Consider the following 56372-nt stretch of genomic DNA (forward strand, 5'->3'; position numbering starts at 1 on the left):
CCTCCTAAAAAGAAAACTCGCAGCCCGCAAACAGGCTCTAAAGTCTCATGTTAGGACACACGGGAAGTGATTTTAGGTGAATGGAGAAAACAAAAAAGAAAGGCGACCTTCCTCAGATCGCCTTTCAAAATAAAGACTCTCTCCCCCGAGAGAATATCTTTAAGCCGTTATTTCAAACAAGAAGCTACACGCGCCAGAAGATCCCCGGTCGCGGCGTTCAACTTAACAGCCATTTTTTTACCCTGTACTCCGCGAGTGCGGAAGGCCTGAGCGGACTCATCCATTTGTGCAGTAACGGCATTCACTGAGGACCCCTTTGCCGATGCAACAACGGAAGAATACTCTTCCATGGATGATGCGAATGTTTCGTGATTGTTAACCAGACTGAGCATGATCTGCTGTTGCGCCGTCTGAAGGGCTTTAAGTTCTTCCTTAAGCTGCGCACAGTTCGAAGCGGCAAATGAACCAGAAGTGAAAAGAATCACAGTGAAGAATGTAGCGATGGTTTTCATGTCGTTGCCTTTCGGTCAGTTGTGATCTGCAACTAAAGCAACGAGTCTGCCACCTAAAAAGCCGTTTAATTCGCTCTCAGGTGACATTTTTGGCTAGGACTTGAGAAATTTTTCAAACTCGTCCTTTGTTTCGCCAGAAGTGTAAGGCAAAAGAAGGCGAGCCACGTGACGGCGACCGCGATCGATACTGCGTTTTCCCGGCTGCTTTTCCGCAGATTCGAAGAACTGCAAGAATGTCGTCGCCATGGCTAATAAGGATTCCGCAATATACTGCATTTCAGACAATTGCTCGATCTTCGCCATTTTGCCATCCTTCACCCATTGGCGGTAAAGGATCACCATCAGCTTCATCATTTTTTGGATATGGTTTCTCCACATTTTTGCCAACTGCTGGTCTTTGCGACGAAGGGCATACATCTCGCGGTGGAAGAAGCGATAGCGCCAGTAAAGCTCGAAATTTTCATTGATGAATTCCAAAGGACTTACTTTTTTCGTGCGACGAGGACGCCAAACATCATAGGTTTCCTTCGCCATGCGCTTAAAAAGTTCAACGAGAATTTCCTCTTTATTGTCATAGTGGAAATACAGATTTCCGGGACTGATTTCCATCGCTTTTGCGATGTGATTTGTCGTGATCGCCACGACGCCGCTGCGGTTGAAGAGTTCGATGGAAGTAAGGAGGATGCGTTCTTTGGTCTTCATGTCTCTAAGTCTTTAGTCCAAGTCTGCTTGAGAGTCACGTAAGAACAGCCTTGAAATAGGCTCCGGATGAGGCTTTCCCGTGTCTTCTTCTGAGATTGGCCTTGTAACCAATTAAAAGTTGATGCTACGATTAAATAATGCGCGCAAAAAACAAATATAAGTTGTTAAAACTATTCGCCTTTTCTGGAGCAAGCCTCTTCGCTTTGTATTCTCTTATGGGCTTCACGTCTTCAGAAAGCCAAGAAGCCCCCGCTCTTAAAAAGATTCAAACTCAACTGGAACAACGAACTCACATCGCCAAAGTGGTGGGAGAAAAAATTCGCTCCAATCAATTCCCTGAAAAGTTAGATATCAACTGGGATGGCGAAGGCCAATCAGTAAAACTGGCTTACACGATTGATGAGGGTTTGCAGAAAGAGGCGGATCGTCTTTTGAAGTCTTACAAACCAGACTACGGCGCGATCTTTATGATCGACGCTATGACAGGCGAAGTTCTAGCAATGTCGAGCTTTCAGCGCGACAACCCTTCGGCTCCCAACCTTAATTTGCAAGCGACATTTCCTGCAGCCTCTGTTTTCAAAGTCGTAACGGCGACGGCCGCCGTTGATAAAGCAGGCGTAAATCCTGAACATAAAATCCGTTACAATGGCGGAGCTTACACGCTTTATAAAAAGAATGTTCTTTCTGACAAAGTGACTCGTTGGACGAATGTAATTTCGTTGAAGGATGCCTTCGCGCGCTCTATCAACACAGCCTTCGGCCGCTTGAGTATCGAAAATCTTCACCCTGAAGATTTGAACGAATACGCCAACCGCTATATGTTCAATCAAGAAATTCCTGCCGACTTCCCCGTCGATATGGGTGTGGCTTATGTTCCACCAGGCAAAGGCTTTGAGCTTGCGGAAGTGGCTTCAGGTTACAATAAAACAAACCGCATGAGCCCTGTTCAAGGCGCCATGATCGCAGCCGCAGTGGCTAATGGCGGTCAAGTTGTTGTTCCTTATCTTTTTAATTCTATCGAAGATGAAAAAGGCAGTGCCCTTTACCAAGGTTCGACTTTGACTAACGGAACCATCATGACGAAAGAGTCTGCTGCGAAAGTACGTCAGTTGATGGAACAAACAGTTGTTGCAGGGACGTCTCGCCGTTCATTCCGTCCCATTGTTAGAGACCGCAAATTCCGTGAAATTGAGATGGGCGGTAAAACAGGTCACTTAACTGGCGACAATCCTCGTGGCCGCGTGGATTGGTTCGTGGGTTACGCTCTGGATGACGAAAGAAAAATCGCCGTAGCGGCAATTACTGTGAACAAAAAATTCTGGACAGTGAAATCGGCGCATTTGGGACAAAGCATGTTCCGCAAATACTTCGGCCCGATCGTGTCGAATCAAAAAGGCCGTGTGATCTCTTCCGCAAAATAAGGTACCAGGTTCTTTTAAAGAAAAAATAAAAAGGCACCCTCGAGGTGCCTTTTTTTATTCTTCTTTCTTCTTTTCTTCGTGAGTGATTTTAATCGGAGTGACATCAAGTACATTCGCTTCATTCACCTCGCGCTCGTTTTGAGGAGCTGAGCCGTCGGTTCTGCGAAAACCCTGACCATCGTTTCTGAATTCATAATAACGAAAATCCATTCCTGCGTTTCCGAAACCAAAAGGCCCTTTCGAAAACCCTCCAGCAAAGCCACTCATGCCTTTAGCGACTTGTTTTGCCATGTAGAGTTTAAATCTCCACACAGCTAAGTGGCGAAGCCCGGGCAAGAACAAAATCAAACCAAGAACGCGAGTGAAAAAAGAGGGCACTAGGAATAACAATCCGGAAAGAAAGATCGCACCCGAATGCAGAATCTTAGAAGCCGGCAGCTGTCCGCGCATCACCGTTGTCTGCAAAGTCATCAAGGCCATGCGACCGACTGTTGAAACAATGAAAAGCCCCAGCAAACATGGAAGAAGATAAAGGCCCAAAGTATTTAAGAAGCCCCAGTGACGAACTCCAACAAAGAAGATCACGATTTCTGCAATCACTAAGGGAAAAGGAATAAAGAACATCATGACTCCTTAGAAAAAGACACCTGGTACCTTTTCCACACAAAGGGAAGCAGGTACCTAAAGGTCCAAAGTGGCTACGACCGGACAGTGGTCAGAGCCTTGAACTTGGTCGAGAATATCTGCTGAAGCCAGATATTTCTCAAGGCCTTTTGAGATGCAGATATAGTCAATCCGCCAGCCTTTGTTAGAAACGCGGCCAAAAGTGCGCATATCCCACCATGAGTAACGCTTTGCTTCGCTTGGTTTGAAATAACGGAAAGTGTCGATGAAGCCCAACTCTAAGAATGAGTCAAACCACGCTCTTTCTTCAGGCAAAAATCCACTGACTTTCGAAAGGCGAACCGGATCGTGCACGTCGATATTGTCATGAGCGACGTTGTAATCACCAACGACAACGACTTGTCGTCCCGTTTTCATTTTCTCTTTCAGATGGATATTGAGATCCTTCAAGAATTTTTGTTTAAAACCGTGGCGTTCTTCACCAGAACCACCATTTGGAAAATAAATATTGTAAAGATCAAACGCTCCATGATCCGACATGACGATGCGACCTTCCGCTTCGTACTCGGGAATACTGTCGAAATGAAACTGCACCGCTTGCGGATCTTGGTGCACAAAGGTTGCCACGCCGGAATACCCTTTTTTCGTCGCTGAAGACCAAAAAGAATATTCCCATCCTAATTTTCTTGTTTCGATTTCCACCTGATCAATGTGAGCTTTCGTTTCTTGCACGCAAAAAATATCCGGCTTTTCTGCATTCACAAAATCCATCAGGCCTTTCTTATAGCAGGCTCTAATTCCATTCACATTCCAAGAGACGATTTTCACAGTTTCTCCTTGAGTTTCCGCCCTAGAGGGAGCAACTATAAATAGCAGATGCAAGGAGACAGTGTCTATGCCAATGATTAACCAACCCGCACCCCACTTCACCGCGCAAGCCGTATTTGATTCTGGCGAAGTGAAAGATATTTCTTTGAACGATTACAAGGGAAAATGGGTCATTCTTTTCTTCTATCCTTTGGACTTCACATTTGTTTGTCCAACGGAATTAACTCAATTCCGTGAGCATCTTCGCGAGTTTGACGCTGCGGGCGCCGTTGTTATGGGTTGCAGCGTGGACTCTGTTCACTCTCATAAGCGTTGGTTGCGCGATGACTTAGGAAATTTGGGTTATCCTCTTCTTGCGGACCTAACTAAACGCATTGCACGTGATTATGGTGTGCTATTTGAAGATCGCGGTATTGCCACACGCGGAACTTTCATCATCGATCCAGACCAAAAGATTCAATACATGAGCATTCACAATACTTCTGTCGGTCGTGACGCTAAAGAAATCCTGCGCGTCCTACAAGGTTGCCAATCCGGTGAGCTTTGCCAAGCTGGTTGGAAAAAAGGTGACATGCACATTTCCCCATTGAAGTAATATGAGCTTGAAATCAGATTTTATTCAGCAGTTAAAAGCATCTTATCCGGCGCTTCAACAGAAGCAGCTGGAGGATATTGTGTCTGAGAATCTGATTTCCCCTTTTGCTGTCGAGTTGCCACCTTCGGTATTGAAGCAGGCCCAAGATATTGTCGCCGCTCTTTTTTCTTTGCGTGAAAGCAAATCCTACCTTGGTCACTATAAAAAGCTGATCGAAGAAAAAGGTCTGAAAGACCCTGGAAATAAATCCATCATGATGAGCTATGATTTTCACTTAGATGAAAATCAGAACTTAAAATTGATTGAAGTGAATACCAATGCGGCCTTTCAGATTTTGGGATACGAGATGTATCGTATGAAAGGGCATCCTCTTCCGGTCGCTGATTTTTCTCCGCTGGAGATGGGCGCCAACATTCGTGAAGAGCTTGCGTTACAAGGAAAATCGCCTTCGCAAAATCTTAAGATCGCGATCATTGATGAAGCGCCTTCCGAACAGCGCTTGTATGTTGAGTTCTTGGTTTACAATGAACTTTATAAATCTCTTGGTTGGGATTCGCGCATCATGGATTACCGTGAGCTCTTCCAAGACTTTCATCCCGAATTTATTTACAATCGATACACAGACTTCTTTTTAACGGCACCAACCAGCCAAGCATTGCGCGAAAAATTTCTGAATCGTGAGGTCTGCCTTTCTCCAAATCCTTATGAGTATCTGCTTTTGGCAGATAAGCAGCGCATGATTGATTGGATGCAGCCGAACTTTCTTGAGAATCTGGGCGTGGATTCGGAACAGGCCGCTTTGATCCGTCAGACCGTGCCGTTTTCTTATGATTTAAAACCGGAATTGTCTGAACAGATTTGGGCGGAAAGAAAGAAATTATTCTTTAAACCAAAGAACGCCTTTGGCTCAAAGCTCTCTTACAAGGGTTCATCGATCAGCAACAAGGCCTTTCAAGATATTCTTGACCAAGACATGATCGCACAAGAGTTTGTGCCGGCTCCGGAAATGACTTTTGAAACTCCTGATGGTCCTCAGAAGTTTAAATTTGATTTACGCTGTTATGCTTATCAAGGCCGCTTGCAACTTGTGCTTGCCCGCATCTATCAGGGACAAGTCACGAACTTGCGCACACCTTATGGTGGCTTTGCGACAGTGTTATTTAAGTGATTTCACTGCATCATAGCGGATCGAAAGATACTGAGTTGTCTCTCCATCTTTTTTAACTAACAACAATTCGTACTCATTATGGGCACGTTGATAGATTTTGTACTGCGCTCCTGCACTTTGAATCCAGGCCTCAAGCTGTTCTTTCTGCGGAAACGACGGGCTTTTTAAATTCCAAAAAGAAAACTTGGACCCATCGGTCATCATCTGAAACTGCCACAGACTTTGGCCTACTTTCGGTTTCTTGTAGGTATCAATAAGTGTCGGAGCAAATAAAGCAAAGCGACGACGCTCCTCTGCTTTTGAATTCCCGCAAAGAACAGAGGGCTCTGACGATTGCCCCTTTAAGAAAGACTGATAGCCATAAAGCTTGGTTTCTTGTCCTTGGCCTTCTACATAAAACTCGGCGTCTCGTGCGACCAACAAGGTTTCTGGAAGACGCGCAAGAGTTCCCACAAAGTCAGCGCGCATTTCATTTAAGAACTCAGGACGCTCTTCGCAGGCCGGTGCTGCGAAGAATTGCGGTTGCAGCAAGCGACCCACATCTGCGTTTTTCACCGCGAAGGAGCTTGTCGAAAGAAGCACTAGTAGCAGAAAGCCAGATGTTTTCAAGAGGTCCCCTTTTTATGTCTAGTCCAGTATTCGGCAGAAAGTTTTTAAGGCTTAATATTAAAGTGCAGTCGTGTTCTGCCGATATAAAGAGTGTCTCATTTTTCTACAAGGAGTGTGGAAGTAACATGACGATGAAATTAAGCGGCGCTCGAAAACAGAAGGAATCGACAAACTTTTATTCATCTTTCGACCAACTCAATGGCGTGCATCCTTGGATGGAGTCCGTTGAAGATGGTTACGTTGCTTACCGCGTTCGCGAACTTCGCACCGGCAAAGTTGCTTACTTCAACTTTATATTAGCAAAAGAAATGGGCCTGATTTCTCCAGATCATCCTCTGCAGATGACAGAAGATTTGGAAAATAAACTGATCGAAACTTTCTCGATTCAAATCATCAACGAATACGACGAACTCACCCAGCGCCGCATTGATCCTGAAACCGTTCGCCCTCATCGCCACATGGCCACTCGCTACCTTCAACTTCAGCACGCTAACAAACAAGGTAAAACTTCTGGTGACGGTCGCGGCATCTGGAACGGCACGGTTTATCATCGTGGGACAACGTGGGATGTCTCTAGCCGTGGCACCGGCGTTACTTGCCTAGCTCCTGGAGCTGTCGAAGCAGCGAAGCCCTTAAAAACAGGTGGCACAGAGTTCGGCTATGGCTGCGGTTTAGCGGAAATCGATGAGCTTCTTGGAGCTTCGATCCTTGCCGAAGTTATGCATCTTCAAGGTCTTCGCACCGAACGCGTTCTTTGCGTGATTGATCTTGGAAAAGGCTATGGCATCGGTGTCAGAGCCGCGCAAAATCTGATTCGCCCTGCGCATCTGTTCCTTTATTTGAAGCAAGAGAAATACGAAACACTGAAATCCGCCACTGACTATTTAATTGAACGCCAAGTTTCTAACAAAGCCTGGAATATTCCTACAAAAGGTCCCAATAAATACGACGCTCTTTTAAGCTGCGTATCTAAAGCCTTCGGAGAGTTCACCGCGCAAATGGATATCGACTATGTCTTTGCCTGGTTAGATTGGGACGGAGACAATGTTCTTGCCGACGCTGGAATCATCGACTACGGAAGCGTTCGTCAGTTTGGCATTCGTCACGACAAATATCGCTATGATGACGTCGAAAGATTTTCAACAAATCTGAATGAACAAAAACAAAAAGCCCGCCTGATTGTGCAAGTGTTTGCCCAGATGGTGGACTATTTGAAGACGAAAAAGAAAAGACCTTTGCGTGACTTCGCTCGTCACCCTGAAGTTTTAAAATTTAATAAAACTTTCGATCAAAAGCGTGCAGAGCGTATTTTGTACCGCATGGGCTTTAACGAAACACAAAGAAACAATATATTTGCGCAGAAAAATCTTTTCGAAAAATTCGATAAAGAATTCACGTTCTTTGAGCGCGCTAAGATCAGTGGCTCGACCGAAAAGGTCGCTGACGGAGTCAACCATCCAGCTCTGTTCAACATGCGTGCGATTTTAAAAGAGTATCCAAAATTCCTTCAAGAAAGCCCTGTGCCGTTTGAGAAACGTTGGATGACGGACGGAAACTTCTTTAAGATTATTCTTTCTAGTTTTGCTAAAGCTCGCGATGCGCGCATGGGTGAAAAACAACAGCGCCACATTGAAAAATTCCAGATGGCTTACCGCGCTTTAGTTGTCGCCGCCGCTGGAAAACAAAAGCCCGAAACAATTATCAAAGGCATCAGTGAACGCGCAGAGAAACTAAACTCTGACAAACGCATCACTGGAAACGCCTTGATTGAAATGGTGGAAGAGATCATCACGGAAAAGAAAAAAGGTCTGCCGATGGATCAAATCCAAAAGATCGTCGATCGTCTGGTTTTTGAAAACAACGGTTTGCCAGAAGTGAACACCAGCCGTTTCTATAAAGATCTACAAAGCACACCAGCCGTGAAAATGGATCTTTACGCAAAACTCTTAAGCCTCGTCGAAGAAAACGCCGAGTCTATCTAGAATTCTTTTTTAAAGACACGCCCTCAACGACAAGTTCATCGGTGAGGGCTTCAATCAAAGTCCCCGCCCGAGGCAAAGGCAATAACTCCCCTTCGCCAATGATATAGTCTTCGATAGATCCTTCCATAGTCACCCAAGCCTTCCCCGCTAGGACCTTGTACGCATCTGGTACAAAAGCCTTCGCTGGATTCCATAGCTCGCCTTTTTGAATCTTAATCTGATAAACCATATAAGCCATTATACTGAATATCATTAGATAAAGATCGCAAATAGGTGCTATCCTTAAACAAACGAATGGCATTCAGCCAGACCCCAGGGGGACCCATGACTCTAGATGATGTCGACAGAAAAATATTAAGTTTATTGAAAGAGGACGCCCGACTTCAGTACGCCGAAATAGGCAAAAAAGTAAACCTCTCCGCCCCCGCCGTCCACGCCCGAGTCAAGAAAATGGAAACCAACGGCATCATTAAAAGATACACCATCGACATGGAGCCAGAACCCTTAGGAGCCAGCCTCTGCGCCTTCGTAAGAATCGCAAAAAGCAAAGGCACGTCTGCCTCCATCGCCCACCACTTCAAAAAAATAAAACAAATAGAAGAATGCCACGGCGTCGCCGGCGAAGATTGCATCTACATAAAACTAAGAACCCAATCCACCAACGAACTCTCAAAACTCATAGACGAAATCAGAAGCATAGAAGGCGTAGACCGAACGATCACAGTAGTAGTCCTAGAAACCCACTTCGAAAGAGGCCTCCAAGCCTAGCCTTTAGCAATCTCAAGAAAACGCCGAACACGTAAATAAGTGTGTTTACGCATCGGACACCTCCTGTTGTTAAACGGACAGGAGATCCACCAAAAGCGAATCTGGCGAAAGCAAAGATTCGCTTTTGCATTTCTAACTCCAAAAAAAATCTCCCCCCAAAAAAGCCCACGGCAACAAAAACAAAACTTCCGCAGTTCTCCCCTCAGAAGTTAACGAAGATTTGCTTTTCGAAGAAGTCTTAGAGTGCTTACCCGAAGAAGGGCCTTAGCCGGCGCCACGATGGCGCGAACCGAGGCAAAGCCTCGGCGGCGACCGAGCCTGGAAGGCGTGCCCGCCGAAGCGGTAAACACTCTAAGACTTCTTCGAAAAGCAAATCCCCCGTCTGAAACGACGAGGGAAGAAAAAGGAAACCCACACGCGGGGATTTCCAGAAGGACACGTGTGGGTTTTGAGGGGCTTTGATATCGAAACAATTAGTTCGCGTAAGCGTAGATCAAAGTACCATTTTTCAACATATTAATAACTTTAGTTTTCAGTGAGCTCGCAACCGCAGGGCAACCCCAGCTACGACCTTGAATCACTGATTTTTCTTTCACATAGCTTGCACCATGGATAACAACTGCACGACCGCGCGCATTCGAGTTTGTCGAAGAAAGACCATCAAGTCTTAAAGACAAACCGTTGCTTCCGTTGTAAGTGCTGCCTGTAAGGTAGTAACCCAAAGAGCTCGCTTTAGAACCCGACTTGTTACTGAACTTCTCTGCATAACCGTCGTGGTTAGAATCAGAACCTTTACCGTGAGCTACGTGGATGCTCCATACTTTACCCGTTTTCATATCAATAATATGGAAGCGAGCTTTTGTGGATTTTGCACCGAAGTCGATCACAGTTACATAGTTCTTGTTTTTGATTTTTGATTTATTCGAATCGAAATAAATCAAAGCTTTTGCTAGAGCATCCGTATTGATAGCTCTATTTGGATCCACGTAATCGTACTCTTTTAAGATCGCAGATTTAGTACTTGTTGCTACCGCATTCTCTTCAACCATATTGGCTGCTTCTGGGTTTTCTGTCTGAGCCGTAGAGTCAAATACTTGCTCTTGGGTCGCGTCGTCTTGCAACGTCTCCGTGGAACTTAAGTCTTCACTGTTTCCTGCACAAGCAGCTAGTCCTAGGTAAGCAGTCAACACAAGTGAGCTTAGTAATGTTTTTTTCGTCATTCTTCCTCCGTGAAAAATTGGCGTTGTGTGTTTTGTGAGATCCTACATAAACGACCTTACAAAACGGCAATTATCGTTACGGAAAAAAGAAATTTAAGACGTTCATCCCAAAGAAATTTGAGAATGCATTTGATATAGCAAGTCCTAAGTTCGTGAACAAACTCAGGTTCGGGGTAAGCATTTAAAGGATATTCAGATTCGACAAAGAAAACGGCGAGGATTCTCGCCGTTTTAAAATTACTTTTTTAGTTCAGAAAGCTGTTCTCGCACCCATTTGCGAATAATGGGGTATTCTTCATCTTGAAGGGAATGATCTTTGTCCATTTCGACCCAATCGACTTTCAGTCCAGCGTCTTTTAATTTTTCAACGCCATACTTTGTTTCTTCTAAAGGAAGAATGTCGTCTTGATGGCCGTGAGTAAATAGCCAAGGCGTGTGTCGCGCTTCCATAGATAAATTCGAACGCCAGCGAGGATAGAAGTTGAAGTAACCACTGATGCCCACAACGCCGGCAAGCTTCTTAGGATAATTCAAACCCACGTCAGCACTGATCAAACAGCCTTGTGAAAATCCAAACAGGAAAATCTTTTTTGGATCCCAGCCTTGGTTTTCTAAATCGTTCAGAAGATCAAAAAGCTTCTCACGGATTTTTAAGACACCGTTGCTTTGAAAAGGAGGTTCTCCGTACCAGGTGTAACCATCCATAAAGCGACGGGGAGCATTTAGCAGAAGATAATTCATCTCGGGTATATTCAGCTCGTCATTAAAAGAATAAAAAGGACGAATGCTGTCCCCACGACCGTGTAAGACGATCATCAAAAATTCCGACTTCTTTTTCGCGGGGATAAACTTGTGCTTAAATAAATTCGTAGAAATCATAAACCTGCTCTAGCCACGGAACGAGAACAAAATAAAACTTGGCGCGCTTTCGTCAATTGAACATCATCACCAGAACCCAACTCTTCCATTTCCAAACAGTCTCCGGAAGAATACGCGATTGAAGAACGCACTTGTTTTTCAGGTGCAAACAATGGATTCATGAACTGGTCCGACTCTCTGGAAACAGAGATCTTTTCGAAGTCCACCGCAACGTCAGGCTCTAAACCCTTCATTTGCGGAGAACGTCCTGACGGAAGGTAGTAAAATCCTTTTGTCTCGAACAAAGCGATTTTCTTGTTCTGCGACCAGTACTCGCCCTCTTGGAATGAGCCTTTACCGAAAGTTTTTTCGCCGACAAGCACGGCGCGGTTTAAGTCACGCAAAGCACCAGCCACGATTTCGGCGGCGCTGGCAGATGAACCGTTGATAAGAATGGCCATCGGCAACGAGAACATTTTCTCTTCACCACCATAGTATTCTTCAGGCTTTTTAGTCGGATCTAAGTAACGAACTTCAAAAATCTTCTTTTCGCCACCGACGAAAAGGCTCGCAATACAGGCCGCTTCTTCCATTTGGCCGCCTGGATTATCACGGAGATCCAAAAGCATTCCACGAACATGGGACTTTTTAACGATTTCCAAAGACTCTTTCACTTTATCACAAGCGCCTTTTGCAAACTTGTTGATGCCCACAACGGCGATAGGCTTAATACCGTCAATCACGCGGGTGGAAACTGTCGCCACGGTGATTTCTGTGCGACGAAGACGGAACTTTTTCCGTTCGCCATCGCGCTCAACAACAACGGAAGTCACGTCGCCGACTTCACCTTTCAAAAGCTCAGACACACGCACTTGCATCAAGCCACGAACTTTTTTTCCATTTACAGAAACTAACAAATCCCCTTTTTCAACTCCGGCCAATTTTGCTGGACTGCCTTCGGTCACCTTACGAACTACATAACCCAAAGCGGATTGTCCAAGAGTGATTCCAAGCGAAGTCGAGCGGTTGTCCGCTTTAGAAACAACTTCTTTAAACTGAGAAACCGGCATCAAGTAGGTATGCGGATCACGGAAGACAGAAATGAAGCCGTTAAGACCCATTCCCACCATCCAGGATTTTTGATTTTCAGAAATATGTTTTTTCTCTAGCTCTTTCCAGGCATTAAAAAAAGAAACTTTCACCGCTTTGGCAGTGTCTTTAGAGAAAAATTCTCTCCAAGGAGCCAGCTGTTTCTTCTCGGAGCTCATGTCAGCGGACACATCATCAGCCGATACCAGCTTCCCCTCTTGGGTCAGAGATAAATTGAAGCGACCTGCGATAGTTAAGACCGCATTGGCACATGCCAAATAGTAACGCTCTGAACTGCTGCAGGTTTGATCTTGTAAAAGGTCTTCCAAGGCTTCTGGGCCGAGCCCCGTCTCAGCCCAGTAGTCTTCAACAGACTTCACCTTGGAAGTGTCGCGATGAGAAGTACGCGACAAGGAAAGACTGACCCCCACGGCCAATACTAACAATGATGCTATGAAAAAACGTGGTGAACTAAGCACTCATCGCCTCCCGACTAGTGACACTCTTGAGCAACGGCTGTGCCGCCTCAGATCGAATTGGTTCCATTCTGAGGCACTTTTTTGGTATTTTTTGCTGGGTTGAACAGGCCTCTAACAGGCCGCAAAACTGGCCCCTGTCCTTGAGAAAAAATCGGCTCTGTAATAGGGTGGAAAAACTATGATTATTGTAACTGGTGCAAACGGCTTTATTGGCAGCGTGATGGTGTGGGAACTCAACGAAAAAGGCTTTACGGATATCATCGCCGTAGACTCTGTGGGTTTGAACGAACGCAATCTTCTTAAAAAACGTCAAATCACGAAGTTTCTTCTTAAAGACGAACTTTGGCCGTTCCTAGAAACTGACGAAGCTAAGAAAAAAGTCACTTGGATCATTCACATGGGCGCGTGTTCTTCCACTACTGAAACCAACAAAGAGTTTCTTTGGGAAAACAACACTTACTACACACAAAGAATTTTTGAATGGTGCGCGGAACATGGAAAATCAATGATCTATGCTTCCAGCGCGGCGACTTACGGAGCCGGCGAATTGGGCTTTGACGATACGACAGACCCTGAAAAACTTCGTCCGCTCAATCTTTACGGCGAGTCGAAAGTTCTTTTTGATCGCTGGGCATTGAAGCAAACTAAAACTCCTCCTCACTGGTACGGACTGAAGTTCTTTAACGTCTTTGGGCCCAATGAATACCACAAAGAGGCGATGTCGAGTGTGGCTTTCAAGGCTTACAATCAGATTAAAGCTAACGGCAACTTAGGCCTGTTCAAATCCGCAGATCCTAAATACAAAGACGGCGAATTCATGCGCGACTTTGTCTACGTGAAAGACGTGACAGGATGGATGGCAGAGCTGATGGATAAAAAACCGAAGAACGGTGTTTATAACATGGGCTTTGGTAAACCTCGTACCTGGTTGGATTTAGCTGGCGCTGTATTTACAGCCATGAAAAAAGAAATGAAAATCAACTGGCTGGAAATGCCAGAAAATATTCGCGGGCAATATCAGTATTTCACTGAAGCAAAAACAGATAAATGGTTGGCTGCCGGTATGAGCCCAGCAAAATGGCCGCTTGAGAAAGCCGTTGCTGATTATGTGCAAAATTACCTGTCAAAAGACGATCCTTCGCTTTAAGGACTGAATATGGAGACAGACTTTTTACCGCCGCACTTAAGAAAATACGTCGTTGAACAACACTACGAAAAGTACACCCCCGTAGATCAAGCGGTTTGGAGATATATTCTTCGTCAGTTGAAGGCCTTTCTTTCAAAGCATGCGCATGAATGTTACGTTGAAGGTTTAGAAAAAACCGGCATCGACATCGAAAAAATTCCGCGCATCGAAGACGTCAGCGCAAAATTGCAAGAATTTGGCTGGAGAGCCCTTCCCGTCAGTGGGTTTATTCCACCGGCGGCGTTTATGGAGCTTCAATCTTTGGGCGTCCTTCCGATCGCTTCAGATATGCGCACTCTGGATCATCTGCTTTACACGCCGGCTCCTGATATCGTTCACGAAGCCGCGGGACATGCACCGATTTTGATTCACCCTGAATTTTCAGAATATCTTCGTCAGTATGCTCAGGTCGCAAAAAAGGCGATCATCAGCAAAGAAGATCTTGATCTGTATGAAGCCATTCGCGATCTTTCTGACATCAAAGAAAATCCGGCATCAACGCCAGAACAAATCAAGGCCGCAGAAACACATCTAGAGATCGTCAGCAAAAACATGTCGCATGTTTCAGAAGCTTCTGAACTATCACGCATGAATTGGTGGACGGCCGAGTATGGCTTAATTGGCACTTTGGACAATCCAAAAATTTTTGGTGCGGGCTTACTTTCAAGCGTCGGCGAATCGAAATGGTGCTTGAGCCAAAAAGTGAAGAAGATTCCGTTGACCGTTGATTGTATCAAACAAACTTACGATATCACGGAACCCCAGCCCCAACTTTTTGTGACACCGGACTTTAAAACACTCAGTAAAGTTTTAGACGACATGGCCGACCAAATGGCCTTCCGATTGGGTGGCCTTGCCGGATTGAAAAAGGCGATCGAAGCTCATTCGGTTAACACCGCAGAGCTCAATTCAGGCATCCAGATTTCTGGTCAGATCGTTGAAGCGATCACGGATAACAACGGTCAGCTGGCTTACTTACGCTTGAGCGGCCCGACACAGCTTTGCTACATGGACCAAGAACTTTCCGGTCACGACAAGAAATACCATGCGCATGGTTTTGGAACTCCTGTTGGCTTTTTGAAAGCTCATCCTAACAAGTGCCCTTCTACATTTACAGATGCGGAATGGGCCGAGCTTCAAGTGGAATCTGGAAAAACCGCGCGCCTAGAATTTACTTCGGGCGTAGTGGTTACTGGTGTCGTGCAATATCGCCTTATTAAAAATAGCAAAACCATCACTTTGACGCTGGAAAATGCGAAAGCCGAGCTCAATGGCCGCATCTTATTTGCACCTGAATGGGGCACTTACGACATGGCTATTGGCTCTTCAGTGACCTCGGTCTTTGGAGGCCCTGCGGATCGCGAAGCTTACGGCGAAACCGTCGACTTCATCGCGAAACGCGTTCCGGTTCCAAGTTATTCCGAACAAGAGCTTTCAAGACACCGCAACTATGGCGCCGTCAGAAAACTGCGTGAAGAAAAAGTGCAGGGCTCAAAATTGACTGAAGAATTATCGGAAATTTTACAATCTCACCGCAGTCTTTTTGCGGAGGATTGGCTTTTGTTATTAGAAGCTTTAGAAATTCTTCAAGCGCGCGATCCCCAATCTTCTTTGAAAAAGCAAATTGAAGAAGACTTGGCGAAGCTCGCGAAAAAGGATGAAAAAACCCAAGGTTTGATCCAAGACGGTCTGACTTTGGCAGGAGCTCTTTAATGAATTTGAAACGTCCCTTTGAAGTGCGCATTGTTCTAGTGCGCACCATCTATGAAAGAAACATCGGTTCCACGTCGCGCGCGATGAGCAATATGGGTTTTGATAAACTTGTACTAGTCGCACCTGCTTGTGAAATTACTTATGAAGCTCAGCAGGCGGCAGCCACCGGGCAAACGGGTCTGCAAAACAGAACGACTTATGCTTCTTGGGACGAGTTTTTTGCAAAAGAACCTGAAAGCATTAAAATCTGCTTCACGGCCCGCGACGGAAAAGGACGCCAAGTCCGTGATATCGACGAGGTCCTCACAGATATCGCGGATCATGCTCCTCAATTTCAGGTTCAAAGCGATGAACCTTACGTCATTCACTTGATCTTTGGCCCTGAAGACTGGGGTCTGGCCGCTGAAGACCTAGAACATGCAAACTTCTGTGCCTGCTTACCTACATTCGGAGAAAACTGGAGTCTGAACCTAGCCCAAGCCACTCTTTTAGGGATGTTCTCTTTAAGAAAAATGTGGGGCGGACAACGCACAAAACTTGATGGCGGAAAAAGCCGTCGCGCTCCTCAAGGAATTGAGGGCATCAATCCGGAAGAAACTTTGCACACATGGTTGCAAGAGATGGGTTTTGATTTAACTCGTCAGCGCAAAATCAACGTGTTCACGGTTCTTCGCCGTATGCTTTTACAAAACACGCCGACGAAGAAAGAACTTGTCGTGCTTGAAACCGTCCTGCAACAAAGCATTCGCAAGCTTCGTGAATGGAAAGAATATCAAAAAAGAGACGGCAAAGCCTAAGACGTTATCAAGTCGTCTTGAAGACGATCTTGCTGCTCACGAATAACACGAAGCTGTTGGTCTAACTTCGTCAAAGCTGTCGTCATACTTTGGCCCAAGTCGGTAAGTTCGTTAATTCTGGCAATGGTGTCAGAATCTTCGGCTCCCACTAAGCGAAGGCTTTCAAGTTTTGCGGAATTAAGATCAATTTCTTTGGAAACGGTTTCCATTTTTTGATTCAGCTTTTTACGGTCCTCGACCAAAGCTTTCGTCATTTCATGAATCTGTTCTGAAGTCAGAACTTCCAGTTTTCCAGTTTTAAAGGAATCGTCAGATGGAGTCTCTTCACCTTGGAAGGCTTCCCAGAAAAGAGACCATTCATTTTTGAGGGCTTTTACGATCGACCTACTACTGTCATCACCCATATATAATTAAATACTCCTGCGCTCGAAAGCGACTTACCGGGTTCAGGCTTTCGGAATAAGAAAGTAACAAAGCCCGTAACCCAAGATCGCCACACCAAAAGTCACAAGGGCCATGACCACGAAACCCGTTCGGACCAGCCCGACTTCGATGCGGTATCTCTGGGCTATTCTAGCACAGACGCCTAGAAGCTTGCCATCCAGGGCATGGTCTAGCTTATCGACGCGGGGCAAACAGACCGCCAAAATCAAATAAAGGAGGATTCCGGTACCAAACCACAATATCGCGATAAGCCAAATGACGCGCACTATCCAAGTTTCAATACCTAAGGCCGTACCTAGACCTTTGCAAACACCCGCCAAAGCACCATCACTGGCGCGAACCCAACGGTAGTTTTGAGTCGCTGAATTTACTGTCATGACAAAGTCCCCGTAATCATAAAGTCGTTTCCAAAAGTCAGGTAACGAGGGTTTTTAATATGAATTTTATTTTTCATTTCGGAAATCCGCACAGTCTCGGTCCAAGAGCGTGCTCCACCAGATCCCATGATGATGGGCGCCTGGAACATATAAAGACGGTTTACTAAACCCGAGCTAATGAACGAACTTGCTGTCATCGCTCCACCCTCGACCATCACCGATCTTAAACCTTTTGTATAAAGCTGAGCCAACAGAGCTTCAAGATCCAGATCCCCTCCGACATTCGTTTTCACGTAAACGATTTGCGGAGCCTTCTTTAACTTCGACAATGTCTTATCCACGCGTTCTTTTGCTTCTTCAGCCACACACCAAAAAATATTCTCTGGAGCGTGAACCTCAGAAAGCTTTAATTCATCGAAGCGGTAAAGCAGTTCACCTTCACCATCGATCACGACGACCTTGTTGTTCTTTTTGATCTCGGGATGACGAATATTCAACGAAGGATTGTCAAAGTCGATCGTGCCTTTACCTACGACAATGGCGTCGTAACAAGCACGCAGATAGTGAACATACTCGCGCGATTGGGGCCCGGTGATCCACTGACTTTCACCGGACTTTAAAGCCACTTGACCGTCAATACTGGAAGCCATCTTCAAAACCACAAAAACTTTTTTCTTGCGGAAATTCCAAAGAAAAGCTTCGCACACTTCTTCCAGTAGCGTTTTGATTTCTTGGTCTTCATCAGAGTTTTTAGAGGAAAAAACCTCGGCTTCAATACCGGCGTTTTTTAAAATGTCAGCGCCTTGACCCGCCACCAAAGGATTCGGATCGATCAAACCGAACGTCACTTTTTTTAAAGGAAGCTTCGCCATCATCTTTGCGCAAGAAGGAGTTTTACCTTCATGAGCACAAGGCTCTAAGGTTACAAAGACATGAGCCCCTTTTAGAATTTCCGGAGATAGATCTTTCAGAGCATTCACTTCAGCATGAGGGCCGCCGTAAAATTCATGATGCCCGCAGGAAATAAATCCTCCATCAGCATCTAAAACGACGGCGCCCACTAAGGGATTGGGACTGACACGCGTCGCCCCTTTGTAAGCTTCACTGATGGCCAGTCTCATGGCCTGTTCGGGTGAAAGCTTGGTTCCCTTTGCGGGAATAGAAAGGGGCTTAATAAGTTCCATAGATCCTGACTATGTTAAATATCCACGTTCGCGTTGATCACGCTCGATAGCATCGAACAACGCTTGGAAGTTGCCATCACCGAAACCATCATGACCTTTACGTTCAATCACTTCATAGAAGATCGGACCGAAAGTGTTTTTCGTGAAGATTTGTAGCAAGTAGCCTTTTTCATCTCCGTCCACCAAGATCGCATTCTTTTCAAGGCGATTCAAATCCTCGGTCACGTTCGGAACGCGCGCGGGAAGCATCTCATAGTAAGAGTGCGGAGGTGGAGTTAAGAATTGGATTTCACTGTTTTTCAAGTTTTCCAAAGTTTGAACAATGTCAGTCGTCAACAAAGCCACGTGCTGAATGCCAGAACCCTTGTATTCATCCAGGTACTCCTGGATTTGAGATTTGGACTCTGTAGGCTCATTGATAGGGACTGAGAATTTTCCGCATGGAGAACGCATTACTTTTGAAAGCAAACCCGTCTTCGCACCACGGATGTCGAAGTAACGAGCTTCACGGAAAGCCAAAACTTTCGTGTAGAAGTCACACCATTTGTCCATTTCACCTTTAGGAACATTGTTGGTGAAATGATCAATCACAGTGAAACCCACGCCCGCCGGAAACTTATCTTCCGGTTTTACTTGGAAAATTTCGTTGTAAAGTTTGTTCTGGTTTTTCTCGTCGATGAAATAGATCAACGAATCACCAATGCCATAAATAGCTGGGAATGGTGTCGCGCCCTTTTGGTGATCATTGCCCTCGTAAGGACGGCCCCCGCGTGCAACTGCGGTCTTGAAAGCGTGTTCTGCATCTTGAACGCGGAAACCTGTCGCGCAGATCGAAGGGCCGTGCATTTTTGCAAAGTCTGTTGCGAAAGTTTGCGGTTCACAGTTCAAAATATAGTTGATGTCGCCCTGGCGGAATAAGCGGATGTTTTTGCCATGAACTTGTCCCACTTCTTTAAACGCATAACGTTTGAAGATAGTTTCGAAATAGTGAGCGTCGGGACCTGAATACTCAATAAAATCCACGCCGTTAAGGCCGATGGGATTTTGCTCTGTAATTTGAGCCATTGCTTCCTCCTAAAAAACCGACAGTAGCCCTATTTAACACTGATTTCAAGCAAGAAGAAACTAAGGAATATCAATCACTTAAGTCTTACACCCTGACTGTCAGCAAGTCGTCCCCAGAGTGCCTCATGTATTTCGCCGACAGCCCAGGGATTTGATCGCCAAATCCACCTGGACACGCAGAATAGATTCATGACTAAACATATTCTATTTTCTTTATTTTTAGTATTCACCAGTGCCAACGCCAGCGCCGTCGATAGCGTGACTTTCACGATTCATCACTTCTATCAATCGCCTCGCGCTTTAGGAATGGGAGATGCCTTCACCGCAGTCAACAATGATTACTCTGCACTTTATTACAACCCAGCCGCTCTGGCCCGTCGAACGGAAAACACGTGGAACTTAGGAATCTTAAGCGCGCAAGGGTCTCCATCCACGCTGGATTTTTACAACGACCTTAATGACATTCAAAGCTCCAGTGAAACAGAAACTGAAAAACAAGACGCCCTGATTGATCTCATACAGGAAAATTACGGGAACACTTACACCGCGCGAATTCAACTTTTTGAAATCATCTACGCCAAACCCCAATGGGCCTTTGGATTTATTCCGGCCGATCTGACTTTTGAAGCAGGTCTGCATCAACAGATTGGCCCCGCCGTGAATACGACGGTCTATGGAGATTCCAGCTTGGCCATGGGCTACGGACAAATGGCTTCGGAAAACCTTTCCTGGGGTGTGACGGCGAAATTTGTGAATCGCGTTTTTCTAAGTCGTTCTCTGAGTGCTACTGAACTTGCCGCCAATGAGAACTACATCTCGCGTGAAGATCTATCGGAGGGTTACACAATCGACGCCGATGTTGGGGTTTTATGGACTCAAAACTGGTCCGAGCAAATATATAATTTTGCCTTCGTCGCAAGGAACATTTTTAATTTTGGTTTTGATAACAGCTTTGGTCTTATCAACAAGGACAGTGATAAAAATCCGGAACCGCTTTATCGCGTTTTTGACATCGGCTCTGCGTGGGAGTTCCCCGCAAGTTTCGGAACTTCGGGACGAGTCGCTTTAGATTTTCGCGATCTGAATCACCCCAATTTCAATTGGAAAAAAGGATCGCACTTAGGGGTTGAAGTAGATTGGACGCCTTCAACCTGGATTAAAAATCAATTCCGTTTAGGATTGAGCGAAACCTATTGGACCGCCGGATATTCTTTAGCACTTCCCTACTTTGCGTTGGATCTTGTCTCTTACGCAGAGAACGTGGGGACATTGGAAACACCGGATGACAGTCGCATCTATCTGGTGAAACTCAACGTGCCCTTTTAATTCGAATTATTTTTCCACTTATCTAAAATTTTTCGCCCTGTTTGTTCCAGATCGCCTTGCCCCTCAGCGACCGCATTCTGATGTTGCTCACACAGTTTTTTATTCGGCACATTCCCCGAACGACAGGCTCTGTTATAGACGTTCACTACGGCTGTCCCAATCTGTTGGATCGCGGATACAATATTCGCACTGCCCGAATTTTCCATCGTCGTGATCGCGGCCCGAATATCTGCCGCCGTCGGAGGAGTTTGCGCATCCCAAGTCAATCCCCCCAGCTCAGCAATGGTTGTCGCCGCTAAAGCCAAGGAGCCGAACAATCGCAAGCTTTTTTGTTCCGACTTCTGACAGGCAATATCTGTTTTAAGAGCAAAGGCGCGGTTCAAATTCGGGGTGCCTTGACTTGCAAAGGCTAAGTACCCTAACAGTCCGGGTGTCCCATCGCCACTGTCCTCTAACTGACGAAACGAACGACGAAAACGGTCACCGGTGCCAAAACCCTCGGTCACAAAACCAGCAGCACATTTCAAAACGTGCGCATCCGCTCGGTCGACAGACTCGATGTCGGCAATACAGCCTTGAGCTTGTTCTGGAGTTGCATTGTCCAGACAAAGTTGTGCGTCTCCGATACGATCGGATACGGTTTCACTGCACGCGATAAAAAGAAAACAAGATAGAAGAAGGAGCGCCTTCATAAACACCTCGATCTTTATATTTTGAAAGACGATGTTGTTGCTGGCACTGTGTTTGTCAGCAGACGGCGGAATCTAATTTTCTAGACGCTTGTAAAAATCCAAGACTTTCGGATCCACAATAATAGAGCGCGGATTCCAGCCGATAAGATGCAGTCCTTCTGAGGAACGCAATCGACTTAAAGCCACGTAAGCATGACCGGGCTCCCACAGTGAACTTAAGTCACACCACAAGTCATCCAACGTCGCTCCCTGACTTTTGTGAATTGTCGTGGCGTAAGCCAGCGTTAAGGGGAATTGCACCACTTGCGCCATGATATTTCCTTCAGCATCCTGAATAGCGAAGGAAGTTTTTTCGACTTGAACCTCACGACCCCCGTCTTTTTTAACCATCACAGTGTCAGCCGTAATATCGGTGACCACACCGCGAGTCCCGTTCACCCAGCGCTTTTGCGGATCGTTCTGCAAAAACATCACGCGACAACCGAGTTTAAGAACCAGCTTTAAAGGCACGGGAGCTGACTTCTGAAGAATTTCGATATGCTTTTCGGTTCCAAAGTAAATGGAATCAATCGTGATCTCTTCTTCATCGAGCTCGCGTAATTTCTTCTGATTGAAACTATCCGCCGCAATTTTTCGAGGAAAAAGCCTCGTTCCCGGATGATCTTCATCGTGCTCTTGCAAATGCTCGTTCAAGAAATCCCGCACGCGTTCTGTCGTCAGCCCATGACGAACATCACTTAAGATATCTAGAAATAAATTATCACTGACACGTTGATTGTGAGACAGCTTGACGTTTTGAAAGCCGCTTTGGTGCCAGACGGCGTTCATAAAACACCAATCTCTTTGCCCTGTTTGGGTAACGGGTGGTAACTGCGCAAAATCTCCGACAGAAATAATGCGCATGCCTCCCCAAGGAAGTTTTGACTCGCGCGCCCTTTGCGAAAGAGCTTCGGCAATCATTAAAGCTTGTCCGGGAATCATGGAAATTTCATCGATGATCACGCCTTCGACCTTACGAAGACGAGCCATTAATTTTGTATCTTTAGAAGCCCGAGCATAGGTGGCGTCGGGTCCGCCTTCCATAATTCCTAGTCCAAAGAAGCTGTGAAAGGTTCGTCCGCCCAAAAGAACAGCCGCGGCCCCAGTGCTTGCCAAAATCGGCATGGACTTGGGATCGAGCTCTTTCATGAAGTGACGAATAAGAAAACTTTTGCCGCTGCCGGCTCCGCCTGTAAGAAAAACATTTTCGCCGGAACGAAGAAGTTCCAGAGCGCCAGATTGTTCAGGAGAAAGGTCGACAGGAGTTTTTGACATGAATGGAACGATCATGCCACAGACACGATCGTTCCTTCAATAGCTTAGCGAGAGAATTTACCGTTCAAATTGACTTCACGTTGCGTAGTCTCGCAGATTTCGCGAGGACCCACGCGTGGATCTACGACTTCCCAACGACAATGACGGTCAAAATAACGACGATCTAAGATTCTGACGTGGATCGTGTTGTAGTTGTTGCTGAAACTCAAGACAACCTCACGTCCATCCATAAAGCAAACGCCTGGATCAAAGTAGAATCCCACCGATTCAACAACACCCTTGCGAGTCACGTACGCCCATTTCAAATCGTTTACAGAAGATTGGCATTGAGGCATCACGAAACTATCACCGCGAGCATCTTTGTAAGTAAGAACAGGTCTGTTTCCTTGAAACGTGATCGCCAATTCACCACGACGTCCTTCGAAAGAGCCTTGATAAACGCCTTCTACTTTTTTCGCGCGAGACAGATATTCATCCGGCACTTCGCCATTTTCAATTTTGACTGTCTTACAAGCCGTCAAAGCCAATGTTGCTACGAGGAGCAAAACAAATTTTTTCATAAGAGATCCCCTTTCCTTTTCGATTACCGCGAGTTTCCGGGTAAGTAAAATTGATTAACTTGTTGATAACGCCCTCGATCATAGCCCCAAAGGCCTTTTAAATGAATTTAGGCAGGTTTACGATTTACAAACGAACAACCTTTTCCAATGTGGGAACTCAAGCATGTTAAAACTTCTATTGGCCTCCACCCTCATTTTGTCAGCACAGGCAAAATCCGCAAAAACAGCGGCCCCCTCTTCTGACATCCCTGAAAAAAGATCATTCCCATTGAGTACCGATGTCAGTCCCTGTGAAGACTTTCACAAATATGTCTGTGAAAAAGCGGAGGCTTCATTCAAACTGCGCCCCGATCGCCGCAGCCACACCTTTGCCTTCAATGATTCTAGAGAACGTCTTTTGGAAGTTAAAAAGAAATTCATGAAGGACCTTCCTGCGCAAAAAAATATGGATTCGCGCAGCGAACAGATCCGCGATGTTTACATGTCATGCATGAATACGTCAGCGAAAGCCAAAGACGAAAAAGCCGAAGTCGTTCGCATGGTGAACGAGATTGGTAAAATTAAAACCACCGAAGAATTAGTTCGTTACTCTCATGAAAATTTGCCAAAGGGTTTTGGCAACATGGTTTATCTGTGGGCTTCTCCGAATTTGGACAATCCGAAAAAAATGGATGCCATGCTGTATGCCAATTTCATGCTTCTTCCTGATCACAAGTATTATGAGCAGCCAGAGCTTTTGAAAGAGTACGAATCCTTACTCACCATGTTCATCCAAAACATCGAGCCCAAAGTAAAAAAGGCGGATGCTCAGGCGCGTGCAAAAGCGATGGTCGCATTTGAACAAGAGTTTATTAAAACTTATCCGGTAACGGCCGTTCGCCATCAGCGTTGGAGCGAAAAACGTGTCAGCTCTCAAGCAGATCTTTTAAAAAAGTATCCGCAGCTTTATTTAAAACCCCTGTTTGATAAAATCCCCCCTGAAGTGGTTGTAAATACGCCGATCCCCGAATCTTTGGATTTTATTAACGCGCAATTAGACAAGCTTCCTTTGCAAGTGTGGAAAGACGTTTATCTGTATAAAGCTTTGGGCGATCAGATGGACGACGGCTACCCGAAGTTTTTCCAAGCCGGATTCAATTTTGAAAAGAAGTTCTTCGGCGGTCCCGAGAAGCGTCCGGACCGTCAAGAGCGTTGCACGACAACAGCGGGCAACTACTTCATGAAAGAAATTGATGCTGCGTTGGTCGACAAAGTCTTTCCTCATTTCGACGAAAGCAAAGTCAACGAAGTGGGCGCGCGTATTCGTCAAAGTATCCTGGATGGTCTAGAGGCAAATAAATGGCTTTCTAAAGAAGGAAAAAAAGAGGCCATCGCAAAAATTAAGACGGCGCGTTTGCAACTGGTGAAGCCTCACACAGACAAAGAGTGGGATTTCGTTCCTCTTCGTAAATATTCAAAAACGAACTACGTGCAAAATATGCACACCTACAATGAAGCTCGCTGGGAAAAGAACATGACAGAGCTTCGCGAGCCCGCCAATCAGGATGCTTGGGGCATGGGACCGTTGACCGTGAATGCGTACTACAGCAGCAATGAAAACAAATTTGTTCTGCCCATTGGTATTCTTCAATATCCGTTCTACGACAAAGATGGATCAGTGATTGAAAACTTAGGCGCCGTTGGCGCGGTGATGGGACATGAATTGGGTCACAGTATCGATGACAGCGGATCAAAATATGATTCTCAAGGTCGCCTTCGTCAGTGGATGACCACAAAAGACATCATGGAGTTCAACTTGCGTGGGCAAAAGATGATCGATCAGTTCAATCAAATCGGTCATGACGGAAAACTGACTTTAGGTGAAAACGTCGCCGATCTTGTCGGTTTGACGTTTGCCTACAATGCGGCCTTCCCTAAGGGCCAAGGAACTGAAAAAGATAAAAAAGATTTCTTCATAGCCTATGGCCGCCTGTGGTGCACAGTGATCCGCCCTGATTTTGAAAAGTTGATGCGTAAAACGGATCCGCACTCTGCGGGATGGGCTCGTATCAATGAACAAGTAAAACATCAGCCGGCCTTTGCTGAAACCTTCCAGTGCAAGCCTGGCGACAAAATGACTTTAGATCCAAAAGACCGAGTGCAGATCTGGTAATGAGACAAAAGCCGCTTCAAAATGAAGCGGCTTTTTTTTTGGATTCTACTCTTCATCATTTTTAAGCGAAAGTGCCTTGAAAAGCTCGTGGGCTGTGTCAAGAAGCCGATAAGAAGATCATGGTACGTATATTCTTTTACTCTGTCTTACTCATGTCTTTGAGTGCGTGCAGCTTGGATCTTAAGAAAGTGACGGATGCACTCACGGAAATTCCTTCCGAGGACGCCATTCAGTATTCATGTCCCACGGGTTATGTTTACGTGCCACCTTCTGCCAGCGAAACTCCGCCAGGATTTTGTGTCGCAAAATACGAAATGAAAGACGTGGCTGGCGTTGCCACATCTCAAGCTGGTGGTGCTCCCTGGGGAAATATCGATCGCGACGATGCGGTCACCGCTTGTCAGGCTTTGGGTTCTGACTACGACCTTATCAGCACGGCTCAATGGAATAAGATCGCCATCAACATCACTGAAACTACGGCGAACTGGAGTTCTGGAGCCGTTACTTCGGGAGCTTTGAATCGCGGTCACTTTGACAACTCTTACGGAAGTCTGCTTGAGGCCGGTGGAGACGATCATCCTTGTTATGGCTATGACTTCGATAGCTCCGGGGCCGCAGACTCACAAGCGTCATTAGACGCCATCTGCAGTCCCAGCCTGTGGCATGAAAACCGAAGAACTCACCAACTGTCTAATGGCGAAGTGCTTTGGGATTTCGCCGGGAACTCTTGGGAGTGGAACAAAGAAAACTTCACCGATCCCGGCGCTTCAAGCAATGACTACATCGCTGATTTGGTGGGACTGGGCGGAAGTTTTGCTACTTTGTTTGCGCCCTCAAGCTCTTTAGTTTGTGCAAGTCCTAACTCGAACGAATATTGCGGAATGGGTTTTGCCTGGATTAATGGACCGGGTGGAGCGATCGCACGGGGCGGAAGCCTTTATAATGGAACTGACACCGGAGTTTTCGCTGTAGACCTCGACAATTCACCCTCGTACTCAAATACTCACGTGGGTTTCCGCTGTGTAACTTCCGCCACTGCTGCACCCCAATAAAAAAGCCTCTCTTTGCTGCATTTCAAAGCAAGTCCTGTTATGCTAAGAATCTTGGCTGTGACGCAGGAGGAATCTGTGACAGTGAAGTTAGTGAACTTCGAAACAAAAACTGAAAATCCTCATTATGAGGGAGTCTACGACATCGCACCGGCGGAATTACAAAAGCTAATGGCCGATGTGAAGCTTATTGATGTTCGTCAACCCGACGAGTACACGGGCGAACTGGGTCACGTCCCGGGTTCAGAACTTGTGGTTCTGAACACTCTTCCCGATCATCTTGAAAATTTACCTAAAGACCAAACTGTGGTCTTCATTTGCAAAAGTGGCGGTCGCTCTGCTCAGGCCACAGCTTTTGCAAAAATGAATGGCCTTACTCACGTTTATAATATGCAAGGTGGAATGATGCTTTGGAACCACCTTCAATTGCCTGTTGAAAGATAGAAAAAATATGCCAGGAAAAGTATTTGTTAATAGAACTTTGAATCTAAAAAAGATTCGTTACATCGGCGTTGATATGGACCACACGTTGGTTCGTTATAACAGTGAAAACTTTGAACGCCTTTCTCACACAACCATGATCGAAAAATTGATCAAGCGTGGTTATCCAGAAACTTTGCGCAAGCTGACGTTTGACTACAACTATGCGATTCGCGGTCTGGTGATCGATCGTAAGATGGGAAATCTTTTGAAGTTGAATCGCTACACGGCGATTCGCGCCAGTTACCACGGATTAAAACCGTTGGACTTCAAAAGCCATCAAAAACTTTACAAGTCGACTTACATCGACTTGAGCAACTCAGACTATTTGGCTGTCGACACTTCGTTTTCAATCTCTTTGGCGAACTTGATCGCTCAGATCGTTGAGCTTAAAGACACGGATCTTGGAAGCAAGTATCCTGAGTATTCACAAATCGCCGACGACGTGTTGGATGCTTTGGATGAAGCTCATCGCGACGGTTCTTTGAAAGACGTTGTTAAGAAAAATCTAGATCACTACATCATTAAAGATCCAGAGCTCGTTGCAGGCCTTGAAAAGTTCCGTCGACACGGAAAGAAGATCTTCGTTTTGACGAACTCTGATTTCCATTACACGAAATTGTTGTTGGATTACGCGATTCAACCTTTCTTGAAAGAACATAAATCTTGGCAAGATCTGTTTGAGTTCGTGATCACGTTTGCTTCCAAACCAAAGTTTTTCTATGAAAGCCAAAAATATCTTCGTGTGAATCCAGAAGATGGCACAATGACGAACATGGAAGGAAAACTGACTCCAGGTATTTATCAAGGCGGTAACGCGAAGAAATTCACCGCCGACCTAGAGCTTGCCGGAGACGACATTCTGTACATCGGCGACCATATCTATGGCGACATCCTGCGCTTGAAAAAGGACTGTAACTGGAGAACAGCTATGGTCATTGAAGAGTTGGATGACGAAGTGAACAACAATAAAAAAGCCGAACCTTTGAATCAGGAAATCGAAGTCTTGATGAAAAAGAAAGAGCCTTTAGAAGATGAACTGACAGACTTGATGACTCGCAAAATTGAAAAAGCCGCGAACATCAACGACACGCAAATCGATGGTCTTCAGAAAACTATTTCTGAAATCGATGCGCAAATCAGCCAGCTCATCAAAAAGCAGCAAGCCATGTATAACGGCAACTGGGGTCAATTGATGAGAGCCGGTAACGAAGAAAGTTACTTCGCTTATCAGCTTGATCGTTACGCCTGCGTCTACATGGAAAAGCTCGGTGACCTCTTGGATCTATCTCCAAGAACCTACTTCCGCGCTCCACGCCGCCCACTAGCCCACGAAATCTACTAGTGCCTGCTTCTTTTTTGGGTCTACACCGCAGCAAAGCCACTCTTAGGAGTGGCTTTTTTTTGCCCAAAGGCGATAGCGACTTTAACCGCAACCCCTAATACCCCCCCAAAGAAACCGCGACCACTCAATTGGCACTCGGCGTTATCTCATTAATTTCAAATAATTAGCCCGGACCTCTAGTACTGTACAAAACTTAGTACTTTACATTACACAGTACCTAGCATAGCTTGGTACTGGAAAGGCGTTGTTATGAATGCTCAGTTTAAAAAAGGTGTGCTTGAACTTTCGGTGCTCACCCTGATCGGTCGCAAAGACTACTACGGCTATGAATTGGTGGAGGAAATTTCTAAGGTTTTAGAAATTTCAGAAGGCACTCTGTACCCCATTTTGCGCCGCTTGACCGAGGAAAAATATTTTGAAACCTACCTGCAGGAATCCTCGGAAGGACCTCCGCGCAAATACTATCGGATTACCAAGCTAGGTAAAGAGTTCCAAAAGGAACAGTTCAAGCAGTGGGTGGAATTCAATCAACAAATCGAAAAATTAATTGGCAGGGACATTATATGACGAAACAAGAGTTTCTAAAAAATCTGAAAGAGGAGCTTGAAAAAAACAAAGTTCAAAATGTTCAAGATATTCTGACAGACTACGAAGAACATTTTGTGCATGGCCTTAGCAAAGGCAAAACGGAAGTGGAAATTTGCGAAGGTTTAGGCTTTCCCTCCGTCATCGCTAAAGCATATCAAACCGAAAGCTTGATCAGCGAAATCAAAAATCCGGAAAAGGGATTTAACTTAAGTTTGGCAGTGACGGTGATTGGCCGTTTATTGGTGATCGCCCCTTTTAATTTCCTGATTCTTTTTATTCCCGGCGTTGTGATTTTCGCTCTGCTGGCTTCGGGCTGGGCGGTCTCTGTAGCTATCGGATCCGCGAGTCTTGCACTTCTTTCGATGCTGCCTTTTTTAGGAACCGTCTCTGCAGGGGCCTGGGCGTGGGTCACGGGACTGTCGACAAGCTTTGGCCTTCTTGGTCTTGCGATTCTTGGTGGCATGGTGATGTTCGTCATCACTAAGTACATTGTGTTAGCGATCATCAGCTATCTGCAGTGGAATTTAAAATTCATTCTACAAAAATAGGAGCCTCAAATGAAATCTCTGGGTCTATTTGGGAAGTTCTTTATCGCGTTTACAATTTGGACGGTGGCTTGCCTGAGTCTTGCTACCTATGCCGGAAGTAAAGCCTACGAACAAGATCCCACTTTATTAAGTAAAATCGAAGACAACTACAACGTACGTATTCACGTCGGTGGCATCAGCAAAGCAGACGCTGGCTGGGAAGAAACTAAAGACACATGGAACTTTGCCCCTCCCGTAAAGAAAGTTTCATTTAAGTCGATCAATGCCACGGTGTCCTTTAAAAAAGGAATCGGCGAAAACATCATCGTCTCAGCGACCGGACGTTTAGATAAAAGCAAAGCCCCCCGCCTTTTAAAAACGGAAGTTCAAGCAGACGAAATCATTATTCAGCAGCCTGAAGATGAGGCGACCAGCGAGCTTGACGTGCGAATCGAAGTTCCCCCTTCGTTAGCGAAGAATATCGACATCGTGACCGTCAACGGAAATGTTGTGATGGAAAACACGCTTACCGATGAATTGGCGATTAAAACCGTTGCTGGTGATGTGATTTTAAAACAGATTCAGACGCAATCCATCGCTCTACACAGTGTCTCTGCGGATATCAAAGCCGAAGACATCTCAGCTCAGAAAGTGACTGGAAAGTCGGTCAGTGGAGATCTAGAAGTATCGACACTGACTCCGGCAGAGGTGGCTTTTACGTCAATTTCAGGCGATGTGAAAATAAAAATGGCCCCGTCAGATAAACTTCGCTTCTCATTAAAATCTGTCTCTGGCGAAATTCATAATAGCCACGGCAGTAATAAAAATGGCAACATCGGTGTGAGTGTTTCCACAACGAGTGGCGATATCGAGATTGAATAACTAAGGAAGGTCTTATGAAAAATCTTTTAATTACAGGTGCTCTTGTTCTTGCCGCAATGACAGCGATGGCTGAAGCAAAAATTGGATTCGTTGATATGCAAAAAGCTATCAAAGCTACTTCGGCTGGAAAAAAAGCGACGGCAGAACTAGATGCGCAATTCGAATCTGAAAAGAAAAACTTCGAGAAAAAAGAAGCTGAGCTCAAGACCATGGCTCAAGACCTTGAAAAGAAAAAAGCCGTGATGTCTGAAGAGGCTTTCAAGGCAAAACAAATAGAATATCAAAAAGCCGTTATGGCCTTTCGTGATTCCATGGCGAAAAGTCAGAACGAGATCCAAAAGAAGCAAGAGCAGCTGACGGCTCCTATCTTAGAAAAAATGGAAAAAGTCATCGCTCAGGTTTCAAAAGAAAAAGGATTTACCATGGTTCTTCAGGACACGCGCATGATCGTCTACTCGGTCGCGGAAGTGGATCTCACTGAAGATGTGGTGAAGGCTTACGAAAAAGAAAAATAGGTTGTTCCCGCGTTCCTTTCGTTTTAGGGAAGAAGGAGTTGCACCTTCTTCCCTTTTTTATTTAAAATGAACGCGAGCGTAAAAAGTCCCTAGGCACCTTTTACCAAGGCAAAGGATCGCCATCGCGGAAGAAGCCACCGTTAGGACCACCCTTAGGAAGAGTGGCTGCCCAGATGATGCCTTTAATTCCCTGCTCTACCGTACGGTCTGCATGCGGGCCACCCATGTCTGTACGCACCCAGCCAGGCGATACAGAGTTCACGCAGATATCAGCACCTTGAACTTCCGAAGCAAAAAGATTCGTCACCATGTTCAGAGCCGTTTTAGATATACGGTAAGACGCTGAAGCGTTTTGAGGAACTGACAGCTGAGCCATTCCGCTTGAGACATTGACAATACGCCCGTAGCCTTCTTGTTGCATCAACGGAAAAATTTTCTGCGTCAGCAAAAAAGGACCTAACGTGTTCGTCGCAAATGTTTTTTGGATTGTGGAAGCTTTTGTTTTAAATAAAGAAGAATTTCCACCGTCCTCACTATCAATAAGAATTCCGGCGTTATTCACAAGAACATCCACAAAGCCAAAATCTTTGCGGATATTTTCAACGAATTCATTAATACTTTTTTCCTGCGAAAGATCCAGCTTCATCGGAACAACATCCAAGTCCTTCATTTTGAAGGCATTGATCTGCTTTTGAGCTTTATCGGGATTTCGCATGGCCATCACCACTTTGAAACCTCTTTGCGCCAGGGCCTCACTTGTCGCAAGACCCAAACCACGATTTGCACCGGTGACGATAGCAATCTTTTTCATGAACTTTTTCCTTACTGAGGACGTGGAACTGGGAAGTCAGGGCCCGCGCCGCCGCCACCGCCATCAACGGGAACCGGCACTAACACACCCGTAGACCAGTTGCGTGCATCAATCACACACTCACTGGAAATCACGCGCCAGCGCTCGATAGGAAAGTGATAAACGGTTTCAACCCAGCCCCAACCGTTCCAGTCAACGACACGGCGATAACCACCACGGCCGTCGCGATCCACAACGGAACGAGTTTCACGATGGAATGTAAGAAGTGGATAATGAAGTTTCAATCGGCCATCATGAGTCAGCTGAGCTTTTGCGGGCTCTTCAAAAAGACAACCATAGAAGCCGTCGATGCTGCGGATGCGACCTTCAAGAATTTCTCCTGGTTGCACATCACGATTTTTCGGTACGCGGAAAGAAAAGAAATAATCAGAAGGTGCGCCATTGTAGTAATAGCTGCGAGTATTCAAAGTCAAAAGACCATCGAATTCAACCAAGCGAACCGTCGCGCGACCGTCTTCGCTCATCCATGTGCCTTCCAAATTACTGCCGGCAACGGCATTGAAAGACAAAGCCATTGTTAAAGCGGCTACGAACATTTTCATAATTTCCCCCTATCGAGAACCCGCATTGCGGTTGAACAAAATGATGTAATCTTTCGCACCCGTTTGTTCCATCATTCCCGAAAATTTATTGTCTTCAAATTTCTTACGGTAGGTCTTGCGAGCGATGTTTTGAATCATGCACCCCAATGGACCTGTACCCGATAAATCTTTACCTTCTTCGATCACGCATTTGGGTTCGAAGGACTCTTCTTGCTGACGAGTCACCGGAAACTTCGTGACAGAAAAACTGACTACATCGAGCTTGTACTCTTCTTTCAAACGATTGGCAGGATTTTTCTTTAATAGTTGCGAAGAATAAATGTTAGGCACGATGGCTGCCACCCGCAAACCCTGCTCTCGAGCCTTCTTTACGCCGTCCACGAAGCGATCCATTTCGTTTTTGATATCCACGCGCATGTTGGAATTAAAAAGCTCCACATAAGGCAACATGGGCTCCACCACGATCACGTCATATTTGGATCCGGCCTCTTGATTGGCTTCAAAGAATCCGCGCAGAAGCTCCATGTCTTCGATTTGGTTAGGAGTGACACCGAACAAAACAACCGGCGCTTCTTTGACCTCTAAGCGAAGACGTTCGTAGACACCCTTTCCCAACTCTTCCGGAGTCGTGACTTGAGAAAATTTGATCTTGGGAATGCTTTGCGGCTGAATAGAGAAATTCATCGCAAAATAAATACCCAAAGCGATCACGGCGGTAGCACAAGCCCAATAAATGTATTTCATGGGGCCGAAGGTCGCGCAGAATATGAGCGAAGTCTAGTTACGGCGCTACGCACGCCATTCGTCGCAGCGTGGCAATCCTCATTGTAATCTGTTAGAATTATGCTAGGTTGCGAACATTACATAGGACTTGATCCCTAGGACAGGTACCCACTTATATGAAGGCGACGAATACAAATTCTTCTTTTTCTTATTTAATTATTGGCTCTGGCCGCGTCGCCCGACACTTGGGCTATTATTTTCACTTACTCAATCAACATTTTGAAACTTGGGATCGCTCGCAAGACCCCCACGCGCTAGCAAGAAAAGTCGCGAAATCTTCTCACGTCTTGCTCGCGATAAGTGATTCGGCGCTCTTAGGATTTTACCGTCAACATCTAGCCGGTCATGATAAAGTCTTCGTGCACTTTTCAGGCGCTCATCATTTTGAAGATATGATCGCGGCGCACCCGTTGATGACTTTTGGTCCCGAGCTTTATGATCTTTCGTTTTATCAAAAGATTCATTTCACGATAACCGGAGCTCGGTCCCTCCAAGAAGCCATTCCGGTATTCACGAATCCTTTTTCTGTTCTGCCTCCCGAAGCAAAGGCACGTTATCACGCTTACTGCGTTTTAGGTGGTAACTTCGTCACTCTACTTGTGAACAAAATGTTGCAGGGATTTTCCGAGATGAATATTCCAGCTGAGGCGGCTCACCTCTACATCGAAAAAATTCTGGCAAATACTTTTCAAAATCCAACACAGGCTTTGACCGGCCCCTTAGTGCGCAAGGATGCCGAAACCGTCCACGCGAATTTACAAGCGCTTTCCCAAGACTTGTATCTTCCTGTGTACGAAGCCTTTTTAAAAACCCACTGGCCCGATTACCCGCAAAAGTGAGGCTGCTATGAAAACCATTTTAGATTTTCAGAATAAGAAAGCAAAAAAAGAAAAGATATCCATGGTCACTTGTTATGACTACACTTTCGCACGCATCCTAGCAGAAAGCGATGTGGACTGCCTATTAGTGGGTGACTCTTTGGCTATGACAATGCACGGGCATAAAACAACCTTGAATGCCTCTGTGAATATGATGGCTTTACATACTGCCGCCGTCGTGCGCGGAGCCGGAGACAAGTTTGTTGTAGGTGATTTACCGTTCATGAGTTACCGCAAAGGCCTGACTGCTAACATGACATACGTAGAAAAGATCATGAAAGCCGGTGCTCACGCGGTAAAACTTGAAGGTGCTTCCGGAAATATTGAGCTCGTAAGACACCTTGTCGATTCGGGCGTACCAGTGATGGGACATTTAGGATTAACCCCGCAGTCAGTAAATCAGCTGGGTGGTTTTAAAGTTCAAGGTCGTGATGAAAAGGCTCAGAAAAAAATTAAAGAGCACGCCTTGCAACTTCAGGAAGCCGGCGCTTTTTCCATCGTACTTGAATGTGTTCCTTCAAATCTTGCCAAAGAAATCACGGCATCACTTGAGATTCCGACTATTGGTATTGGCGGAGGCCCAGATTGTGACGGCCAGGTTCTGGTTCTGCAGGACATGTTAGGAATGACTCCGGGTTTTAAACCTAAATTTCTAAAACAATACTTCAATGGTTTTGAAACAATGAAAGAGGCCTTCAACACTTACCATCAAGAAGTCGTTCAAGGAAAATTTCCAACCGAGAAAGAGAGTTATTCATGAGCGAAGTTCTGCACTCTCCTTCAGAAATGAAAGCTTGGCGAAAAAACAAGGTGGGAACGATCGGCTTTGTCCCGACGATGGGAGCTTTGCATGCGGGCCATGAAGAGTTGATCAAACGTGCTCGCAAAGAAAACGACTTGGTCGTCCTTTCCATTTTTGTAAACCCTACGCAGTTCAACGACCCGAAGGATCTGGCGAAGTATCCAAAAACCTGGGAGCAAGATTTTGCAATGGCCGAGATGAATGGCGTCGACGCGGTCTTTTTCCCCAACTATGAGGAAATGTATCCGGATAAGTACCGCTACAAGGTTTCAGAGAACGACTATTCTTTACTTTTAGACGGCGCCCATCGGCCGGGTCACTTCGACGGAGTTTTGTCAGTTGTGATGAAGCTTTTTAATCTGGTAAGTCCAAGCAAGGCTTACTTCGGTGAAAAAGACTTCCAACAGCTGTCCTTGATTCGCGGAATGGTGGATGCCTTTTTTATGAATCTGGAGATAGTCCCCGTCGCGACAGTGCGTGAGCAAGACGGTCTTGCCATGAGCTCCCGCAACACTCGATTGACGGCTGAAGAAAGAAGAATCGCACCGGCCATATACAAAGCTATAACTGAAAGCAAAAGTGCTGAAGAGGCTACGGCAAAACTTCAAGCTCAGGGTTTTGCCGTTGATTACGTCACTGACGTGGGGTCACGCCGCTTTGTCGCGGCGAAATTGGGCGAAGTGAGGTTGATAGACAATGTCGAAATCTAAAGTCCTTTTTATTATGACAGGCTCGATTGCCTGTTACAAAGCCTGCCACGTAGTTTCTAGGCTGGTTCAAGCAAACTGCGAAGTGCAGGTTGTAGCGACTCCTTCGGCATTAAAATTCGTTGGCAATGCGACACTTGAAGGCTTGACTGGAAAACCTGTCGTGAGCGACATGTATGCCGCTGGCAATGTCATGGACCATATTCATCTTATGAGATGGGCCGACGTTGTTTTAGTAGCTCCAGCGACGGCCAGCTTTATCAATAAAGCCGCTCAGGGCGTAGGCGATGATTTAGTGCAAACTCTTTTCCTCGCTCATGACTTTAAGAAGCCTTTCCTTATTGCTCCGGCAATGAACACGAGCATGTATAAGCACCCGGTGACGCAAAAGTCTTTGCAAACCCTACGCGACATGGGACTACAGATTCTAGAAACTGCTTCAGGCATACTGGCTTGCGGCGAAGAAGGCTGGGGAAAACTTCTTGAACCTGATCTGATATTAAAATTCACGCTGGAAGCGCTTCAGAACAAAGGAGCCGCCGTTCCTTCAGAAGCGATCAGCTTTAAAACCGCCAGCAAAGTCAAAGTGTTGGTTACGGCAGGCGGAACACAAGAGCCTATCGACACTGTACGCGTTATCAGCAACCTAAGCTCGGGCAAAACAGGTGTGACAATCGCCGAAAGCCTTACGCAAATGGGTTTTGACGTAACATTGTTGCAAGCTCATGGATCTGCAAAAGCCGAACACGTGACTCGACAGGATTTCTTCACGAGCTTTGCTAGCCTTGATGAAAAGATGAAAAACTATCTTTCCAGCGAAGAATTCACGCATGTGATTCATGCAGCGGCAGTCAGCGACTACTCCGTCGATAGCATTGAAGTCAATGGCGTCAAACATCGTCCTTTCGAAGTAAAAAAGGTCAGTTCGGATGCCGACCACTTGAACATTCATTTGAAACGCAATCATAAGATTGTCGATCGTTTGAAAGACTATTCAAAAAATAAAAGCCTTCAAGTCATCGCGTTTAAACTGACCAGCCATGCTTCGACCGAAGAAAAGCAAAAAGCCGTAAACAAGTTGTTTCAGGGTTCTCACGCGGACTTCGTCGTTCATAACGACATGACCGATATCGATATTGTTAACAAAACACATAAGTTCACTTTGCACTCGCCATCGGGCGCAGTGGCTTGCGAAAGCTTAGAAAGACTTTCCAGTGAATTGATCCACGCGCTAATGCCTAAGGATACTTTATGATTTTATGTCTTGATGTGGGAAACACTCAAATCTATGCCGGTCTTTTTGATAAAGACAAAATGGTTCTTTCGTTCCGTAAGAACTCCAAAAGCGGAGCTTCTTCTGATGAGACCGGAATCTTTTTAAGAAGCGCTATTCGTGAGAATGGCTATGATCCATCTAAGATCAAGCAAATCGCTATCTGCAGTGTCGTTCCCGAGGTGATTTATTCTCTTCGTGGAGCTTGCATGAAGTATTTCAATATCAATCCATTCATCCTCCAAGCAGGCGTCAAAACAGGATTGAAAGTAAAGTACCGCAATCCACTTGAGGTCGGCGCCGACCGCATTGCCAATACAATTGCGGCGACTCACCTTTACCCCGGGAAAAACCTGATTATCGTCGATTTGGGCACGGCAACCACATTCTGTGCCGTCACGAAAGAAAAAGACTACTTGGGGGGATCTATCGTGGCGGGTCTTCGCCTTTGTATGGAAGCTTTGGAAAGTAAAACGGCGAAACTTCCTTCAGTTGAAATCGTTTCTATGCACGAAGCCTTAGGCCGCTCGACGGTGGAAAGCATTCAATCTGGACTTTTTTACGGCCACTTAGGAACGATCCGGGAATTAAGTGATAGAATCACGAAGGAATGTTTCCAAGGAGAAAAACCGCTCGTTATTGGAACTGGTGGCTTTGCCTACCTGTTTGAAAAAGAAAAAATCTTTGATGAGATCGTGCCGGATTTAGTTCTAAAAGGCATGCTAATCGCTTTGCAATACAATACGTAAGGATTTAGGAATCACTATGAATTTATCAATGTTAAGAGCAAAAATTCACCGCGCCACCGTTACGGGAGCTGACCTTGATTATGAAGGTTCCGTCAGCGTCTGTCCGGATTTGATCAAAGCTTCTGGTTTATTAATTAACGAGCGCGTAGATATTTACAATTGTAATAACGGGGCCCGCTTTTCCACTTACGTGATCAAAGGAAAAAAAGGCGAAATCTGTCTTAACGGAGCTGCCGCTCGCCACGTTCAACGCGGAGACCTGGTGATCATCTGCGCTTACTGCGGACTGAATATGGACGAAGCTAAAAAACACGAACCTGCTGTGGTTTTCGTAGACGCTAAAAATCGCGTCAAAGAGAAGCGCAAAGAAGACAGAAAAAATAATAAATAATCAGCACCGGGCGGTTTACAACCGCCCTTCTTGAAGATGATTATTTACAGTAGCGGTATTGACTCATGATTGCGCGGGTCTTTTGCGCCCCAGAGATATCGCCACCACGACGTTTGTTCCAATCGTCACTGCGTAAAGGGCCCCAATAAGTTCCTTCAGGACCTTTTGATGTCGGCGTCATCAGTGTGTCGCGATTCTGCAATTCTTTCGCTAACAAATCGATACCACATTGAATGTTTTGATAAGGCACGTGAAGGTCGCGTGCTTTAGGACATACTGGTTTCCACACTTGCAGAAGTCCAATTGCGGTTCCGTTCGGCGCGTTGGGATTGTCATTTCGTGGGTTACAACTTGATTCTGAAGAAGCCATGGACATGATAATCCACACCCAATAAAGCTCCCGCTGGTCTTTAGACATCTTTGGATAATTCGGACACCACTTTGTGATATCGTCAGGAATATTTTCACCGAAAGAGTCTGGCTTCTCTTTAATCTGTTGAAGAGTGTAGGATCCCCATGAACCTAACTGACCTTCTTTATTAATAAAATTGTCGCAACCCTTGGCCATTTTTGCACTGGCATCAGATCCAACTTCCCGAGCGATGTTGCGATCAAGATCCTTTTCGTAAATAAAACCTTCTTTTTCGCGCGCCGCCCAGGCTGCATCCATGACGTCATAAGAGTTGTCTTCGGTTTTCTTCGAGTCCGCGCCCATGGCACTTTGTTTACCGCCACCACTGAACATATTCGTACAGAAGCCCATGATCAGCTGAAAGATACTTTGTTTTTGTGTTGCTGCAGCTTGCGCTTCTTGAGCTGCCAGCGCTTGATTTGCCGCCGTTTGCGCCGCAGCCGCTTGTTGTTGAAGCATGTAATTTTGCTGCGCTTGCATGGACTGGAAAATCGCAGTGGCATTCGCCGGGTTCGGAGCCGCCGTCGTTGTTTGCGCAAAAGAAAGCGCTGGAGCAAATGTTGCCGTAACAATTAGAATCTTGATGCGCATGTACGTCCCTGTCTCCATAAGGGACTTATCGGGAAACGCCCAAATTCCATGAATATTTCTGGGCTATTTACGAGGCCTGTTTCACTATGATACAGTCGCCGGATGGGTATTACGCTTCTTCAGCTTCAGGACGGCCACAAAGCCTATGGTCCAAAGATTCTATTCGATAACGCCACTTTCGCAATCAATGAAGGCGAACACGTCGGGGTCATCGGTCCCAATGGCGCTGGCAAAACGACTCTCTTTAAAGTTTTGGTAGATCAAGAACATCTGGATCAAGGAATCGTCACACGATCCCAACAACTTCGGCTGGGATACCTTGAACAAGAAGCTGAATGGAACGTCGACGAAAAGGTGGAAGAATACCTGGATAAAAACTGCATCAAGCCTCTTTGGGAATTAAAGCAGTTTGGACTCAAGCTAGGTTTGACGGAAGTGCATTTTCAATCGCATTTAAAACAGCTCAGCGGCGGCTATCGCATGCGCGTGAAGCTTCTTTATCTGATTGGCCAAGAACCCAATCTTTTGCTGCTGGATGAACCAACGAATTTTTTGGATCTGGAAACCCTCTTAGTCCTTGAAAGCTTTTTACAAGAGTTTAAAGGCGCCTTTCTGTTAATTTCGCATGATCGCGAGTTTTTACGTCGCGTCACCGACCATATTCTTGAAGTTGAATCTGGCGACATTGTGAAGTTTCCGGGAAGCCTGGACGACTACTTCGAACAAAAACAGATGTTGAACGAGATTTTGCAAAAACAAATTCTTTCCCAACAGGCAAAAAGAAAATCCATTATGGATTTCGTCACACGTTTCGGTGCGAAAGCCACCAAAGCCCGCCAGGCGCAAAGCCGCCTGAAGGCCTTGGAAAAGATGGAAGTCATAGAAATGAAAGCGGCTCCCACTCATTCACATATTCATATTCCACCGGCGCAACCAACCGGAAAGATGATTTTGGAGATTGAGAATGCAGATTGCGGATATGGCGAAAAAGTCGTTCTTAAAAATGTTTCTTTGCGTTTAGAACGTGGGAACCATCTGGGTATTGTCGGACTGAATGGTGCAGGTAAATCTACTTTGCTTAAATCACTGGGCGAACAGATTCCTTTAGTGAAGGGTTCCATCAAATGGGGCCATCAAGTCAGTTACTCCTATTTCGCACAGCACACACCGGAAGCTTTAAATCCCGAGCACACTGTTTTAGAGGCCATGGCTGCGACCGCTCATAAAGAAGTGACTCAACAAGATGTTTTAAATATCGCAGGAAGCTTGCTCTTTTCTGGGGACGCCGTTCATAAAAAAGTAAAAGTGCTTTCCGGAGGCGAAAAGTCCCGTGTGGCTTTGGGACAAATTCTTTTGCAAAAATCCCCACTCCTTTTGTTGGATGAGCCTACGAATCATCTGGACTTCGATACTGTCGAAGCCCTAACAACGGCTTTGGAAAAATACGAAGGCACGATTGTGACCGTCAGCCATGATCGAGGTTTTATCGGACGTGTTGCCAATAAAATCCTGGAAGTGAATCATGGCCTTTTGACTCTTTATCCTGGCACTTATGATGAATACGTCTGGAGTTTGCAAAAAGGTTTCTTGGCAGAAAGAACTTTTGAGGCGGCAGACAGCAAAGGGGCAAGCACGACCAAAAGCGACGAGCCCGCAAAGTTTAACTATAAAGAAGAGCGCAAACGCTTAGAAAATTTGATCAAAAAAGCTCAAAAGCAGATTGAAGATTGTGACAAGAAGATTGCCCAATTAGGGCAAATGCGAGATTCTTTAAACGAAAAACTAATGACGGCCTCTGGGGACAAGGCAGCGACGTTTGCAAAAGAGCTGCATGAACTGAGCGGTCAAATCGAAGATCTGGAATCTTCTATGCTTCAGGCGATGGAAGATCAGCAAAACTTCGAGACAGAACTAAAACAACTTGTAGGATCATAAATGTCGAGATGGATATTGCTGGCTTTGGCCTTGAGTTTGGTTTCTTGTGCAAGTTATTTCAAACGCAAAGACTGTGAATCAATCAACTGGTTTGAACATGGCAAAAAAGTCGCCTTGAGCGGAAAATGGCTGAATGCCGACGCCATGGTCACAGAATGTCGCAAGGTCGATGCAGAAATTCAAGAATCCCAACTGGATTTGGGATTTAAAAACGGCATGCAGATTTACTGCAGCAACACCAACGCCTATAACGTCGGAAAAAGCGGAGATTTCTTTTCGCGCGATCTTTGCGAAGGGCCTCAGATCAATGTTTTGCTGAATGAGCACAAAAAAGGCGTCGCAGCTTACTGCCACAAAACCTATGGCTTCACAGCAGGAACCTCCGGGAAGAAATATCAAAATATCTGTCCAAAAGATATGGAACCGGCATTTCTTAAAGAATATCGCCGCGGTCGCAAGAAGTATGTTGAAACTTTGATTTCGACTAAAGAAAGCGAAGTCCGTGAGCTCGACAATCGCATGCGCACGATGAAGTCAGATTTGAATTTTCAAAAAGGTCGCCTGACAGGCCTGCGCGGAGAATTGAATTCGTTAGAGACTCAAAAAGCTTTCGTTGCAAATAACAATCCCGCTCAATTGGGTTACATTGAAAATCGCATCAGCCAATTGAATTCAGATATCTCTTCTTTGAACTACGATATCTCTGGAAAAGAGAACGAAATTAAGAAGCTCGAGAATAATAGGAATTCAAAGCTGTCTGAAATCACCGGATTTAAAGAAGAGCTTCCTAGTTTAGACGAGTAATTAGTTCGGAACGCGGAACCATTCAATCGCGTCCACATAGGCTTTGGGTTGGTAAGCATTGGCCTGTTCACTCCAGTGAACTTCGCGCCAACCTAGGCTCTTGAACGAGGGATTTTCCACATCTCGCTTTTGAATAAACTCAAACACGTTAGAAACTTGCTCAAGCTCACTTTTCTTCATCAAGAGCGATGGCAAATGGAACTGAACAAACGCGATACCCTTGTTTTGAGCGCCGAAACCTTCGGCCCCTTCATTCAGAAAACGTGAATACTGAATTTCTCTATTAGTATCACAGTGATCCACCACCAAAAGCTTCTCAGTGATGTTGGCGTAATCCATCACATAACTGAAGTTATACCCACCACACTTTTCCACCACTGTACGGTTGGCTTTAATCTGGCCAAACGATTTTAAAGGAATTGGAAAACGTGACGGCAGCATCCAAAGATTGTCTTGATCTCGTAAGGCAATCTGAACCTTTGGTGAAGCTTTGGCTATCTTCATAAAATGCGCAAAGATAGCGGATTTTTCCGTCAAAGTCGTAGGGCTTACAAACAGAAGATCAAAGGACGCCTCGGCAAAAGCCTCTTGAAACCCGTGACTGCGTAACTCATTAGTGAAATTCGCCGCAAAGATCCGATGCGTTTCGGAATCCTTCATTGCCTGCGATGAAGCGAGAAAAGAATTTATATTCTTCATAGCTTCAGCCGCTTTAAGCAGTGTGGTTTCTTGAACACCTGCCAATCGGTGCATACCAATCAGTGGTAGAGCTGGCTGATGTTCGGAACGCAGAAGTCGGGGCAGATTCTGAACGAAGTTGAATCTTTCTCTGCTAGAAAGGCCTTTGTATGAATTCACCCAGCTCGTCACCAAAAGAGGCCTTAAACTTAACTCCACGACTTGCTGATCTACGGACAAATCTTCTTTGTGCTCTAAGCAAACAGCAAAGTGCTCTGACTGCTTCCAAGGAGATTCACAGTAAGCCGGGACCGATTTGATCACAAAAGGCCAGCGCACTTTACGAAGTGCTGTAGCAATCTTGGTTTGCGGATCACCTAAATCCAAATCACCATTCAAGAGATAGACTATAAAGTCGGTAATCACTTCTTCCATTAAAATCTGCTGCGCAAACAGGGCTTCATTACGTTCGCGGTACCAAATTTTCGCTAACGCCTTTTCTAAATGCCCTGGGGCCTCCAGAAGTTTTGCACCGATATATATTTGATGTCCTTGCACGCGGTACAAGTAAGGACGGTCTTCAAGAATCGTTAGCTGCACTTTCTTATAGAAAGGCTCGATGCTTTCAAGAAGCCTTTCCATTTGCTGCACACGATAATTCAAATCCTTCACCTGCTCACTGAAGTAAGCACTGAATGGGACATTTTTATTCAAAGCACAACGATAGATGCTCTCAGAAGAATCGGCCGACACCCTGTCAATTCTTTCGACAACCTTGGAATCAATACAGATCGGCCTCTTCGTCATCTGAAGAACCATCAGGCTAAGTAAGCCAAAACACACAAGACTGAGCGAGGTCAACCAACGGGCCAGCATATGAACTAGCTAAGATTGCAAAAGGTAGACCTCCTCAACCCCGATGTTTTCCAAGAAGACTTCGTCATGGGAAACCACCAAAAGAGCTCCCTTGTATTCGTTTAAGGCGGCTTCCAGAATTTCGAGACTTTGCAGGTCTAAGTTGTTCGTCGGTTCATCCAGAATCAGCAACTGAGGCATCGGTGCCGCCAGCAGGATTTTTGCAAGCCCCGCCTTCAGCTTTTCACCTCCACTCAGTGTAGCAACCGGCTGGTGCACTTTTTCTTTCATGAACTGAAAACGGGCCAGTTTGTTGCGCGTTTCAATTTCATCGTAAGCAGAAGTCTGCATCACGTTTTCCATCACCGTCAGATTCGGATCCAGCAAGGAATACTTCTGGTCTAAGAGTGCCACTGTCACCGCCCCCAGCTTGACCACGCCGACTTGTTCCACATTCCCTGGCAACTTTTTTAAAAGCGCCTGAATTAATGAACTTTTGCCACTTCCGTTAGCCCCTGCCAAAGCCCATCTCCGGTTTCCACGCATAAAGAAGGAAATGGGTTCTTCCCAAAGAAAATTTTCTCTTTGAGGATAGCGCAGGTTAAATTCATCCACTTCAATCACTAGCTTCCCTTCGGGTAAAGCCACGTCCGGAAGTTCCAGCCCCAAGAGGGTTTCCGTTTTTGCCTGAGACAGCAAAGTGCGGAACCCTTCTGTCGCGTTTTCCACACGCTTTTCCTCATGCACGTGAACCTTTGCATGAGTGACTTCGGCTCTTCTTTTTAAACCTCCCGCGACGATACGCGGGATACCGCCCTTGTCTGCGACTCGCTGACCTCGGCGCATGCGTTTTTCCTGCGCGTCCATTCTTTCGTGATACTCTTTTTCGATTTTCTTTTTTTCTTTGCGCGCCCGCTCGATTTTTACTTGCTGCAATTCCCTTTCGGCTTCTTTTAATTCTTGATAATGCGTGAAGTTCCCGCCGTAACTCGAAAGACCTTGGTTGGAAAGTTCCCAGATAGTATCGACATAATTTAGAAGTTCCCGATCATGGCTAATGACCAGCAAAGCTCCTTGATAGGCTTTCACAAAATCAATAATCATCTGCCGTCCAGCTTTGTCTAAATTATTGGTCGGTTCATCCAGAATCAGAAGTCCCGCGGGCGAAGCCAAGGCTTTGGCGATTCGAACGCGCGTCCATTCTCCTCCGCTCAAATTTTTGAGCGAAGATTCCAAAGAAAGGTTTTGTAAAAGAGCTCCCCAAATTGCGGGATCTGCATAAGGGCTTAGCCATAGCTCCATCAGGTACTCACCTACCGAGATATCCGCAGTTTCCGCGAACTGAGTTAAATAAATCACCGGATGCGAGCGCAAGAGGACCCCTGAAGTCGGCTCAAGCTCGCCGGCAATAATTTTGGCTAACGTGCTTTTACCAACACCGTTAGGCCCCACCAATCCGCAGCGGAGTGAGTTTAACGAAAATGAAATGTTTGAAAACAGCACTTCACCTTGAGGAAGCTCAAAGCTCAGTGACTGACCAGTCACCTGTATTAAATTGTTTTGCATGATAATATCCGTCCAACAGCCTGAGAGGCCTTAAGAAGTTCTTAGAATAAGGAATAATGACGGATTTAATTTCTCATAGACGTCGGGTTTAGAGCCCGACTGAACAAGACTAACACAGTCGAGTGCTTTTTTTCAATAGCCTACAGGCCAGGATTATATGTATGTCACAAATAGAGGCGCCTATTGCGTATTTAAGCCATCTTCTTTAAACCATCGGTATATCCCGGAGGACATTTATATGTCTAAATTCAAGATCCTTGCGATGGCACTGTGCCTGGCACCCATGACTTCAGTTGCTCAAAACAAACCTCGCCAGTCAGCCCTAGAGAATGCTGAATGGGTTTATTGGGCTTTGTCTCACACCTTCCCTGAATACAAAAAATCAATCGGACCAGATGCTTATGAATTCTATCTTCCGCAACTAGAGTGCAGATCTATCGATATACGCGAAGAAGGCGAACCCGTTATAAAAGTGGAATGCAACGGTCGACCTGCCACCGAGCTTTTTTTAACTTTGTTGAATGCAGGAGCCCCAGTTTCTCGCGAAAAAAACGGAGCTTCTCACATAAAGCTCCGCAATATCGCCTGTGGCGTTGAAGACTTAGGAGCCGAGCAGCCAGAATATTACTGCACGGCTATTCAATAATTTACCAGCAAGGCGCCGTCGGTTGAGACTTCGCCGTCACTTCTTTTAAAGAGCTAACAAGTTTATCATCTGAAGCGATTAAAATAATATCCTGAGCTTTTTCTTTGCCCTCAGCCAAAGCCCCTTCGCAAGCCGTTTTTCCGTCGACTACTGTCACTTTTTTAAGTACGCCAGGGATTGATAAAACTCCAGAAAGACCGAAGTCAGTTTTTCCTTCGGCTTCTACTTTCTTTAATACCAAATAATTTAAGCGGTACTTCGTTCCAACCTCAGGCTTTTCTAACCCTTTTGAGACCAACGGAAGAAGCTGCAATTTTTCGTTCTTTGAGTTCATCACTTCGACAACATCCTGACCATTCATATCATAGAAGACTTCCGTCAGCAGAGAAGACACTGCTTCAGCTTCTTTGACCGCCAAAGAGATCAGACGATATCCCGCATGGCCTGGAATTTTAAACACATCAGATCTTTCCACGTTCACGAGGCATTTTGAATTGCTGTCCGAACGCAAAGAAAAGCAGGTCGATTCTTGTCCATGAAGTTGCATGACAGCTTTAAAAAGAGCCTCTGCCTGTGCGTCTGTCAATTTCTTGGGGTTCGCGACTTCCGATGCTTTACCCAACTTAAATGAGAACAGACGCATATCGAAACCTGCATCTGTAAGTTCTTTCAAAAGATCTGCTTCTGTCAGCTGCACACCTTTTTGAGTAATCAGAGCCAAGACGCGGTCGATCCGATTTTCATCAGCGCGTTCCATCTTTCTACTTACTGAAGGAGCCGTTTTAGCGACTGTCGTGTCTGATTTCGATTTAGATTTAGAAGCTTCAATTCGAGCCGCCGCCGCTTGTTCTGGTGTTGGACTTTGCGCGAGCGCTTGGCACTCTGTATTGTTTAAGCTTTGCTTAGCTAAAGTACAAAGTTCCTGGCCCGAAAGATTGCGTAGAGAATAAAGACTCGTCAAATACTGTCTTAGAATAAGTTTCGCCTGTTCTTCAGAGGCGATCGTTACAAAGGCCTTGTCATCGACAAAAACTTCGAACTGCGTCTGGCGGACCACGGCCTGTTGATGACGAACTTCATACTCTTCCGAAATAAAATTCGAAATTGTCTTTAAATCTACTCCGCCGAAAATCCAATTTTTCAATGAAAACAAACCACTCCAAGGCACCTGCCCTGATTTTTCTAAAGCTTTAAAAAGTTCGGAAAGATGAGAATTGTACGCTGTTAAAACGCGTGGATCCTTAATGTTCTTAGAATATTTTTTGGCTACTTCCGTTTTCTTGGCTACGGACTCAGTAACTTGGGCTGCGGTCCCTTTTCCTGCGGCACGCACTGAGGCCTTGCGGCTAGTTTCTTGACAGGCTGACAAAACAAGGGAAGCCGAAACCATCAAAGCAGTCGTTAAATGCCAATATTTTCGAGTAGAGTCCATAGCAACACCTCTATAGACTTCTATTTTCAAAAGAAGTGCCCGGTCTCATTTTGAGATCCGCCACTTTTATCAACTCCTGACGAAGAGCCTCTTTGGAAACCGGTTTCTGTAAATAGCCATCAAATCCCTCGGCTAAACAACGCTCTTGATCGCCTTTCATCGCGTGGGCCGTGACCGCGGCAATTCGTCCTGAATAACGACGCTTTTTCAATTCGCGAAGTGCTTCAAAGCCATCCATGACCGGCATTTGCACGTCCATTAAAATCAGATCATAAGTTTTTTGCGAAGCTTTCTTAACGGCTTCAACACCATTTTCTGCGGTTTCTATACGCGACCGAGATATTCCAAATTTTTGAAGGTAGTGACAGAACAGCTCTCGATTATCAACGGCATCATCCACGACCAAAACCGATTTGATAGAGCTAAAATCATAAACCTGATTCACTCTGTGATTGTCAGGAACAACCTCTTTACTTGTCACAATATCGCAGGCTACGGTGATTAAGAAAACACTTCCTTTTCCCGCAACACTCTTGTCAAGAATCACGTCCCCACCTAGAAGCCTCGCAAGTTTTCGAGATAAGAATAGTCCTAAGCCGGTCCCACCGAACCGTCTGGTCGTAGAGCTATCGGCTTGAGCAAATGGTTGAAAGAGAAGATTCTTTTGTTCATCAGAAATCCCGATACCGGTGTCAATGACTCTAAATTCTAAGACACACAGATTTTTATCAATGGGGTCGGGCCGCCGACGCACATGAAGCTCCACCGAACCTTCATCCGTGAACTTGATCGCGTTACCGATTATATTAATAAGAATCTGTCGAAGACGTGTCGGATCTGTGCGGATATAGTCAGGAAGTTCGTCATACACGATTTTTAAAGACACGCCTTTTTCTTCCGCTCGCAAAGTCAGAAGATGTTCGATATCGGATAAAATTTCCCTTAAAGAAACGGCCAGCTTTTCAATTTCAATTTTTTGCGACTCTACTTTAGAGATATCCAAAATTTCATCAACGATTCGCAGTAGTTGCTGACCATTGCGGTAAATAGTTTCAACTGAATCTTTCATCTCAGAAGCCAGGCCATCTGCCTCTTGCAAAATTTCTGCGAATCCCAACATCGCACCTAAAGGCGTGCGAATTTCGTGGCTGACGTTGGCAAGAAACGCAGATTTCGCCCTGCTAGCCTCTTGAGCCTTGTCATAAAGACGTGAGTTTTCAATTGCAAGTCCTAGCCGAGAAGAAACTTCCTCCAGCAGTGGCAGATCCGCTTCCGTATAGCGAGGACTCTGCGGCTTATTCAGGAACGTAATAAAACCGATTGGTTTTTCATCGCGAATTTTGATCGGCGTAAAAGCAATCGAGCCTACAGCGATCGCCTTTTCACTTTCACGAGCACCGGTACCATAGGCTTCCTCCACATGAAAATCCAAGTTTTCACCTAAGATGATGTCTGCCTTCCCCGTCTTTAAAACTTTTCCCGGTCCAGTGTTAGAGTCCCACCTTAAAGGATGACGCTGGCGCCATAGCAACGCCTGACTTTCTTCTATCGGGTCCTGAGCCGCGCCTGCCGTCAGACTGATTTCCAGCCGTTGTTCATCTAAAAGATCAACGATACAGAGATCTGCTTTAAACGAAACGACTTTTCGACAGAATGCCTTAATAATTTTATCAAGTTCAAAAGATTGTGTAATTAAACTGATATCCGATAGAAAGCTCATTTCCTTAGCGTGATTTTCAGCCTGCGTTCTTGCGAACTCAGCTTGAAAAAGGGCCATCTTTTGCTTCTCGATTTCCTTTTCTTCGGTGATGTCTTCAGAAACTCCCAGCAAATATTGAGGCTCTTGGTTTTTTCCTAGAACAGGGATTTTTTTAGTATGCAGATAACGAACTCCGTTGCGGGTGTCGATCACCTCTTCAGGAATGTCGACCACGTTTTTTTGATTTAAAACGGCGCGGTCTTTAGAAGTGAAAAAGTCAGCCTGTTCTTTTGGAAAAAAATCGTAATCATTTTTTCCGATAAGCTCTTGTCTTGGCACACCCAAAAGGTCTTCTCCAGCACGGTTGAATCGAACAAAGCGTAAATCTTGAGCATCTTTAACAAAGACCATATTCGGAATATTCTCAAAAATGGCTTCAAAGAAGGCTTCGGACTGTTGTAGCTGTTGCGTTCTTTCGACAACACTTTCCTGCAAACTTGCTTTAGCTTCTTCTAATTCTTTTTCGGCGCGCTTAAGTTCGGTCGCATCAAGAACTAGGGCGATGACTGTTCCGTCCTGATATAAAGTCAGAGCCACTGAAACTGGAATGCGCGTTCCATTTTTATGAATGTACTGCTTTTCAAATCGTTTTACCGCATGCGTCTGCACAATTTCGGTGGCTGCTTTTTCACTGCGCGGAACATCTTCGGGAGCAGTCAGAATTCTCCAATTCAGTTCTCCCCTTTGCAGTTCTTCTCTGGAGTATCCTACCAGATTTAAAAAGTAGTCATTGGCCTCAACGATTTTCCCTTCCAGAGTGGTACACATAATACCAATCACGCCCGATTCAAATATCGTGCGATACCGTAGCGATTCGTCCGGACTCAGCGAAGAAGGCATAATGAATTCTCCAAACTTAAACGTAAGCCGCAGGGGCTTTGGCGACAACGGAATGTGTTTAGGACTGAAACTCAACATAAGCCCAGGCAAAGCCGGATTGTTGCGGATCAATTCCAGATAACTGGTCTTATTTGTACAGCCACAATCGTTTAGTCTAGGAGCATGAGTCTTTTGAAATTCATTCTGTTGTCCGTTTCGTTGCATAGTTCTTGGGCCCAAAACTCTACTCAAGCGGTGTTGCCAATTGGGGCTATTCCGAAAGACTCAGCTATCGAACTTAAAACTGTTCCTACCGGATCGTTTTTCAACCCTGCCGTTCGCAGCGACAACACCGAAACTGGTTTTCAAAAAGTCGACAATTCGGGCTTGATGCAGGTGAAATCCATCACGACCAAAGATACTTCTTCTGACACCGCCGACTTACAAGCACTTGCTACGAATCAACAACTGGTCGTACAAACCGTGGACCTTACAGCCCAAAACTCGAATTGCTCAAGTTCGGGTGATTCCACAAATTGCACAATCACACAGGACGTGCCGGTTTATAAAACGGGAAACTTTGATTTCGTTAATTGGTTCTTAAATCTTTTTGGCATGGGAAAGCAGCCCAGTTTAGTAACGCCGTCGAAAAACATCGACAAAACATCGCCGAAAGAAGCTATGGCCTTAGCTTTAGAAAAAACCGTAACAGAAACAAATGCAAAACTTGCTAAACCCTTAGAACCCAGTTGTACGGACAATCTGCCACAAGATTTAAAGCGCGATAAAACTTTAGTATGCGGAGTTGAACAGGCACTCGCGGCCTTCAAAAAAGGAAAAGACGACGGCAAAATCACCCAAGAAGTTTTCATCTTCAATGATTTTTCTAATGGCGGAGTCATGGGGAAAATGTGGTTTCTAAATGCCGACGGAACTCCCGCAAAAGTCGTGGATAAAAATCCGATCTGGGTTTCTAGAGGTGAAGGGGGCTTTGGAAATGGACGAGGCACCATGAGGACTCCGAACGGCGCTGTCGTCACGAAGGCTTATCGTCCTCCTCGCGGTGGAAATATCAAAGACGGTGTGGAGCTTGTCGGGTTGGAACCTGAAAACCAAGACATTTTCGGTCGAGGAGTTTTGCTTCACGGCTGGGATCCGTACACTCCCACTCAAGGCTGTCTGGGCGTTGCAGGGAACTTAGATACCAGGGCAAAGGGGAATTCCAAATTAGGTGGAACCCCGCCTTACTTAGACATTATGAAAAAAGGCTTACTTAAAAACGGAGGAGTGATGATTTACAATTTCACTCCGGTGAAAAAGAACAAGTGTTCCTAGGCGTTGCGAGTGACCTTGCCGAGCGGTTTTAATTTACCAACCTTACCCACTTTCGAAGGCAAAGGGTGCTGAATCTTTTCAGCCATCCAAGGATCGATTTCTAAAAGCTTATCCAAGTTCAAGCCTGTCTTCACACCCATACCATGGAACATGTAAACGACGTCTTCGGTCGCGACATTTCCAGTAGCCCCTGGCGCGTAAGGACATCCGCCTAAACCACCCAGGCTTGTATCAAAAACCATCACACCGAGCTTATAAGCCGCAAGAATATTGGCCAAAGCTTGCCCACGAGTATCGTGAAAGTGACCCGCAAGTTTTTTTACTGGCACGACCTTCTTCAATTTTTTAAATAATGATTCCACTTGGCCTGCATCAGCCACACCGATGGTATCGCCAATAGAGATTTCATAAACACCTAGCTTATGCATACGTGCAGCCAATTTGACCACACGCGCTTCAGGAACTTTGCCTTCAAAAGGACAGCCGAAACACGTTGAAAGATAACCGCGAACCTTGATTTTGTGCTTTTTTGCTAAAGCCATCACAGGTTCAAAGCGCTTGAAGCTTTCATCAATAGAGCAATTGATGTTTTTCAAAGAAAAGGATTCTGAGCAGGCGGCAAAGATGGCCACTTCTTTCACACCACTTTCAATCGCATCTTGCATTCCACGTTCATTCGGAACAAGAACAGAGAATTCCGTTTTCTTGGGAATGGCACCGGATTTCACAAGCGTAAAAGTTTTTGTTAGGACTTCAGCAGTTCCCGCCATTTGTGGAACCCACTTCGGAGACACAAAAGCACCAATTTCCACTCGCTTAGTACCGGCTTCGATCAGTCGTCTTGCAAATTCCACACGAGTGTCTGAATCCAAAACGGTTTTTTCGTTTTGCAGACCATCTCTTAATCCCATTTCAACAATCACGACTGACTTTTTCATAGATCCTATTTATCGGAAACTGGTTTAATTTTAATAAGCGCTTTACCCAAAGCCACTTGTTCACCGACCGCGCAAGAAATGCTGTCGATAGTTCCTGCGATATCCGCTTTCAAAGTGTACTCCATTTTCATGGCTTCCATCACAAGAACGGCTTGGCCCGCTTCTACTGAAGCTCCGGCAGAAACTAAAAGTTTCGTCACCTTTCCTGGCATTGGCGCCACCACTTGATCGGAAGATCCGCCAGCACCCGCCTTTTTACGGGACTTACGTCCGGTAGAAGCATCCATCGTGAAAACACGTCCATTGTGATGCACCCACAACGTGCCTTTAATCAATTGGGCATGAGCTTTATGGTCAACACCGTCGACTCTAACTTTGATTTCCATTAGATGCCTCTCCAATAAGATGCCCATGGTGAAGTATTCGCACCTTGGTTTTGTGTCCCACCACCGCGAAGTTGCAGAAGTGCGCCTTCCGCGATCTTTTTATCCAAGCTAGAAAGCTCTGGTTCTTTCAAAGCTTCGCTAAAATAAGTTTCGATAAAACGAGTGGTCATTGTTCCCATAACAAATTCTTTGTGAGAAAGAATTTCGATCAAGTAAGGAATATTCGTGTGAACACCAAACACCACAGAGTCTTGCAAGACGCGAATCATTTTTTGAATCGCTCGTGAGCGGGTTTCATCCCACACAATGACTTTGGCAATCATCGGATCGTAGTAAGGAGTGATTGTATCGCCCGCATCAAAACCATATTCATAACGACGTCCCGGTCCTTCCGGCCATTCCACATGTCCTAGAAGACCTGTTGAAGGAACGCCACCCATGAATGGGTTTTCCGCATAAATACGACACTCGATAGAGTGCCCCCGAGGAACGCGCACTTGTTTTGGATCATGCACGAATTCGCCTTGAGCCGTCAGGATTTGCATTTTCACCAAATCCACTCCCAAAACTTCTTCAGTTACCGGGTGTTCTACTTGCAAACGGGTGTTCACTTCTAAAAGATAAAATTCATTATCTTGAAGAAGGAATTCAACAGTTCCCGCTCCTTTGTATTTTCCTAAAGTGGCAATCGCGCAGGCGGCTTCGCCCATGCGACGACGAAGATCGTCACTCAGCGAAGGGGATGTCGCCTCTTCAATGATTTTCTGATGACGGCGCTGAACAGAGCACTCACGGTCAAAGAAGTGAATCACATTTCCAGTGCTATCACCGAAGACTTGAAATTCAATATGTTTTGCGCGATCCAGGTATTTTTCTAAAAAAACTTTTGGAGAACCAAATGCCGATTGAGCTTCACGTTGAGCGGATTCAATCAACTCTTTAGCTTCCGCTGAAGATTTGATGAGCTTCATCCCGCGTCCGCCGCCACCCGCAGCGGCTTTTACGATCACAGGGAAACCGATTTTTTCAGCTTCCAAAATCAAGTGAGCCACTTCTTGGTTTTCGCCCTGATAGCCTGGCACTAAAGGAAGGCCTGCTTTTTTCGCCAACTCCTTACAGTGAACTTTATCGCCTAAAGAACGAATTGATTCCGCAGAGGGACCAATGAAAGTCAGTCCGGCTTTTGTCACAGCTTCGGCGAAGTCGGCATTTTCAGACAAGAAACCAAATCCCGGATGGATGGCTTGAGCGCCACCCGCCAAAGCGCCGTCGACGTTTGCTTTGATGTTCAAATAACTTTCTGCCGTTGGCGCGGGTCCAATGCAGATAGTTTTGGTCGCCATTCTGTAAGCGCGAGTGTTGATATCTGCTTCCGAATGCAACAGAACGGTTTCGATGCCCAATTCTTCACAAGCTTTGATAATACGAACAGCCACTTCACCTCGATTGGCGATGGCGATTCTAGAGAACTTAGCCATTATTGTGATCTCCAAGATGGTTCACGTTTTTCTAAGAAGGATTTAAGACCCTCTTGTCCTTCGGTACTCACGCGACGTTCTGCAATTAAAAGCGTCGTCGCGTCTTTTTGTTGAGACCAAGACATGAAATTCAAATCATTTAAAAGTTTTTTAGTTTCGCGAACGGCTTCCGGTCCGCACTGCAAATAGTTGTGAATCACTTTTTGCACGGCTGTGTGGCCCTCACCCGGAGGAACCACTTCTGTCACAAGACCCGCCTGTTGAGCGACATGGGCGTTAAACACCACACCCGAAAGCATCAAGGGACGAACCTTTCCTGGCACCGCTTTGCGATTTACAAAACTGCTAATTACCGCCGGAGCAATTCCCAGCTTAACTTCACTAAAGCAGAACTGAGTGCCCTCTTCAGCAATCACTTCGTCACAAATAGCAACAAGACCCAAGGCGCCACCAAACGCGGCTCCGTGAACCATACCAATCACTGGCAAAAGACACTGCGCCATGGTTTCAAACATGTTAAAGAGTTTCAGAGAATCTTCGCGATTTTGTTCAAACGAAAAGTTCACCATTTCGCGCATCCAGTTCAAATCTGCGCCAGCGCAAAATGCTTTGCCTTCTCCTTGCAAAACCACGGCTCGCAAATCTTTACGGGCATTCAGGCTGCGGAAGGATTGAGTCAGCTCTTCGATCATCTCAGGATTAAAAGCATTGCGCACGTCAGGTCTATGCAACTTGACGTAAGCGACTTGATTCATCTCGGTCACAACAACAAAAGACATAATTACATCCTAAAGACGCCTTGGGATTTTTCTCCCCAAGACTTGTTAAGACTTGCTGCAATTCCCAAAGCCAGTACACGGCGTGTATCTGCTGGATCGATAATACCGTCATCCCAAATACGCGCTGACGAATAATAAGCTGAACTTTCACGCTCGTATTTTTCAAGTGTAGGACGTTTAAACTCGGCTTGCTCTTCCGGTGACATGCTTTGTTTTTTTGCCGCCATCTGATCCAGCTTCACCGTCAAAAGAACGTTCGCTGCTTGCTCGCCACCCATCACGCTGATTTTAGCGTTCGGCCACATCCATAGCTGACGAGGCTGATAAGCTCTTCCACACATCCCGTAGTTGCCCGCCCCATAAGAGCCGCCAATAACCACAGTGAATTTTGGAACATGCGCATTCGAAACAGCCATCACCATCTTCGCGCCATGTTTCGCGATACCTTCATTTTCGTATTTTTTTCCGACCATGAAGCCTGTGATGTTTTGCAAGAAGATCAAGGGAACTTCGCGCTGTTCACAAAGTTCAATAAAGTGCGCGGCTTTTTGCGCGCTCTCGCTGAATAGAACACCATTATTCGCGATAATACCAACGGGCATTCCCCAGATGTGAGCAAAGCCCGTCACTAAAGTTTTACCGAAAAGAGGTTTGAACTCATGAAAGCGAGAACCGTCCACGATACGCGCAATCACTTCACGCACATCAAAAGGAACGCGACTGTCTTTAGGGATCACGCCATAGATTTCTTTTGAATCAAAAAGAGGTTCTTCGACCGGCATCATTTTCATTTGCACAGCACGTTTGTGATTTAAGTGTGCGACGATCGAACGAGTGATTTCAATCGCATGTAGATCATCTTCAGCGAAGTGATCAGTCACACCGCTAGTTTCACAGTGAACCTGAGCGCCACCTAACTCTTGAGCATCAACGACTTCTCCCGTTGCGGCTTTCACCAAAGGAGGACCACCCAAGAAAATTGTTCCGTTTTCTTTTACGATGACGGTTTCATCACTCATCGCCGGAACGTAAGCTCCCCCGGCTGTACAAGATCCCATGACCACGGCGATTTGCGGAATGTTAGCAGCGGACATGCGAGCTTGGTTATAAAAAATTCTTCCGAAGTGATCACGATCTGGGAAAACGTCCGCTTGCATTGGCAAGAACGCGCCGCCGGAATCCACAAGATAAATACAAGGAAGACCATTTTCAAAAGCGATCTCTTGCGCACGCAGATGCTTTTTTACGGTCATCGGAAAGTAAGTTCCACCCTTAACAGTCGCATCGTTCGCCACAATGACACATTCTGTCCCGTGAATCACCGCGATGCCGGTGATAACACCAGCACCTGGAGCCTGGCCTTCATACATGTCCCAGGCTGCAAGTGTAGAGAACTCAAGGAAAGCTGTACCGCCATCCACAAGTGCTTCAATACGCTCACGTGCTGTTAACTTGCCACGAGCTTTGTGTTTTTTTGTCGCGTCTTCACCGCCCCCTTGTTTAACAAGGTCCACTTTTTCACGCCATTCATTGACGATGCCTAACATCGCTTCGCGGTTGGCTTTAAAGTCGGCAGAATTTGTATCTATGTGACTGTCTAAAATTTCCATAAATCCTAAAAACTATTCTTGTCCAGCAAGTGCGGGAGTGTGTTTAAAATTCAACTGCAAACGGATCTCCGCCACAGCTTGTTCGTTGTCGTCAAAGATCTTAAGTTCGGCTTCGCTTTTAGCTTCACGATGATCGCGCAATGCTGAAAGCACCAACTCACGCGTGGTTTCTGGAAGCTCCATGCGAATACGGCAGTCTTCAGTTTGATTTTTAAAGAATTCAGCTTCGATTCGAGAAACAGAAATTTCAAAGTTTCCCACGGGAGCGTGGCGCATCCACAACACTTTCGCGGCTTCTGCCG

At 45.7% G+C, this 56372-nt stretch carries 57 protein-coding genes (1 of these 57 running past the window's edge); 27 read left to right on the top strand and 30 right to left on the bottom strand.

From position 1 onward, the window contains the following. Positions 1 to 167: 167 nt before the first annotated feature. Both AZI87_RS05005 and AZI87_RS05010 read right to left on the bottom strand, forming a co-directional pair. A complete protein-coding gene (locus AZI87_RS05005) occupies positions 168 to 512 on the bottom strand; it encodes a hypothetical protein (protein WP_063205293.1) in 345 nt (114 codons plus the stop codon). 93 nt (positions 513 to 605) lie between these two features. Continuing rightward, positions 606 to 1214, bottom strand: a complete 609-nt coding sequence (locus tag AZI87_RS05010; RefSeq protein ID WP_063205294.1) for a TetR/AcrR family transcriptional regulator — start codon at positions 1212 to 1214, stop codon at positions 606 to 608. A gap of 137 nt (positions 1215 to 1351) precedes the next feature. Here AZI87_RS05010 and AZI87_RS05015 point away from each other — a divergent pair, with 137 nt between their 5' ends. Then, positions 1352 to 2635: a penicillin-binding transpeptidase domain-containing protein gene (locus tag AZI87_RS05015; RefSeq protein ID WP_063205295.1), complete on the top strand. Its 1284-nt coding sequence runs from the start codon at positions 1352 to 1354 to the stop codon at positions 2633 to 2635. Between the two features lie 54 nt (positions 2636 to 2689). On the opposite strand, the gene AZI87_RS05020 is transcribed toward AZI87_RS05015, so the two are convergent. Together AZI87_RS05020 and AZI87_RS05025 are read right to left on the bottom strand one after the other, a co-directional pair. Beyond that, the gene (locus tag AZI87_RS05020; RefSeq protein ID WP_253696470.1) at positions 2690 to 3262 is read right to left on the bottom strand and encodes an FxsA family protein; all 573 of its coding nucleotides are present in this window, start codon (positions 3260 to 3262) and stop codon (positions 2690 to 2692) included. Between the two features lie 54 nt (positions 3263 to 3316). After that, on the bottom strand, positions 3317 to 4087 hold the full coding sequence (locus AZI87_RS05025; RefSeq protein WP_253696472.1) for an exodeoxyribonuclease III: 771 nt from the start codon (positions 4085 to 4087) through the stop codon (positions 3317 to 3319). 67 nt (positions 4088 to 4154) lie between these two features. Between AZI87_RS05025 and AZI87_RS05030 the strand changes: the two genes are divergently transcribed. Continuing rightward, positions 4155 to 4682 carry a peroxiredoxin gene (locus AZI87_RS05030; protein ID WP_081110862.1) on the top strand — a complete coding sequence of 176 codons (528 nt, stop codon included), beginning with the start codon at positions 4155 to 4157 and terminating at the stop codon, positions 4680 to 4682. A 79-nt stretch (positions 4683 to 4761) separates the two neighbouring features. Continuing rightward, a complete protein-coding gene (locus tag AZI87_RS05035; RefSeq protein WP_253696475.1) occupies positions 4762 to 5850 on the top strand; it encodes a hypothetical protein in 1089 nt (362 codons plus the stop codon). On the opposite strand, the gene AZI87_RS05040 is transcribed toward AZI87_RS05035, so the two are convergent. After that, entirely contained in the window at positions 5839 to 6459 is a 621-nt protein-coding gene (locus AZI87_RS05040) for a hypothetical protein (protein ID WP_063205299.1), read from the bottom strand. The genes AZI87_RS05035 and AZI87_RS05040 overlap by 12 nt on opposite strands. Before the next feature lie 125 nt (positions 6460 to 6584). On the opposite strand from AZI87_RS05040, the gene AZI87_RS05045 reads away from it, so the two are divergent. Beyond that, entirely contained in the window at positions 6585 to 8441 is a 1857-nt protein-coding gene (locus tag AZI87_RS05045) for a hypothetical protein (RefSeq protein ID WP_063205300.1), read from the top strand. On the opposite strand, the gene AZI87_RS05050 is transcribed toward AZI87_RS05045, so the two are convergent. After that, entirely contained in the window at positions 8434 to 8679 is a 246-nt protein-coding gene (locus AZI87_RS05050) for a DUF2917 domain-containing protein (protein WP_172795502.1), read from the bottom strand. The two genes, AZI87_RS05045 and AZI87_RS05050, sit on opposite strands and share 8 nt — an antisense overlap. A gap of 86 nt (positions 8680 to 8765) precedes the next feature. On the opposite strand from AZI87_RS05050, the gene AZI87_RS05055 reads away from it, so the two are divergent. Then, positions 8766 to 9209: an Lrp/AsnC family transcriptional regulator gene (locus AZI87_RS05055; protein WP_063205302.1), complete on the top strand. Its 444-nt coding sequence runs from the start codon at positions 8766 to 8768 to the stop codon at positions 9207 to 9209. 473 nt (positions 9210 to 9682) lie between these two features. Here the strand turns inward: AZI87_RS05055 and AZI87_RS05060 are convergent, their stop codons facing one another. The 3 genes from AZI87_RS05060 to AZI87_RS05070 all read right to left on the bottom strand — a co-directional run bounded on the left by AZI87_RS05060 (position 9683) and on the right by AZI87_RS05070 (position 12855). Beyond that, positions 9683 to 10429, bottom strand: a complete 747-nt coding sequence (locus tag AZI87_RS05060; protein ID WP_063205303.1) for a murein L,D-transpeptidase catalytic domain family protein — start codon at positions 10427 to 10429, stop codon at positions 9683 to 9685. 237 nt (positions 10430 to 10666) lie between these two features. Then, positions 10667 to 11308 (bottom strand): alpha/beta hydrolase, encoded by a 642-nt coding sequence (locus tag AZI87_RS05065; protein WP_063205304.1) that lies wholly within the window; start codon positions 11306 to 11308, stop codon positions 10667 to 10669. Further along, positions 11305 to 12855 (bottom strand): S41 family peptidase, encoded by a 1551-nt coding sequence (locus AZI87_RS05070; protein WP_253696477.1) that lies wholly within the window; start codon positions 12853 to 12855, stop codon positions 11305 to 11307. Before AZI87_RS05070 ends, AZI87_RS05065 begins: the two co-directional genes overlap by 4 nt. Positions 12856 to 13033: 178 nt before the next feature. On the opposite strand from AZI87_RS05070, the gene rfaD reads away from it, so the two are divergent. From rfaD to AZI87_RS05085, 3 genes are read left to right on the top strand one after another with little or no spacing between them, the layout of a single operon-like run. Beyond that, positions 13034 to 14002: an ADP-glyceromanno-heptose 6-epimerase gene (gene rfaD / locus AZI87_RS05075; RefSeq protein ID WP_063205305.1), complete on the top strand. Its 969-nt coding sequence runs from the start codon at positions 13034 to 13036 to the stop codon at positions 14000 to 14002. Between the two features lie 9 nt (positions 14003 to 14011). Next, complete coding sequence (locus tag AZI87_RS05080; RefSeq protein ID WP_063205306.1) at positions 14012 to 15754, top strand: aromatic amino acid hydroxylase; 1743 nt, start codon at positions 14012 to 14014, stop codon at positions 15752 to 15754. Continuing rightward, on the top strand, positions 15754 to 16551 hold the full coding sequence (locus AZI87_RS05085; RefSeq protein ID WP_253696479.1) for an RNA methyltransferase: 798 nt from the start codon (positions 15754 to 15756) through the stop codon (positions 16549 to 16551). Before AZI87_RS05080 ends, AZI87_RS05085 begins: the two co-directional genes overlap by 1 nt. Here AZI87_RS05085 and AZI87_RS05090 read toward each other — a convergent pair. The 4 genes from AZI87_RS05090 to hppD are packed head-to-tail and all read right to left on the bottom strand — an operon-like array spanning position 16548 to position 19621. Further along, positions 16548 to 16955: a hypothetical protein gene (locus AZI87_RS05090; protein ID WP_063205307.1), complete on the bottom strand. Its 408-nt coding sequence runs from the start codon at positions 16953 to 16955 to the stop codon at positions 16548 to 16550. The two genes, AZI87_RS05085 and AZI87_RS05090, sit on opposite strands and share 4 nt — an antisense overlap. 42 nt (positions 16956 to 16997) lie before the next feature. Continuing rightward, the gene (locus AZI87_RS18455) at positions 16998 to 17372 is read right to left on the bottom strand and encodes a PspC domain-containing protein (protein WP_081112134.1); all 375 of its coding nucleotides are present in this window, start codon (positions 17370 to 17372) and stop codon (positions 16998 to 17000) included. Next, positions 17369 to 18556: a bifunctional diaminohydroxyphosphoribosylaminopyrimidine deaminase/5-amino-6-(5-phosphoribosylamino)uracil reductase RibD gene (gene ribD, locus AZI87_RS05100; RefSeq protein ID WP_063205308.1), complete on the bottom strand. Its 1188-nt coding sequence runs from the start codon at positions 18554 to 18556 to the stop codon at positions 17369 to 17371. The genes AZI87_RS18455 and ribD overlap by 4 nt, the downstream gene beginning before the upstream one ends. A gap of 9 nt (positions 18557 to 18565) precedes the next feature. After that, a complete protein-coding gene (gene hppD, locus AZI87_RS05105) occupies positions 18566 to 19621 on the bottom strand; it encodes a 4-hydroxyphenylpyruvate dioxygenase (protein WP_063205309.1) in 1056 nt (351 codons plus the stop codon). A gap of 189 nt (positions 19622 to 19810) precedes the next feature. On the opposite strand from hppD, the gene AZI87_RS05110 reads away from it, so the two are divergent. After that, positions 19811 to 20947, top strand: a complete 1137-nt coding sequence (locus tag AZI87_RS05110) for a conjugal transfer protein TraF (protein ID WP_063205310.1) — start codon at positions 19811 to 19813, stop codon at positions 20945 to 20947. Here AZI87_RS05110 and AZI87_RS05115 read toward each other — a convergent pair. The 3 genes from AZI87_RS05115 to AZI87_RS05125 all read right to left on the bottom strand — a co-directional run bounded on the left by AZI87_RS05115 (position 20944) and on the right by AZI87_RS05125 (position 23513). Beyond that, positions 20944 to 21639 carry a hypothetical protein gene (locus AZI87_RS05115; RefSeq protein ID WP_063205311.1) on the bottom strand — a complete coding sequence of 232 codons (696 nt, stop codon included), beginning with the start codon at positions 21637 to 21639 and terminating at the stop codon, positions 20944 to 20946. The genes AZI87_RS05110 and AZI87_RS05115 overlap by 4 nt on opposite strands. A 72-nt stretch (positions 21640 to 21711) precedes the next feature. Next, positions 21712 to 22953 carry a DEAD/DEAH box helicase gene (locus AZI87_RS05120; RefSeq protein ID WP_301335608.1) on the bottom strand — a complete coding sequence of 414 codons (1242 nt, stop codon included), beginning with the start codon at positions 22951 to 22953 and terminating at the stop codon, positions 21712 to 21714. Between the two features lie 44 nt (positions 22954 to 22997). Beyond that, positions 22998 to 23513, bottom strand: coding sequence for a hypothetical protein (locus AZI87_RS05125; RefSeq protein WP_063205313.1), 516 nt, complete (start codon positions 23511 to 23513; stop codon positions 22998 to 23000). Positions 23514 to 23676: 163 nt separating this feature from the next. Between AZI87_RS05125 and AZI87_RS05130 the strand changes: the two genes are divergently transcribed. The 8 genes from AZI87_RS05130 (at position 23677) to AZI87_RS05165 (ending at position 31051) form a co-directional block, all read left to right on the top strand. Next, on the top strand, positions 23677 to 25665 hold the full coding sequence (locus tag AZI87_RS05130) for a M13 family metallopeptidase (RefSeq protein WP_063205314.1): 1989 nt from the start codon (positions 23677 to 23679) through the stop codon (positions 25663 to 25665). A 119-nt stretch (positions 25666 to 25784) separates the two neighbouring features. Further along, positions 25785 to 26717 carry a hypothetical protein gene (locus AZI87_RS05135; RefSeq protein WP_063205315.1) on the top strand — a complete coding sequence of 311 codons (933 nt, stop codon included), beginning with the start codon at positions 25785 to 25787 and terminating at the stop codon, positions 26715 to 26717. A 75-nt stretch (positions 26718 to 26792) separates the two neighbouring features. After that, on the top strand, positions 26793 to 27158 hold the full coding sequence (locus tag AZI87_RS05140; RefSeq protein WP_253696481.1) for a rhodanese-like domain-containing protein: 366 nt from the start codon (positions 26793 to 26795) through the stop codon (positions 27156 to 27158). Between the two features lie 7 nt (positions 27159 to 27165). After that, positions 27166 to 28539, top strand: coding sequence for an HAD-IG family 5'-nucleotidase (locus AZI87_RS05145; RefSeq protein WP_063205317.1), 1374 nt, complete (start codon positions 27166 to 27168; stop codon positions 28537 to 28539). Between the two features lie 249 nt (positions 28540 to 28788). Next, positions 28789 to 29106: a PadR family transcriptional regulator gene (locus AZI87_RS05150; RefSeq protein ID WP_063205318.1), complete on the top strand. Its 318-nt coding sequence runs from the start codon at positions 28789 to 28791 to the stop codon at positions 29104 to 29106. Further along, complete coding sequence (locus AZI87_RS05155) at positions 29103 to 29675, top strand: DUF1700 domain-containing protein (RefSeq protein WP_063205319.1); 573 nt, start codon at positions 29103 to 29105, stop codon at positions 29673 to 29675. The genes AZI87_RS05150 and AZI87_RS05155 overlap by 4 nt, the downstream gene beginning before the upstream one ends. Positions 29676 to 29684: 9 nt before the next feature. Further along, positions 29685 to 30536, top strand: coding sequence for a DUF4097 family beta strand repeat-containing protein (locus AZI87_RS05160; RefSeq protein ID WP_063205320.1), 852 nt, complete (start codon positions 29685 to 29687; stop codon positions 30534 to 30536). A 14-nt stretch (positions 30537 to 30550) separates the two neighbouring features. After that, positions 30551 to 31051: an OmpH family outer membrane protein gene (locus tag AZI87_RS05165; RefSeq protein ID WP_063205321.1), complete on the top strand. Its 501-nt coding sequence runs from the start codon at positions 30551 to 30553 to the stop codon at positions 31049 to 31051. Positions 31052 to 31151: 100 nt separating this feature from the next. Here the strand turns inward: AZI87_RS05165 and AZI87_RS05170 are convergent, their stop codons facing one another. The 3 genes from AZI87_RS05170 to AZI87_RS05180 are packed head-to-tail and all read right to left on the bottom strand — an operon-like array spanning position 31152 to position 33208. Continuing rightward, a complete protein-coding gene (locus tag AZI87_RS05170; RefSeq protein WP_063205322.1) occupies positions 31152 to 31862 on the bottom strand; it encodes an SDR family NAD(P)-dependent oxidoreductase in 711 nt (236 codons plus the stop codon). Between the two features lie 11 nt (positions 31863 to 31873). Beyond that, on the bottom strand, positions 31874 to 32464 hold the full coding sequence (locus tag AZI87_RS05175) for a hypothetical protein (protein ID WP_063205323.1): 591 nt from the start codon (positions 32462 to 32464) through the stop codon (positions 31874 to 31876). A gap of 9 nt (positions 32465 to 32473) precedes the next feature. Further along, a complete protein-coding gene (locus AZI87_RS05180) occupies positions 32474 to 33208 on the bottom strand; it encodes a hypothetical protein (RefSeq protein WP_063205324.1) in 735 nt (244 codons plus the stop codon). Positions 33209 to 33363: 155 nt separating this feature from the next. On the opposite strand from AZI87_RS05180, the gene AZI87_RS05185 reads away from it, so the two are divergent. The 6 genes from AZI87_RS05185 to panD are packed head-to-tail and all read left to right on the top strand — an operon-like array spanning position 33364 to position 38047. Then, positions 33364 to 34086 (top strand): Rossmann-like and DUF2520 domain-containing protein, encoded by a 723-nt coding sequence (locus AZI87_RS05185; RefSeq protein ID WP_063205325.1) that lies wholly within the window; start codon positions 33364 to 33366, stop codon positions 34084 to 34086. A gap of 7 nt (positions 34087 to 34093) precedes the next feature. Continuing rightward, a complete protein-coding gene (gene panB, locus AZI87_RS05190; protein ID WP_063205326.1) occupies positions 34094 to 34885 on the top strand; it encodes a 3-methyl-2-oxobutanoate hydroxymethyltransferase in 792 nt (263 codons plus the stop codon). Then, complete coding sequence (gene panC, locus AZI87_RS05195; protein ID WP_063205327.1) at positions 34882 to 35637, top strand: pantoate--beta-alanine ligase; 756 nt, start codon at positions 34882 to 34884, stop codon at positions 35635 to 35637. The genes panB and panC overlap by 4 nt, the downstream gene beginning before the upstream one ends. Further along, the gene (coaBC, locus tag AZI87_RS05200; RefSeq protein ID WP_063205328.1) at positions 35624 to 36889 is read left to right on the top strand and encodes a bifunctional phosphopantothenoylcysteine decarboxylase/phosphopantothenate--cysteine ligase CoaBC; all 1266 of its coding nucleotides are present in this window, start codon (positions 35624 to 35626) and stop codon (positions 36887 to 36889) included. Before panC ends, coaBC begins: the two co-directional genes overlap by 14 nt. Next, positions 36886 to 37656, top strand: a complete 771-nt coding sequence (locus tag AZI87_RS05205; RefSeq protein ID WP_063205329.1) for a type III pantothenate kinase — start codon at positions 36886 to 36888, stop codon at positions 37654 to 37656. The genes coaBC and AZI87_RS05205 overlap by 4 nt, the downstream gene beginning before the upstream one ends. 16 nt (positions 37657 to 37672) lie before the next feature. Beyond that, positions 37673 to 38047 (top strand): aspartate 1-decarboxylase, encoded by a 375-nt coding sequence (gene panD / locus AZI87_RS05210; RefSeq protein ID WP_063205330.1) that lies wholly within the window; start codon positions 37673 to 37675, stop codon positions 38045 to 38047. Positions 38048 to 38087: 40 nt separating this feature from the next. Here panD and AZI87_RS05215 read toward each other — a convergent pair whose 3' ends face one another. After that, positions 38088 to 39068: a hypothetical protein gene (locus AZI87_RS05215; protein WP_155722495.1), complete on the bottom strand. Its 981-nt coding sequence runs from the start codon at positions 39066 to 39068 to the stop codon at positions 38088 to 38090. An 84-nt stretch (positions 39069 to 39152) separates the two neighbouring features. Between AZI87_RS05215 and AZI87_RS05220 the strand changes: the two genes are divergently transcribed. Then, on the top strand, positions 39153 to 40985 hold the full coding sequence (locus AZI87_RS05220) for an ABC-F family ATP-binding cassette domain-containing protein (RefSeq protein WP_063205332.1): 1833 nt from the start codon (positions 39153 to 39155) through the stop codon (positions 40983 to 40985). Continuing rightward, on the top strand, positions 40986 to 41789 hold the full coding sequence (locus AZI87_RS05225) for a DUF2799 domain-containing protein (RefSeq protein WP_063205333.1): 804 nt from the start codon (positions 40986 to 40988) through the stop codon (positions 41787 to 41789). Here the strand turns inward: AZI87_RS05225 and AZI87_RS05230 are convergent, their stop codons facing one another. Both AZI87_RS05230 and abc-f read right to left on the bottom strand, forming a co-directional pair. Then, positions 41790 to 43220 (bottom strand): hypothetical protein, encoded by a 1431-nt coding sequence (locus tag AZI87_RS05230; RefSeq protein WP_253696490.1) that lies wholly within the window; start codon positions 43218 to 43220, stop codon positions 41790 to 41792. Positions 43221 to 43352: 132 nt separating this feature from the next. Continuing rightward, on the bottom strand, positions 43353 to 44888 hold the full coding sequence (gene abc-f / locus AZI87_RS05235) for a ribosomal protection-like ABC-F family protein (protein WP_063205335.1): 1536 nt from the start codon (positions 44886 to 44888) through the stop codon (positions 43353 to 43355). Between the two features lie 238 nt (positions 44889 to 45126). On the opposite strand from abc-f, the gene AZI87_RS05240 reads away from it, so the two are divergent. Then, positions 45127 to 45534, top strand: coding sequence for a hypothetical protein (locus AZI87_RS05240; RefSeq protein WP_063205336.1), 408 nt, complete (start codon positions 45127 to 45129; stop codon positions 45532 to 45534). Position 45535: 1 nt separating this feature from the next. Here AZI87_RS05240 and AZI87_RS05245 read toward each other — a convergent pair whose 3' ends face one another. Both AZI87_RS05245 and AZI87_RS05250 read right to left on the bottom strand, forming a co-directional pair. Continuing rightward, on the bottom strand, positions 45536 to 46966 hold the full coding sequence (locus tag AZI87_RS05245) for a hypothetical protein (RefSeq protein ID WP_063205337.1): 1431 nt from the start codon (positions 46964 to 46966) through the stop codon (positions 45536 to 45538). A gap of 10 nt (positions 46967 to 46976) precedes the next feature. Continuing rightward, positions 46977 to 49565 carry a PAS domain-containing hybrid sensor histidine kinase/response regulator gene (locus AZI87_RS05250; protein WP_063205338.1) on the bottom strand — a complete coding sequence of 863 codons (2589 nt, stop codon included), beginning with the start codon at positions 49563 to 49565 and terminating at the stop codon, positions 46977 to 46979. A 162-nt stretch (positions 49566 to 49727) separates the two neighbouring features. Here AZI87_RS05250 and AZI87_RS05255 point away from each other — a divergent pair, with 162 nt between their 5' ends. After that, complete coding sequence (locus AZI87_RS05255; protein ID WP_253696492.1) at positions 49728 to 50879, top strand: hypothetical protein; 1152 nt, start codon at positions 49728 to 49730, stop codon at positions 50877 to 50879. On the opposite strand, the gene AZI87_RS05260 is transcribed toward AZI87_RS05255, so the two are convergent. The 6 genes in view from AZI87_RS05260 to AZI87_RS05285 are tightly spaced (at most 12 nt apart) and all read right to left on the bottom strand, a layout consistent with a single transcriptional unit that may run on beyond the window. Next, positions 50876 to 51817, bottom strand: a complete 942-nt coding sequence (locus tag AZI87_RS05260; RefSeq protein WP_063205339.1) for a hydroxymethylglutaryl-CoA lyase — start codon at positions 51815 to 51817, stop codon at positions 50876 to 50878. The two genes, AZI87_RS05255 and AZI87_RS05260, sit on opposite strands and share 4 nt — an antisense overlap. Before the next feature lie 5 nt (positions 51818 to 51822). Further along, entirely contained in the window at positions 51823 to 52203 is a 381-nt protein-coding gene (locus tag AZI87_RS05265) for an acetyl-CoA carboxylase biotin carboxyl carrier protein subunit (RefSeq protein ID WP_063205340.1), read from the bottom strand. Next, entirely contained in the window at positions 52203 to 53681 is a 1479-nt protein-coding gene (locus tag AZI87_RS05270; RefSeq protein ID WP_063205341.1) for an acetyl-CoA carboxylase biotin carboxylase subunit, read from the bottom strand. Before AZI87_RS05270 ends, AZI87_RS05265 begins: the two co-directional genes overlap by 1 nt. Continuing rightward, positions 53681 to 54460: an enoyl-CoA hydratase-related protein gene (locus tag AZI87_RS05275; protein ID WP_063205342.1), complete on the bottom strand. Its 780-nt coding sequence runs from the start codon at positions 54458 to 54460 to the stop codon at positions 53681 to 53683. The genes AZI87_RS05270 and AZI87_RS05275 overlap by 1 nt, the downstream gene beginning before the upstream one ends. 2 nt (positions 54461 to 54462) lie before the next feature. After that, positions 54463 to 56070: a carboxyl transferase domain-containing protein gene (locus AZI87_RS05280; RefSeq protein ID WP_063205343.1), complete on the bottom strand. Its 1608-nt coding sequence runs from the start codon at positions 56068 to 56070 to the stop codon at positions 54463 to 54465. Positions 56071 to 56082: 12 nt separating this feature from the next. Beyond that, positions 56083 to 56372, bottom strand: partial view of a DUF4442 domain-containing protein gene (locus AZI87_RS05285; protein ID WP_063205344.1) — the 3' end only. 343 nt of this gene lie beyond the right edge of the window; 290 of the gene's 633 nt are visible here — the last part of the coding sequence; the start codon falls outside the window, past its right edge; it ends in the stop codon at positions 56083 to 56085.

Origin of the sequence: Bdellovibrio bacteriovorus (assembly GCF_001592745.1) — a bacterium.
In the GTDB taxonomy this organism is placed as follows: Bacteria; Bdellovibrionota; Bdellovibrionia; order Bdellovibrionales; family Bdellovibrionaceae; genus Bdellovibrio; species Bdellovibrio bacteriovorus_B.

Excerpts from the sequence above, each read along its gene's own strand:
- AZI87_RS05205 (WP_063205329.1), top strand. The coding sequence starts at position 36,886 with ATGATTTTATGTCTTGATGTGGGAAACACTCAAATCTATGCCGGTCTT.
- AZI87_RS05045 (WP_063205300.1), top strand. The coding sequence starts at position 6,585 with ATGACGATGAAATTAAGCGGCGCTCGAAAACAGAAGGAATCGACAAAC.
- AZI87_RS05110 (WP_063205310.1), top strand. The coding sequence starts at position 19,811 with ATGACTAAACATATTCTATTTTCTTTATTTTTAGTATTCACCAGTGCC.
- AZI87_RS05085 (WP_253696479.1), top strand. The coding sequence starts at position 15,754 with ATGAATTTGAAACGTCCCTTTGAAGTGCGCATTGTTCTAGTGCGCACC.
- AZI87_RS05125 (WP_063205313.1), bottom strand. The coding sequence starts at position 23,513 with ATGAAAAAATTTGTTTTGCTCCTCGTAGCAACATTGGCTTTGACGGCT.
- AZI87_RS05150 (WP_063205318.1), top strand. The coding sequence starts at position 28,789 with ATGAATGCTCAGTTTAAAAAAGGTGTGCTTGAACTTTCGGTGCTCACC.
- AZI87_RS05250 (WP_063205338.1), bottom strand. The coding sequence starts at position 49,565 with ATGCCTTCTTCGCTGAGTCCGGACGAATCGCTACGGTATCGCACGATA.
- AZI87_RS05005 (WP_063205293.1), bottom strand. The coding sequence starts at position 512 with ATGAAAACCATCGCTACATTCTTCACTGTGATTCTTTTCACTTCTGGT.
- AZI87_RS05055 (WP_063205302.1), top strand. The coding sequence starts at position 8,766 with ATGACTCTAGATGATGTCGACAGAAAAATATTAAGTTTATTGAAAGAG.
- AZI87_RS05090 (WP_063205307.1), bottom strand. The coding sequence starts at position 16,955 with ATGGGTGATGACAGTAGTAGGTCGATCGTAAAAGCCCTCAAAAATGAA.
- panC (WP_063205327.1), top strand. The coding sequence starts at position 34,882 with ATGAGCGAAGTTCTGCACTCTCCTTCAGAAATGAAAGCTTGGCGAAAA.
- AZI87_RS05030 (WP_081110862.1), top strand. The coding sequence starts at position 4,155 with ATGCCAATGATTAACCAACCCGCACCCCACTTCACCGCGCAAGCCGTA.
- AZI87_RS05050 (WP_172795502.1), bottom strand. The coding sequence starts at position 8,679 with ATGGCTTATATGGTTTATCAGATTAAGATTCAAAAAGGCGAGCTATGG.
- rfaD (WP_063205305.1), top strand. The coding sequence starts at position 13,034 with ATGATTATTGTAACTGGTGCAAACGGCTTTATTGGCAGCGTGATGGTG.
- AZI87_RS05065 (WP_063205304.1), bottom strand. The coding sequence starts at position 11,308 with ATGATTTCTACGAATTTATTTAAGCACAAGTTTATCCCCGCGAAAAAG.
- AZI87_RS05120 (WP_301335608.1), bottom strand. The coding sequence starts at position 22,953 with ATGTCAAAAACTCCTGTCGACCTTTCTCCTGAACAATCTGGCGCTCTG.
- AZI87_RS05180 (WP_063205324.1), bottom strand. The coding sequence starts at position 33,208 with ATGAAATACATTTATTGGGCTTGTGCTACCGCCGTGATCGCTTTGGGT.
- panD (WP_063205330.1), top strand. The coding sequence starts at position 37,673 with ATGAATTTATCAATGTTAAGAGCAAAAATTCACCGCGCCACCGTTACG.
- AZI87_RS05270 (WP_063205341.1), bottom strand. The coding sequence starts at position 53,681 with ATGGCTAAGTTCTCTAGAATCGCCATCGCCAATCGAGGTGAAGTGGCT.
- AZI87_RS05215 (WP_155722495.1), bottom strand. The coding sequence starts at position 39,068 with ATGGAGACAGGGACGTACATGCGCATCAAGATTCTAATTGTTACGGCA.
- AZI87_RS05165 (WP_063205321.1), top strand. The coding sequence starts at position 30,551 with ATGAAAAATCTTTTAATTACAGGTGCTCTTGTTCTTGCCGCAATGACA.
- AZI87_RS05130 (WP_063205314.1), top strand. The coding sequence starts at position 23,677 with ATGTTAAAACTTCTATTGGCCTCCACCCTCATTTTGTCAGCACAGGCA.
- AZI87_RS05115 (WP_063205311.1), bottom strand. The coding sequence starts at position 21,639 with ATGAAGGCGCTCCTTCTTCTATCTTGTTTTCTTTTTATCGCGTGCAGT.
- AZI87_RS05155 (WP_063205319.1), top strand. The coding sequence starts at position 29,103 with ATGACGAAACAAGAGTTTCTAAAAAATCTGAAAGAGGAGCTTGAAAAA.
- AZI87_RS05160 (WP_063205320.1), top strand. The coding sequence starts at position 29,685 with ATGAAATCTCTGGGTCTATTTGGGAAGTTCTTTATCGCGTTTACAATT.
- AZI87_RS05010 (WP_063205294.1), bottom strand. The coding sequence starts at position 1,214 with ATGAAGACCAAAGAACGCATCCTCCTTACTTCCATCGAACTCTTCAAC.
- AZI87_RS05275 (WP_063205342.1), bottom strand. The coding sequence starts at position 54,460 with ATGTCTTTTGTTGTTGTGACCGAGATGAATCAAGTCGCTTACGTCAAG.
- AZI87_RS05145 (WP_063205317.1), top strand. The coding sequence starts at position 27,166 with ATGCCAGGAAAAGTATTTGTTAATAGAACTTTGAATCTAAAAAAGATT.
- AZI87_RS05080 (WP_063205306.1), top strand. The coding sequence starts at position 14,012 with ATGGAGACAGACTTTTTACCGCCGCACTTAAGAAAATACGTCGTTGAA.
- AZI87_RS05060 (WP_063205303.1), bottom strand. The coding sequence starts at position 10,429 with ATGACGAAAAAAACATTACTAAGCTCACTTGTGTTGACTGCTTACCTA.
- AZI87_RS05135 (WP_063205315.1), top strand. The coding sequence starts at position 25,785 with ATGGTACGTATATTCTTTTACTCTGTCTTACTCATGTCTTTGAGTGCG.
- ribD (WP_063205308.1), bottom strand. The coding sequence starts at position 18,556 with ATGGAACTTATTAAGCCCCTTTCTATTCCCGCAAAGGGAACCAAGCTT.
- panB (WP_063205326.1), top strand. The coding sequence starts at position 34,094 with ATGAAAACCATTTTAGATTTTCAGAATAAGAAAGCAAAAAAAGAAAAG.
- AZI87_RS05225 (WP_063205333.1), top strand. The coding sequence starts at position 40,986 with ATGTCGAGATGGATATTGCTGGCTTTGGCCTTGAGTTTGGTTTCTTGT.
- AZI87_RS05265 (WP_063205340.1), bottom strand. The coding sequence starts at position 52,203 with ATGGAAATCAAAGTTAGAGTCGACGGTGTTGACCATAAAGCTCATGCC.
- AZI87_RS05015 (WP_063205295.1), top strand. The coding sequence starts at position 1,352 with ATGCGCGCAAAAAACAAATATAAGTTGTTAAAACTATTCGCCTTTTCT.
- abc-f (WP_063205335.1), bottom strand. The coding sequence starts at position 44,888 with ATGCAAAACAATTTAATACAGGTGACTGGTCAGTCACTGAGCTTTGAG.
- AZI87_RS05020 (WP_253696470.1), bottom strand. The coding sequence starts at position 3,262 with ATGATGTTCTTTATTCCTTTTCCCTTAGTGATTGCAGAAATCGTGATC.
- AZI87_RS05260 (WP_063205339.1), bottom strand. The coding sequence starts at position 51,817 with ATGAAAAAGTCAGTCGTGATTGTTGAAATGGGATTAAGAGATGGTCTG.
- AZI87_RS05170 (WP_063205322.1), bottom strand. The coding sequence starts at position 31,862 with ATGAAAAAGATTGCTATCGTCACCGGTGCAAATCGTGGTTTGGGTCTT.
- AZI87_RS18455 (WP_081112134.1), bottom strand. The coding sequence starts at position 17,372 with ATGACAGTAAATTCAGCGACTCAAAACTACCGTTGGGTTCGCGCCAGT.
- AZI87_RS05175 (WP_063205323.1), bottom strand. The coding sequence starts at position 32,464 with ATGAAAATGTTCGTAGCCGCTTTAACAATGGCTTTGTCTTTCAATGCC.
- AZI87_RS05185 (WP_063205325.1), top strand. The coding sequence starts at position 33,364 with ATGAAGGCGACGAATACAAATTCTTCTTTTTCTTATTTAATTATTGGC.
- AZI87_RS05220 (WP_063205332.1), top strand. The coding sequence starts at position 39,153 with ATGGGTATTACGCTTCTTCAGCTTCAGGACGGCCACAAAGCCTATGGT.
- hppD (WP_063205309.1), bottom strand. The coding sequence starts at position 19,621 with ATGGCTCAAATTACAGAGCAAAATCCCATCGGCCTTAACGGCGTGGAT.
- AZI87_RS05245 (WP_063205337.1), bottom strand. The coding sequence starts at position 46,966 with ATGGACTCTACTCGAAAATATTGGCATTTAACGACTGCTTTGATGGTT.
- AZI87_RS05280 (WP_063205343.1), bottom strand. The coding sequence starts at position 56,070 with ATGGAAATTTTAGACAGTCACATAGATACAAATTCTGCCGACTTTAAA.
- AZI87_RS05255 (WP_253696492.1), top strand. The coding sequence starts at position 49,728 with ATGAGTCTTTTGAAATTCATTCTGTTGTCCGTTTCGTTGCATAGTTCT.
- coaBC (WP_063205328.1), top strand. The coding sequence starts at position 35,624 with ATGTCGAAATCTAAAGTCCTTTTTATTATGACAGGCTCGATTGCCTGT.
- AZI87_RS05240 (WP_063205336.1), top strand. The coding sequence starts at position 45,127 with ATGTCTAAATTCAAGATCCTTGCGATGGCACTGTGCCTGGCACCCATG.